The sequence below is a fragment of the Bradyrhizobium sp. F1.13.3 genome, from assembly GCF_040548265.1.
Lineage (GTDB): Bacteria > Pseudomonadota > Alphaproteobacteria > Rhizobiales > Xanthobacteraceae > Bradyrhizobium.
Window position 1 is genome coordinate 54795 of the sequence record NZ_JBEPRI010000003.1, and the last position, 55196, is coordinate 109990.

55 protein-coding genes and 4 pseudogenes (2 of these 59 cut by a window edge) are annotated in these 55196 nt (G+C 63.2%); 34 read left to right on the plus strand and 25 right to left on the minus strand.

All coding sequences use genetic code 11. The features are described from left to right. Nucleotides 1-232, plus strand: the 3' portion of a protein-coding gene (locus tag ABIB66_RS09940; protein WP_007612758.1) for a hypothetical protein. The gene continues 17 nt to the left of window position 1, outside the view; 232 of the gene's 249 nt are visible here — the last part of the coding sequence; its start codon lies beyond the left edge, outside the window; the stop codon is at nt 230-232. Between the two features lie 146 nt (nt 233-378). Here the strand turns inward: ABIB66_RS09940 and ABIB66_RS09945 are convergent, their stop codons facing one another. Further along, on the minus strand, nt 379-936 hold the full coding sequence (locus tag ABIB66_RS09945) for a hypothetical protein (RefSeq protein WP_354210237.1): 558 nt from the start codon (nt 934-936) through the stop codon (nt 379-381). 329 nt (nt 937-1265) lie between these two features. On the opposite strand from ABIB66_RS09945, the gene ABIB66_RS09950 reads away from it, so the two are divergent. Beyond that, on the plus strand, nt 1266-1535 hold the full coding sequence (locus ABIB66_RS09950) for a DUF6894 family protein (protein ID WP_354057712.1): 270 nt from the start codon (nt 1266-1268) through the stop codon (nt 1533-1535). On the opposite strand, the gene ABIB66_RS09955 is transcribed toward ABIB66_RS09950, so the two are convergent. The 4 genes and pseudogenes from ABIB66_RS09955 to ABIB66_RS43555 form a co-directional block, all read right to left on the minus strand. Next, nucleotides 1529-1735, minus strand: a complete 207-nt coding sequence (locus ABIB66_RS09955; RefSeq protein ID WP_354057714.1) for a hypothetical protein — start codon at nt 1733-1735, stop codon at nt 1529-1531. The genes ABIB66_RS09950 and ABIB66_RS09955 overlap by 7 nt on opposite strands. Continuing rightward, nucleotides 1732-1932, minus strand: a complete 201-nt coding sequence (locus ABIB66_RS09960; RefSeq protein WP_354057716.1) for a hypothetical protein — start codon at nt 1930-1932, stop codon at nt 1732-1734. The genes ABIB66_RS09955 and ABIB66_RS09960 overlap by 4 nt, the downstream gene beginning before the upstream one ends. 201 nt (nt 1933-2133) lie before the next feature. After that, a pseudogene (locus ABIB66_RS09965) lies at nt 2134-2385 on the minus strand (type II toxin-antitoxin system HicB family antitoxin); the annotation flags it as partial. Nucleotides 2386-2390: 5 nt separating this feature from the next. Then, a pseudogene (locus ABIB66_RS43555) lies at nt 2391-2462 on the minus strand (type II toxin-antitoxin system HicA family toxin); the annotation flags it as partial. Between the two features lie 58 nt (nt 2463-2520). On the opposite strand from ABIB66_RS43555, the gene ABIB66_RS09970 reads away from it, so the two are divergent. Continuing rightward, nucleotides 2521-3297: a DUF4261 domain-containing protein gene (locus ABIB66_RS09970; RefSeq protein WP_354210235.1), complete on the plus strand. Its 777-nt coding sequence runs from the start codon at nt 2521-2523 to the stop codon at nt 3295-3297. Nucleotides 3298-3303: 6 nt separating this feature from the next. On the opposite strand, the pseudogene ABIB66_RS09975 reads toward ABIB66_RS09970, so the two are convergent. From ABIB66_RS09975 to ABIB66_RS09990, 4 genes and pseudogenes are all read right to left on the minus strand, one after another. After that, nucleotides 3304-3519 (minus strand): annotated as a pseudogene (locus tag ABIB66_RS09975) (SOS response-associated peptidase); the annotation flags it as partial. A 3-nt stretch (nt 3520-3522) separates the two neighbouring features. Beyond that, complete coding sequence (locus ABIB66_RS09980) at nt 3523-5073, minus strand: FAD-dependent monooxygenase (protein ID WP_354254739.1); 1551 nt, start codon at nt 5071-5073, stop codon at nt 3523-3525. 259 nt (nt 5074-5332) lie between these two features. Then, entirely contained in the window at nt 5333-5734 is a 402-nt protein-coding gene (locus ABIB66_RS09985) for a response regulator (RefSeq protein WP_354210233.1), read from the minus strand. A 51-nt stretch (nt 5735-5785) separates the two neighbouring features. Then, nucleotides 5786-6106, minus strand: a complete 321-nt coding sequence (locus ABIB66_RS09990) for a hypothetical protein (protein ID WP_354254740.1) — start codon at nt 6104-6106, stop codon at nt 5786-5788. 371 nt (nt 6107-6477) lie between these two features. Between ABIB66_RS09990 and ABIB66_RS09995 the strand changes: the two genes are divergently transcribed. The 5 genes from ABIB66_RS09995 to ABIB66_RS10015 all read left to right on the plus strand — a co-directional run bounded on the left by ABIB66_RS09995 (nt 6478) and on the right by ABIB66_RS10015 (nt 10756). Next, nucleotides 6478-6777 (plus strand): hypothetical protein, encoded by a 300-nt coding sequence (locus tag ABIB66_RS09995; protein ID WP_354210231.1) that lies wholly within the window; start codon nt 6478-6480, stop codon nt 6775-6777. Between the two features lie 62 nt (nt 6778-6839). Beyond that, nucleotides 6840-7268: a GNAT family N-acetyltransferase gene (locus ABIB66_RS10000; protein WP_354210230.1), complete on the plus strand. Its 429-nt coding sequence runs from the start codon at nt 6840-6842 to the stop codon at nt 7266-7268. A 237-nt stretch (nt 7269-7505) separates the two neighbouring features. Further along, nucleotides 7506-8774, plus strand: coding sequence for a CaiB/BaiF CoA transferase family protein (locus tag ABIB66_RS10005; RefSeq protein WP_354210229.1), 1269 nt, complete (start codon nt 7506-7508; stop codon nt 8772-8774). A gap of 188 nt (nt 8775-8962) precedes the next feature. After that, a complete protein-coding gene (locus ABIB66_RS10010; RefSeq protein ID WP_354210228.1) occupies nt 8963-10192 on the plus strand; it encodes an acyl-CoA dehydrogenase family protein in 1230 nt (409 codons plus the stop codon). 9 nt (nt 10193-10201) lie between these two features. Then, the gene (locus ABIB66_RS10015) at nt 10202-10756 is read left to right on the plus strand and encodes a flavin reductase family protein (RefSeq protein WP_275169795.1); all 555 of its coding nucleotides are present in this window, start codon (nt 10202-10204) and stop codon (nt 10754-10756) included. A 16-nt stretch (nt 10757-10772) separates the two neighbouring features. Here the strand turns inward: ABIB66_RS10015 and ABIB66_RS10020 are convergent, their stop codons facing one another. Beyond that, a complete protein-coding gene (locus tag ABIB66_RS10020) occupies nt 10773-11744 on the minus strand; it encodes an NAD(P)-dependent oxidoreductase (protein ID WP_354210227.1) in 972 nt (323 codons plus the stop codon). A 121-nt stretch (nt 11745-11865) separates the two neighbouring features. Between ABIB66_RS10020 and ABIB66_RS10025 the strand changes: the two genes are divergently transcribed. The 6 genes from ABIB66_RS10025 (at nt 11866) to ABIB66_RS10050 (ending at nt 18220) form a co-directional block, all read left to right on the plus strand. After that, nucleotides 11866-12849: an ABC transporter substrate-binding protein gene (locus ABIB66_RS10025; protein ID WP_027566680.1), complete on the plus strand. Its 984-nt coding sequence runs from the start codon at nt 11866-11868 to the stop codon at nt 12847-12849. 78 nt (nt 12850-12927) lie between these two features. Beyond that, the gene (gene ilvD, locus ABIB66_RS10030; RefSeq protein ID WP_354210226.1) at nt 12928-14622 is read left to right on the plus strand and encodes a dihydroxy-acid dehydratase; all 1695 of its coding nucleotides are present in this window, start codon (nt 12928-12930) and stop codon (nt 14620-14622) included. A 122-nt stretch (nt 14623-14744) separates the two neighbouring features. Next, the gene (locus tag ABIB66_RS10035; protein ID WP_354057747.1) at nt 14745-15590 is read left to right on the plus strand and encodes an ABC transporter ATP-binding protein; all 846 of its coding nucleotides are present in this window, start codon (nt 14745-14747) and stop codon (nt 15588-15590) included. Further along, on the plus strand, nt 15587-16372 hold the full coding sequence (locus ABIB66_RS10040) for an ABC transporter permease (RefSeq protein WP_354210225.1): 786 nt from the start codon (nt 15587-15589) through the stop codon (nt 16370-16372). Before ABIB66_RS10035 ends, ABIB66_RS10040 begins: the two co-directional genes overlap by 4 nt. Further along, nucleotides 16369-17136 (plus strand): ABC transporter permease, encoded by a 768-nt coding sequence (locus ABIB66_RS10045; protein WP_354210223.1) that lies wholly within the window; start codon nt 16369-16371, stop codon nt 17134-17136. Before ABIB66_RS10040 ends, ABIB66_RS10045 begins: the two co-directional genes overlap by 4 nt. Nucleotides 17137-17173: 37 nt before the next feature. Beyond that, nucleotides 17174-18220, plus strand: a complete 1047-nt coding sequence (locus ABIB66_RS10050; protein ID WP_354210222.1) for a 2,5-dihydroxypyridine 5,6-dioxygenase NicX family protein — start codon at nt 17174-17176, stop codon at nt 18218-18220. Here ABIB66_RS10050 and ABIB66_RS10055 read toward each other — a convergent pair. From ABIB66_RS10055 to ABIB66_RS10075, 5 genes are read right to left on the minus strand one after another with little or no spacing between them, the layout of a single operon-like run. After that, nucleotides 18217-19209: a 3-hydroxybutyryl-CoA dehydrogenase gene (locus ABIB66_RS10055; protein WP_354210221.1), complete on the minus strand. Its 993-nt coding sequence runs from the start codon at nt 19207-19209 to the stop codon at nt 18217-18219. The two genes, ABIB66_RS10050 and ABIB66_RS10055, sit on opposite strands and share 4 nt — an antisense overlap. 3 nt (nt 19210-19212) lie before the next feature. Further along, nucleotides 19213-20301, minus strand: coding sequence for an NAD/NADP-dependent octopine/nopaline dehydrogenase family protein (locus tag ABIB66_RS10060; protein ID WP_354210220.1), 1089 nt, complete (start codon nt 20299-20301; stop codon nt 19213-19215). After that, complete coding sequence (locus ABIB66_RS10065; RefSeq protein ID WP_354254741.1) at nt 20298-21821, minus strand: class I adenylate-forming enzyme family protein; 1524 nt, start codon at nt 21819-21821, stop codon at nt 20298-20300. The genes ABIB66_RS10060 and ABIB66_RS10065 overlap by 4 nt, the downstream gene beginning before the upstream one ends. Before the next feature lie 2 nt (nt 21822-21823). Beyond that, complete coding sequence (locus ABIB66_RS10070) at nt 21824-23113, minus strand: acyl-CoA dehydrogenase family protein (protein ID WP_354210218.1); 1290 nt, start codon at nt 23111-23113, stop codon at nt 21824-21826. Between the two features lie 12 nt (nt 23114-23125). Beyond that, nucleotides 23126-23923, minus strand: a complete 798-nt coding sequence (locus tag ABIB66_RS10075; protein ID WP_354210217.1) for an alpha/beta fold hydrolase — start codon at nt 23921-23923, stop codon at nt 23126-23128. A 214-nt stretch (nt 23924-24137) separates the two neighbouring features. On the opposite strand from ABIB66_RS10075, the gene ABIB66_RS10080 reads away from it, so the two are divergent. The 4 genes from ABIB66_RS10080 (at nt 24138) to ABIB66_RS10095 (ending at nt 29531) form a co-directional block, all read left to right on the plus strand. Then, the gene (locus ABIB66_RS10080; RefSeq protein WP_354210216.1) at nt 24138-24899 is read left to right on the plus strand and encodes an SDR family NAD(P)-dependent oxidoreductase; all 762 of its coding nucleotides are present in this window, start codon (nt 24138-24140) and stop codon (nt 24897-24899) included. Between the two features lie 43 nt (nt 24900-24942). Then, nucleotides 24943-25779 (plus strand): enoyl-CoA hydratase family protein, encoded by an 837-nt coding sequence (locus tag ABIB66_RS10085; protein WP_354210215.1) that lies wholly within the window; start codon nt 24943-24945, stop codon nt 25777-25779. Nucleotides 25780-25873: 94 nt separating this feature from the next. Beyond that, nucleotides 25874-28225 carry a bifunctional salicylyl-CoA 5-hydroxylase/oxidoreductase gene (locus tag ABIB66_RS10090; RefSeq protein ID WP_354210214.1) on the plus strand — a complete coding sequence of 784 codons (2352 nt, stop codon included), beginning with the start codon at nt 25874-25876 and terminating at the stop codon, nt 28223-28225. Nucleotides 28226-28280: 55 nt separating this feature from the next. Further along, nucleotides 28281-29531 (plus strand): flavin-dependent oxidoreductase, encoded by a 1251-nt coding sequence (locus tag ABIB66_RS10095; RefSeq protein WP_354210213.1) that lies wholly within the window; start codon nt 28281-28283, stop codon nt 29529-29531. Between the two features lie 2 nt (nt 29532-29533). Here the strand turns inward: ABIB66_RS10095 and ABIB66_RS10100 are convergent, their stop codons facing one another. Beyond that, nucleotides 29534-29989, minus strand: coding sequence for a cupin domain-containing protein (locus ABIB66_RS10100; protein ID WP_007601580.1), 456 nt, complete (start codon nt 29987-29989; stop codon nt 29534-29536). A gap of 29 nt (nt 29990-30018) precedes the next feature. Next, nucleotides 30019-31194 (minus strand): ABC transporter substrate-binding protein, encoded by a 1176-nt coding sequence (locus ABIB66_RS10105; protein ID WP_354059605.1) that lies wholly within the window; start codon nt 31192-31194, stop codon nt 30019-30021. Nucleotides 31195-31469: 275 nt separating this feature from the next. Here ABIB66_RS10105 and ABIB66_RS10110 point away from each other — a divergent pair, with 275 nt between their 5' ends. The 3 genes from ABIB66_RS10110 (at nt 31470) to ABIB66_RS10120 (ending at nt 34279) form a co-directional block, all read left to right on the plus strand. Next, a complete protein-coding gene (locus tag ABIB66_RS10110) occupies nt 31470-31961 on the plus strand; it encodes a MarR family winged helix-turn-helix transcriptional regulator (protein ID WP_027566696.1) in 492 nt (163 codons plus the stop codon). Between the two features lie 146 nt (nt 31962-32107). After that, a complete protein-coding gene (locus ABIB66_RS10115) occupies nt 32108-33799 on the plus strand; it encodes a benzoate-CoA ligase family protein (RefSeq protein ID WP_354210212.1) in 1692 nt (563 codons plus the stop codon). 15 nt (nt 33800-33814) lie between these two features. Beyond that, the gene (locus ABIB66_RS10120; RefSeq protein WP_275169813.1) at nt 33815-34279 is read left to right on the plus strand and encodes a RidA family protein; all 465 of its coding nucleotides are present in this window, start codon (nt 33815-33817) and stop codon (nt 34277-34279) included. A gap of 45 nt (nt 34280-34324) precedes the next feature. Here the strand turns inward: ABIB66_RS10120 and ABIB66_RS10125 are convergent, their stop codons facing one another. After that, nucleotides 34325-35053 (minus strand): CBS domain-containing protein, encoded by a 729-nt coding sequence (locus ABIB66_RS10125; RefSeq protein WP_354210211.1) that lies wholly within the window; start codon nt 35051-35053, stop codon nt 34325-34327. 20 nt (nt 35054-35073) lie between these two features. Between ABIB66_RS10125 and ABIB66_RS10130 the strand changes: the two genes are divergently transcribed. Both ABIB66_RS10130 and ABIB66_RS10135 read left to right on the plus strand, forming a co-directional pair. Next, nucleotides 35074-35664 (plus strand): hypothetical protein, encoded by a 591-nt coding sequence (locus tag ABIB66_RS10130; protein ID WP_354210209.1) that lies wholly within the window; start codon nt 35074-35076, stop codon nt 35662-35664. Continuing rightward, complete coding sequence (locus tag ABIB66_RS10135; RefSeq protein WP_354254742.1) at nt 35661-37511, plus strand: PHA/PHB synthase family protein; 1851 nt, start codon at nt 35661-35663, stop codon at nt 37509-37511. The genes ABIB66_RS10130 and ABIB66_RS10135 overlap by 4 nt, the downstream gene beginning before the upstream one ends. On the opposite strand, the gene ABIB66_RS10140 is transcribed toward ABIB66_RS10135, so the two are convergent. Then, nucleotides 37508-38479 (minus strand): CHAD domain-containing protein, encoded by a 972-nt coding sequence (locus ABIB66_RS10140; protein WP_354254743.1) that lies wholly within the window; start codon nt 38477-38479, stop codon nt 37508-37510. The two genes, ABIB66_RS10135 and ABIB66_RS10140, sit on opposite strands and share 4 nt — an antisense overlap. 12 nt (nt 38480-38491) lie before the next feature. Next, a complete protein-coding gene (locus ABIB66_RS10145; protein WP_354254744.1) occupies nt 38492-40018 on the minus strand; it encodes a bifunctional aminoglycoside phosphotransferase/ATP-binding protein in 1527 nt (508 codons plus the stop codon). A gap of 195 nt (nt 40019-40213) precedes the next feature. Here ABIB66_RS10145 and ABIB66_RS10150 point away from each other — a divergent pair, with 195 nt between their 5' ends. Both ABIB66_RS10150 and ABIB66_RS10155 read left to right on the plus strand, forming a co-directional pair. Then, the gene (locus ABIB66_RS10150) at nt 40214-41044 is read left to right on the plus strand and encodes a universal stress protein (protein WP_354210202.1); all 831 of its coding nucleotides are present in this window, start codon (nt 40214-40216) and stop codon (nt 41042-41044) included. A gap of 70 nt (nt 41045-41114) precedes the next feature. Continuing rightward, entirely contained in the window at nt 41115-43808 is a 2694-nt protein-coding gene (locus ABIB66_RS10155; protein WP_354254745.1) for a bifunctional acetate--CoA ligase family protein/GNAT family N-acetyltransferase, read from the plus strand. 9 nt (nt 43809-43817) lie between these two features. On the opposite strand, the gene ABIB66_RS10160 is transcribed toward ABIB66_RS10155, so the two are convergent. Then, complete coding sequence (locus tag ABIB66_RS10160; protein WP_354210198.1) at nt 43818-44306, minus strand: phage holin family protein; 489 nt, start codon at nt 44304-44306, stop codon at nt 43818-43820. Further along, nucleotides 44307-44582: a hypothetical protein gene (locus ABIB66_RS10165; protein ID WP_354210197.1), complete on the minus strand. Its 276-nt coding sequence runs from the start codon at nt 44580-44582 to the stop codon at nt 44307-44309. It lies immediately after the preceding gene. A 176-nt stretch (nt 44583-44758) separates the two neighbouring features. Between ABIB66_RS10165 and ABIB66_RS10170 the strand changes: the two genes are divergently transcribed. The 3 genes and pseudogenes from ABIB66_RS10170 (at nt 44759) to ABIB66_RS10180 (ending at nt 47772) form a co-directional block, all read left to right on the plus strand. Continuing rightward, nucleotides 44759-45895, plus strand: coding sequence for an MlaE family ABC transporter permease (locus ABIB66_RS10170; protein ID WP_354210195.1), 1137 nt, complete (start codon nt 44759-44761; stop codon nt 45893-45895). Nucleotides 45896-45897: 2 nt separating this feature from the next. Further along, a pseudogene (locus ABIB66_RS10175) lies at nt 45898-46665 on the plus strand (ABC transporter ATP-binding protein). A 3-nt stretch (nt 46666-46668) separates the two neighbouring features. Further along, nucleotides 46669-47772: an ABC-type transport auxiliary lipoprotein family protein gene (locus tag ABIB66_RS10180; protein WP_354210192.1), complete on the plus strand. Its 1104-nt coding sequence runs from the start codon at nt 46669-46671 to the stop codon at nt 47770-47772. A 6-nt stretch (nt 47773-47778) separates the two neighbouring features. On the opposite strand, the gene ABIB66_RS10185 is transcribed toward ABIB66_RS10180, so the two are convergent. Beyond that, a complete protein-coding gene (locus ABIB66_RS10185; protein ID WP_354210191.1) occupies nt 47779-48093 on the minus strand; it encodes a c-type cytochrome in 315 nt (104 codons plus the stop codon). A 148-nt stretch (nt 48094-48241) separates the two neighbouring features. Here ABIB66_RS10185 and ABIB66_RS10190 point away from each other — a divergent pair, with 148 nt between their 5' ends. Beyond that, on the plus strand, nt 48242-48952 hold the full coding sequence (locus tag ABIB66_RS10190; protein WP_275169827.1) for a helix-turn-helix domain-containing protein: 711 nt from the start codon (nt 48242-48244) through the stop codon (nt 48950-48952). 498 nt (nt 48953-49450) lie between these two features. Continuing rightward, nucleotides 49451-50179, plus strand: coding sequence for a Crp/Fnr family transcriptional regulator (locus ABIB66_RS10195; protein ID WP_354100992.1), 729 nt, complete (start codon nt 49451-49453; stop codon nt 50177-50179). On the opposite strand, the gene ABIB66_RS10200 is transcribed toward ABIB66_RS10195, so the two are convergent. Further along, nucleotides 50176-50952 carry a cyclase family protein gene (locus tag ABIB66_RS10200; protein WP_354100991.1) on the minus strand — a complete coding sequence of 259 codons (777 nt, stop codon included), beginning with the start codon at nt 50950-50952 and terminating at the stop codon, nt 50176-50178. The genes ABIB66_RS10195 and ABIB66_RS10200 overlap by 4 nt on opposite strands. 323 nt (nt 50953-51275) lie before the next feature. Here ABIB66_RS10200 and ABIB66_RS10205 point away from each other — a divergent pair, with 323 nt between their 5' ends. The 4 genes from ABIB66_RS10205 (at nt 51276) to ABIB66_RS10220 (ending at nt 54995) form a co-directional block, all read left to right on the plus strand. After that, nucleotides 51276-52247: a TRAP transporter substrate-binding protein gene (locus ABIB66_RS10205; RefSeq protein ID WP_354057799.1), complete on the plus strand. Its 972-nt coding sequence runs from the start codon at nt 51276-51278 to the stop codon at nt 52245-52247. 86 nt (nt 52248-52333) lie between these two features. Beyond that, complete coding sequence (locus tag ABIB66_RS10210) at nt 52334-52882, plus strand: TRAP transporter small permease (protein ID WP_354254746.1); 549 nt, start codon at nt 52334-52336, stop codon at nt 52880-52882. Further along, nucleotides 52873-54165 (plus strand): TRAP transporter large permease, encoded by a 1293-nt coding sequence (locus ABIB66_RS10215; RefSeq protein WP_354057803.1) that lies wholly within the window; start codon nt 52873-52875, stop codon nt 54163-54165. The genes ABIB66_RS10210 and ABIB66_RS10215 overlap by 10 nt, the downstream gene beginning before the upstream one ends. Nucleotides 54166-54188: 23 nt before the next feature. Next, nucleotides 54189-54995, plus strand: coding sequence for an SDR family NAD(P)-dependent oxidoreductase (locus tag ABIB66_RS10220; RefSeq protein WP_354057805.1), 807 nt, complete (start codon nt 54189-54191; stop codon nt 54993-54995). A 9-nt stretch (nt 54996-55004) separates the two neighbouring features. Here the strand turns inward: ABIB66_RS10220 and ABIB66_RS10225 are convergent, their stop codons facing one another. Beyond that, nucleotides 55005-55196: the end of a molybdate ABC transporter substrate-binding protein gene (locus tag ABIB66_RS10225; protein WP_354100990.1), read on the minus strand. Its footprint extends 507 nt past the window's final position; the window shows 192 of its 699 coding nt (coding positions 508-699); the start codon falls outside the window, past its right edge — the gene reads right to left on this strand; it ends in the stop codon at nt 55005-55007.

Consider the following 55196-nt stretch of genomic DNA (forward strand, 5'->3'; position numbering starts at 1 on the left):
ATGCCAGAGCCTCTTGCGGCTTCTGATCGCAAGGGGTGACCCGAAGGCCATCCCGCTCGCAAAGGGCGCCATCGATCAATATCTGAACACGGCCCCGGCCTGCATGCGCGGGCGCGGCCTGCGCGTGCTCCAGCGCGACGCGCTCGACCAGCATGGTACCGCGGTCGGTGTGCAGCGCTCGTTCGCCGAAACGGTGGATGCCTATATCGTCGGGAAGCTTGCGGAGGAGTGAAGAGGCCGAATGTCGTTTCGCCTCTGTCATTTCGCCCCTGTCGCTTTCGCTCTTGTCGCTTTCGCTTCCTGAAAAGACACGAACGCGGCAAGCGATGCTGCCGCGTTCGATTTGTCATCGTATCCAGCGCGCGGGCTTCCGCGCGATTACTGGGTCGGCGGCAGCACGGCCTGCGTGGTCTGCTGCGGCAGGTTGGTGTAGGTCGCACTTTCCTTGGTGCAGATATCCCTGAACACCACGACACCGGCCTGCGGATATTCCTTCACGAGGCAGTTGCAGTTGTTGTTGACCACCGGGGCGGGCGCAGCCGCCGCGACCGGTGCCGCAACCACGGCGGGGCGCTGCACGACGACCGTCTTTTCCACCACCTGCGGCGTCGGAACGTACACCGGCCTGTTCACGACAACCGGATACTGCACCGGCCGGACGATGACCTGCGGCGGGATATAGGGGGGCGGCACGGGCCGCGGATAGACAATGACCTGGGGCATCGGCCGGGGGCCGGGATAGACGACCGGGCGCTGGCCGCCGTTGCCGCCATAGCCGTTGAAATGGGGACCGAATTGAGGGCGGGCCTGCGGCGTGTTGCCATACTGTCCATTCTGGCCCCAGCCGGCCTGCGCTGAGCTGCTCGCAACGCCTGCCGCAACACTGGCCAACACGATCGCTGCCGCCATCTTCGTGATCATCAAGGTCTTCGTCATGGTCCACCTGTCTGGTTGTTTGTTTTGTTCCAAGCCGTCGTCGTGGGATGAGTGATAGGCCGACCTGGCGCGTGCTTCCGTGACGCCGCGCACACAGCGGGCGAAATCCTCCTTCGATGGAATGAGACATGACGGGCGGGACGCGGCGGCCGGCGCTTGTTCGCCGATGGAATTCGACGCTGGCGCCGGGCGCACACAGGCGAAGGGCAGGCGTTGGATCGTCAAAAGGGAACAGAGGAGTTCCCGGAACCTATTGATTCCAACAGTTTTTTTCGAACCGCTCGAAACCCTTTGGCCGTTTCGGACCTATACCGGCAAAGGATGCTGCGATGCCCCGATATTATTTCGACCTGCGCGACGACACCGGTGTAGCGCTCGACGAGGAAGGGCTGGAGCTGGCCAGCTTGCGCGCCGTTCAGGCGGAGGCCGCAAAGTCGGTCGCGGACATGGCGCGCGATGCCATCCTCTCCGCGCCTGCCGCGGGCGGCAGGCAGACCATGGCGATCGACGTTCGCGATGCCGGGGGGCCCGTGATGCAGGTCAAGTTCTCGTTCGCGTTCGAGACCTTCAGGACGCCCTCGACATCACGCGATCATTGACGCGTGAGGAATTCCGGCGGCGATGACTCGGGCTCGAGCACGGCGATCTTGCGGCCGAGCTGCCAGACCTCGACCTTGCCGCGCCGCGTGAACTGCTGCGCGAAGGTGAGGGCGTTCGCATCGGAGGCGGCCTCGAACGCTTCGGCGGAGTGGAAGACGCCGTTGTCGCCAACGAGGTAGGCGCGATATTGTAGGGTCATGACGGTGCCCTCAGCCCTGGCGAATGCAGCCAGGCGTCGATGTGCATGGCGGTCTCGTCCTGCCGCGCCTTGCGCAGCAGCATTTCGCGGCGGCGCCCCGGCGCGAGCGTGCGCGCTTCCTCGCGAAGCCGTGCGGCCTCCTCGGCGAGCCGTTCGGTGAGTGTCGTGGTCTGCTTGAAACGTCGGCGCTTCTGCATGGCATGTCCATCGTGCGAGCAGGCGGGAGCGCAACCCCGGCGTTGTCGTTGCCGATCGATGCCGAGTGAGGCGCGGTGATGGATCAAGCCTAGGCCGCCGGTTTCGAACCGTCTTTGTCATTTGCTAGTTTGTTGAGAAGAATCTTTCGGGCGTGCCGGTGGCCGGTTTGCGGAATTTACTCATTTTGCGGTGCGGGGGATTTCAATGTTCACTTGGATGGCAACGCCGGTACGGTTGTTCCGATCTGACATGACCTCTTCGAGGGCAGAGGGTTCGGGGATGGCTTCGGCATCCTCTGCCATACCCTCGATATGAAGGCCCAAGGCCTCTTCCGCCATATGACGAGCATCATCCAGGGTGGTGCCGGCAGTAACAACGCCGGGGAAATCCGGAAATGAAACGCCGAAATGGCTATCGGCATCCTTATGGATAAGACCAATATAATTACGCATGGCTCTTACCTTAGTTTCAGGCCGGACTGCTTCTCAATGCTCTTCAGGGTCCCAACAGGAATATCCCGTTCAGGATGACGATGCTACATCTTCCTTTCCGCGCGTCGGGCTCGCCGCATTTCTGCGGGGCGGTCGATGAGTAACTCGATTCTCTCTCTGGTCTTATTGGACAATCCTGTGACGCCGGACATGTCGGCGGTTGCCAAGGCCCTTCGCGCGCGACATCCGGAGCTGGCAACTGACCTTGCGGAGAACGGAGACACGCAACCGCCTCAGGCAAACTCGCCGCTCATTCGCTGTGGCAACGAGTTTGTTGCCGTCATGTCGATGCCGGCGCCCATTCCTGACGATCCCGGCTTGTGGTCGCGCGCCTCCACGACATGGCCGCAGGCTAAGACGGTCGCGGCGCGGCACCGTGGGCATCTGATCGTCTCGGTGCTTGGTCAAAACCAGCGGCCGCTGCCCGCCGCTCGTCTGACAACTGCTGTCATCGGCGCATTGATCGCGACGGTGCCGGAATGTTGCGCTGTTGTATGGAATGGCAAGGTCGCACGTTCCGCCGATCTATGGTTGGACATGTCCAGCCAATCGTTTGCGCCGTATCCGGACTATCCTTCCTCGCTGTGGGTGGACATATTACCGTTCCGATCAAAGACAGGCATCGGAGCAGTAACGATGGGGCTGTCAGCATTTGCTGAGCGTGAAATCGAGTTCGAGACCCAAAAGCTGACACTCCCAACGCTGATCAACAAGGTGGACGGTCTTGCCGTCTATCTGGTTGAGCACGGGCTTGTGGTCAAAGACGGCGATACATTTGGTCGCGATTCGCGCGAGCGCTTCTCGGCTCGTTACAAGGACTCCGATCGATTTGAAGGCTTGCCCGTTCTTTTCTGTACCGATGGTTCGGCATAATCAGCGTTAGCCCGGCTCGCCCGAAGATAGGACTGTAGCAGCGGTGAATACATCTTCCTTCTCGATGCCGCGCGCAACAATCTTCAAGCTTTCGTCCGGCAGCGGCCGTTGCAGTGCCTTGGCTTCATCCCACGGCGCCCTCAGCCAAACCTCTCGCTCTGCCGCTGTGGTCAGGATCACCGGCATTGCCTTTGGATGTATCGGCTCCACGACAGCATTCGGAAACTAGTCTGAAGCCGGTCCGAACCACCTCGTCATCGCGTCCGCCAGTCCGTGTTGGCTCTCGTCTCCCACCCACGCCACATGCCCGTCGGGGCGTACCAGCACGGCTTTGGGCGCAGCGACCTGTCCAATGGACGGGAGCTCCCATGCACCGTGATAGTCCGCTTCGACGAGATCGATGCGATCTGCCCAGGGCGTCATGTCGATGTTGCCGGCCTTGCCAAAATCGAGCAGCAAGCCGCGCGCGCCGTGCAGCAGCGTGAACAGTCGCAGCGGACGCCCGTCGACCGTTAGATCGAGATCGGGCATGCGGCGCCCGAGCAGCGCGTGTCCTTGGCCGAGATCGTAGTGCACGTCGAGCCCGCTCATCATCGCGCCAAAACGTTGGCGCGGCGCGTCCATCGCGAGCAGTTCGGAGACGATTTCGCGCGCGGCCTTGAGGCCGTCCTCGCCGCGGCGGAGCAGGGCGATTTGCGCCATGGTGTTGCGCAAGGTCCGCGCGCCGACGGGATGTCGCTCGGCGTGGTAGGTGTCGAGCAGGGTTTCGGGCGACAGGCCCTTGACCACTCGCGCGAGCTTCCAGCCGAGATTGACGGCGTCCTGCACGCCAATGTTGAGGCCTTGTCCGCCGACGGAGTGATGGATATGCGCGGCATCGCCGGCGAGCAACACGCGACCGCTGCGATAGGACCCCGCCTGCCGTGCCGCATCGGTGAAGCGGGAGATCCAAGACGGGTTGTGGAGGCCGAAGTCGGTGCCGTAAACGGCGACGAGGGCGTCGCTGAGATCGCGAGGGCCGGGCGCGCCGGTGCGATCGAGGGTCGCTTCCGTCACGACCACCAGCACGCGCCCGCTCTCGGTCTTGCTGAGGCCGTGAAAGCCGAGCGCGTCGTGGCGCAGGCCCCATGCCGGCTCGTCGCGCATCTCGACTTCGGCCATGAGGTTGCTCAGCGTCGGATCTGTGCCCGCGAAATCGACGCCCGCGGCCTTGCGCACCAGGCTGCGGCCACCGTCGCAGCCGACCAGATAGTTTGCGCGCAAGGTCTCGCCGCCGGAGAGCGTCACGTCGATGCCGGTCTCGTCCTGCGCGAAACCCGTCACCTCGCGGCTTCGATAGATCGGCACCGCGAGCTCGCTGACCCAGTCGGCCAGGATGCGCTCAATGTGGCTCTGCCGCAGTGCCAGCCCGTAAGCGTGCCGGGTGGGGAGGTCGCTGATGTCGAGCCTGGTCCAGGCGAAGCCCGCGAGCTGGGTGATCTGCCCTTCACGCATGAAACGATCCGCGACGCCGCGCTGGTCGAGGATTTCGATGCTGCGTGCGTGCAAGCCGCCGGCGCGCGTACCGACCAGTTCCTGATGGGCGCGCCGTTCGACCACGGCGACGTCGACATGCGCGAGCGCGAGCTCCGCGGCCAGCATCAAGCCGGTCGGGCCGCCGCCGGCGATCACCACGGCATGGTCTTGTGCGTGATCTTTTGCGTGATCTTGCGCGTGGCGGGCGCCGGCCGCTTTGGCGTGACCGCGCGTCCGGGACGTCGGAAGCAGTACAGGCATGGGATGACCGCTCGGGTTTGGATGGTGTTCGGGTCGAGGGTTCTACGGCAGGGTCGGGGGCTTGAAGCAAGCCCGTTGCACACCACATATCTGATTGGGAGAGGCAATCCTTTGTCCGCGTTCGCCGCGTTGACACGTCGGGCAAAACACCGGCATGATGCCATCATCGAAAAGAGTTTGGTTCAACCCGCGCGGAGGCGATCCGCCGCGGGTTTTGTTTTGGGTTCTTGCGCTTTCCGACGTTTTGGGCTTGCGGCCTTCAGCAGATGCCGGTGGTCCGCTGCATGGTGCTGGCGAGTTCCTCGAACGAGAACGGCTTTCTGATCATGGGAAGGCCGTCGCGCCGGGGCTCACGTCCCGACAATTGCAGGATCTTCAGTTCCGGGCGGCGTCGTCTGGCCAACTCTGCCAGTTCATGACCGTCCATCCCAGGCATGTTGATGTCGGTGATGAGGATGGAAATGTTCTGGTTCTGCCTGAGCCGGTCGAGCGCATCCGGGCCGCTCCGGGCGCTGATGACTTCGCAACCGAGATCTTCCAGCATGTCGACGATGACGTCGAGCACGCCGGGATCGTCGTCAACAACCAGTACCGTATGGCTCATCGCACAATGTTCCTCCTGAAGGAACGAACGCGCCCGCCTTGGCGTAAGTTCCGGCACGGCGTGGTCGAATGAGCGATGTTTTACGCGTCGCGCCGCTCGCGAAGCAGCCTAATCGTCCTTCGACAAATCGCCGGGCCTGGTGGGAAGGTCGATGGTGCCGCCCTCGCCATGCACGAGATCGCGGTCGCTGTCCTCCGTAACGCCGGCGTCTTCAACGATGGTCTCTTGCGTGTCGCGGTCCTTGTCGATACGCGGCTTTCGTAATGGAAGATTTCGCGATGTGTTTTGTGAATTCGTCTTGAGCGTCATCGGCCGGCTCTCCTGATCGCCTAACGCAGCCTGCGCGAATTCGTTCGTTTGACACGTCGGGCAAAACACCGGCATAATGCCATCATCGAAACGAGTTTGGTTGACCCGCGCGGAAAGCATCCGCCGCGGGTTTTTTCGTCTCGATGTCGAGAGCGACTGTGGTCGCGCATCCGGTCAAACCTGGAGCGCCGATCGGGGCGCCGCCGTCCGTACCATTGCTGGCCCTGCGCCGAAGCGAGCCGGCCCGCGGCGCCGGGCTCTTCGCTCGCGCCGCTGCGGTCTCCGGGAGCGGAGATCGGCACTGGTGGAGCGAGACAAAATGACGGGCTATTGCGTCGCGCTCTACCTGGCAAGCTTCCTGGTCTGGGCCGGGTCCTCGGCTTTGGTTCCGCGGACGCTCTCGCTGGATTTGCGGCGATCACAGCCAATCTCTTGTCTCCTTGTACTTCGCCAAGGGCGGCTTTTGAGAATGTTGCGGGGATCATCCAGCGGTGAAGATGCCAGATGACGAAATCAGGGCGATCGTTGCCGAGACGCTGGCCGAGCAACACAGGCTTCAGCAGGCGAATATCGATGCCATCGTATTGAGGACGGTGGCATCGGTGCTGGCGTCTTTCGGAATCGAAGACGACGACCGAAAGGAGCTGAGGGCTGATCTTCAGCACTTGCGCCGATGGCGAACGAGCGTGGAGCAGGCGCAGAGCTACACGCTCAAGGCCGTGATTACGGTGATCGCCACCGGCCTGATGGGTGTGGTCGGGCTAAGCGTCAAGGTCGTGCTCGGCAAGTGAGCCTTAGCCGCGACGACATTGCTGCATTCCACTCCCGTCGTCCTTCGCCAATGGACCGTCTCATGTACAGAATTCGCTTTTTCGATGCATCCGATGACGACATCGCCGACACATTGGCCGATCGGCATCAGTCGACGTTCTTCGATGCGGCTGCCTTGCCACAATTCGAGTTAGGGGCGTGGTGGCTTGCCTACCACGGCGGTGAGCCGGTAGCATTCGCAGGTGTCGTGCCGTCAACGCACATTCGAAATGGCGGCTATTTCTACAGGGTCGGTGTGTTGCAGCGGCACTGGGGACGTGACCTCCAGTGCAGGCTGATGCGGGTGATCGAGGCGAGAGGACGGCGTATTGGATGGGACAGCATCGTCTCGGATACGACGGACAATCCGGTGTCTGCCAATAATTTCATCCGGGCGGGCTATCGGCTCTTCGAACCCCTTGTGCCCTGGGCTTGGGCGCACACGCTTTACTGGCGAAAGCGGCTTCGCTGAGCGAATGGAGCCAGGTTTCCCGTGGTGCGGAACGCGATTCCCGCAACGGAAAATGGTTCGCGCGAGATGGAGCGCAACACGGAACGTCCAAGGGCCCGGCAGCTTGACAGCTGCCGGTCCCTTTTTGCGTATTGAAGCGATGCGGGCGAAGGACTTGCGAAGTCAGCGGTGCCGGGCTTTAAGTTTGCTCCTGCGGGAAATTCGGCAACCATAAGCCGATGTAAGGGAGCGCCGTCGATGCCCACCAAGCCTCAATTGCCGGAACGTTCGTCGCGGGCGACGGGCGCGCCTACCGCGCTCGATGGTCTGCTGGTCGTCGATTTCACGCGTGTGGTTGCTGGCCCGGCCTGTACGCAGACGCTTGCTGACTTCGGCGCGCACGTCATCAAGATCGAAAATCCAGACGGGGGCGATGACACGCGTGCGTATGAACACGCCGAGATCGGCGGAGAGAGTGCTGCCTATCTTAGCCTGAATCGCAACAAGCGCGGCATCGCGCTCGACCTTACCGTGCCGGAGGCTCGTGAGATCGCGCTGGATTTGATTCGCAAGGCCGACGTGGTCGTCGAGAACTTTTCCAGCGGGGTCATGAAGAAATTTGGCCTGGACTATGAAACTGTTGCGCCGTTCAATCCGCGGCTGGTCTATTGCTCGATCTCCGCCTACGGGCGCACCGGACCATTTGCCTCGCGTCCCGGTTTTGATCCGATCACGCAGGCGGAAAGCGGCTTCATGTCGCTCAACGGATTTGCCGATGGCCCTGCGGTTCGCACCGGCCCGCCCATCGTGGACATGGCGACGGGGATGTCTGCCTGCAACGCCATCCTGATGGCGCTGTTGGCGCGGGATCGGCTCGGTCGCGGTCAGCATGTCGAGGTCGCCCTGTTCGACGTCGCGATGGGCATGACCGGCTTCTATGGCATGGCTTATCTGATCAACGGCGAGAACCCTGGGCGGTTCGGCAATTCGCCGAGCGGGTCTCCCACCGTCGGCGTCTACGAGGCCTCCGATGGGCCGCTCTACATCGCGTGTGCCAATGACCGGCTCTATCGCAGATTGGTCGTCGAGGTGCTGAACAGGCCTGATCTCATCACCGATCCGCAGTTTGCAACGCGCAAAGCCCGCTCCGAGCACAAGGAGCTCTTGCGAGCGGCCATCGCGGAGGTCTTTGCGAGCGACATCCTCGAGAACTGGATGGCCAAGATGAAGCTGGCCAATATCCCGGTCGGTTATCTCCGGACTGTCGAGGAGGGATTCAATGCACCGGAGGCGCGAGAGCGCCATCGCTTGAACCGGATTCCGCATCGTACGGCAGAGTGGGTCCCGAACATCGAGCCGCCGATCACCATGAGCTTGACCGGCCCGATTGATCCTGTGGCTGCTCCGTTGCTGGGCGAGCACACGGAGCAGGTCTTGCGTGATACGCTCGGTTACGACGAGCGCCGGATGTCGCAGTTCACCCAAAAGGGCGTGTTCGGCTCGGGCAAACCCTCGACGTCGGTCTGAGCGAGGGGTCGATTCCTGCAGGCGAAGGCCTCGCGGGGCTTGCGGATCACAGCTTGGCGATGCCACCTTCGCGGCATCGCATCCTTCCCGGGCAGCCCGGGTTCAGGGCGACCATACCCGGACAGCGCTGCCTCGGCTTGATTTGGCAAGGGTCTCGCCGCATAAATGCGTGAAAGCGAGGGATACGAATGGCGCCTGGTCAACAGCCGAGCGTGGGCCGACCCGCGGGGGCGCAATTCGATGAACCTGCCCATGCGGCAATGGTCGCAAGGGCCCGAGCCCTTCTGCCGCGGCTGCGAGAGCGGGCGGCGCGAACGGAAGAGTTGCGGCATCTGCCGCCGGAAACCGAGGAGGATCTGCACGACGCCGGCCTGTTCCGGATGCTTCAGCCGAAGCGCATTGGCGGCGCAGAACTCGATTATGTCGCCTTGATCGATTGCGCGGACCTGCTCGGTCAAGCAGACGCCTCGGTGGCATGGAATCTGGCCAATCTGGCGAGCCATCACTGGATGCTCGGCATGTTCGAGCCGACGGCGCAGGATCTGGTCTGGAGTCGTGATCCGGACGCGCTGATCGCGTCCTCGTTCATTTTTCCCGCCGGACGTGCCACGAGAGTCGAGGGCGGATACCGGCTCCATGGCAGCTGGCCGTTCTCCTCGGGCGTCGCCTCTTGCGCATGGAACATGCTTGCAAGCGTGGTCTACTCCGAGGATGAGGCAGACGGCATCGAGTATCGAATATTTCTGCTGCCGAAAGCCGACTACAAAGTCCTCGACACCTGGAATGTCGCGGGGCTGCGCGGGACGGGGTCTTGCGACGTGGAGGTCAGGGACGCTTTCGTGCCCGACGACATGACGGTCGCGGTCGGCGATCTTGACGGTGGGCCGACTCCGGGAAGCAAGCTCAATCCCAACCCGCTGTATGCGCTCCCGGTGTTCTCGCTGTTTCCCTACGTCCTCTCAGGCGTCGCGCTGGGAAACGCGCAGGCGTGTCTCGACGATTATGCGGAGGTCGTCCGTCATCGTATTTCCACCTACAACCACGCCAGGCTGAGCGATTTTCAAAGCACCCAGATCAAGATAGCCGAGGCCTCGGCGAAGATCGACGCGGCACGCCTGATCATGCGCTCGGCCTGTCTGAATGCCATGGAGGATGCAAGGCAGGGTCATATCCCCGATATGGCGACCAAGACCAGATATCGGCGCGACGGCGCCTTTTCAGTAAACTTCTGCACGGATGCGGTGTCGATGCTGTTTGCCGCGAGCGGAGCACGGGGCCTGTTCACTACGGGCGCGTTGCAGCGGCAATTCCGCGATGCGCACGCGATCAATTCGCATCTCGCGTTTAATTTCGATGCAGCCGGGACCAATTATGGACGCGTGGCGCTGGGCCTGCCGTCCGAGAATCTCACGCTGTGAGGCCGGCCGATGAATGATCTGCCGAAGCAGCCTGCCGTTCCCGATCCGGCCAACGAGTTCGCGAGCGACAATTCAGCGATCGATCCCCGCGATTTTCGCAGCGCGCTTGGCACCTACGCCACAGGGGTGACGATCATCACAGCCGCTGCTCCTGACGGCAAGCCCTATGGCCTGACGTGCAATTCGTTCGCCTCGGTTTCGCTGAATCCTCCGCTGGTTCTTTGGAGCCTGGTCGTCTATTCCTCTAGTCTAACCATCTTCCAGAACGCCAGTCATTTCACGGTCAACGTTCTTGGTGTTTCGCAACAGGCGCTTGCGAGCAAATTCGCCAAATCGTCTGATGACAAGTTCACCGGTGTCGACTGGACGCCGGGCCTCGGCAACGCGCCGGTGCTCGCTGAGAGCGTCGCCAATTTTCAATGCCGCTCGGTCAATCGCTATTACGGCGGCGACCACGTGATCTTTCTCGGTGCGGTCGAGGCCTATACTTACAATGCGAAGGAACCGCTGCTCTTCGCGCGGGGTGCGTTTGGCCGATTTCTCGCCGACGATGAGCGCAAGTAGTCACTCGACGTGTGCTTCAGCTTGCGGTCGTCGGTTCAGCGCGCCCTGCCGAAAGCTTGTATATTTCGAGCGCATCCGCGTCCGCACCGCGCGCGGCTTTGGCGAGCCTGAAAAGTTGTCCTGCGAGAGAGGCCATGGGCACCGGCGTCGATGTCGTCTGCGCGACGTCGGCGACCGTATCGAGGTCCTTGAGCATTGTAGCGATGTGACCAAGCGGCGGTGAGTGAATACCCTGGACCATCCGCGGCACGAACAGCTGCAACGGAATGGAGTCCGCGAAGCCGCCGGCGAGTGCTTCGGGCAACCGGTTGGCATCGATTCCGGCGTTCACGGCAAGGCGAGTTGCCTCCGCAAGAACAGCCATCGCGCATCCGACGATCACCTGGTTGCATAGCTTTGTGGTCTGGCCGGCGCCGGTCGGGCCCATGTGGGTGAGCCTGCGTGCCATAGCCAGCACGTAGGGGCGGACCCGCTCGATATCGCTGGATTTTCCGCCGGCCATGATGGCAAGCGTGCCTTCCTCGGCGCCCTTGGTACCACCGGAGACCGGCGCATCGATCCAGCCCGCGCCGTTCGCGGCTAACAATCGCGTTGCAAGGTCCCGTGCGGCATCAGGATGGATCGACGAGAAGTCGACCAGGAGCTTGCCCGCGCCGGGCGCAGTTGAGATGCCCTCGGCCCCGAAGATCACCTCTTCCACGGCAGCCGCATCCGTCACGCACATGAAGACGATGTCCGAGCTCTCCATCAAGTCACGGGGGGTGGCTGCGCGCCCGGCACCAGCCTCGACAAGCGCGGCCATCTTCCCTTCCGAACGGTTCCAGACAGTGACCTGATGGCCGGCCTTGAGCAGCCGCCGGGTCATCGGTGTCCCCATCAATCCAAGGCCGATATAGCCGAGCCGCTCGACGCCTTGCGGGTTTGTCTTTCTCCCCTCAGCCATAGATTGTCTCCATCTGTCGCTCCGCGACGCTGCACTACCATACATGGCGTATTCCACGACGAAAGCGCCCGGCCTGCATGGCTTGCTTGATTGTTTGAACCATGAAACATTTGGCGCGGTCGGGTTGGATGGCGCCGGTCGGCGCCTGGGCAGCGGAGTGGGCACGATGCGAACCGTTTCGAAGTGGATCCTGGCTTTGGGGGCGGCAGCGGCCGTGAGCGCGAGCGCAGGCTCGTCATGGGCGCAGCAGACAATTCGCGTCGGCTGGACGATTCCGGCCGAGGAATCCAAATACTGGATGATGCGCCGGCCGGCTGAGTTTCCCAATATCGGCAAGGCCTACAATATCGAATGGACCCAGTTTCAGGGCACCGCTCCGATGACGCAAGCGTTGGCGGCCGGCGCGCTGGATTGCGCGACCCAGGCGCCGCTGTCGCTCGCCAACGGAGTGGTTGGCGGCAACCTCAAGGCCTACATCGTGGCGCAGCATGTCTTCGAAAAGGCCGGCGGTTTCTCGGTCTACTGGGCTGTCATGGACGACTCCCCGATCAAGACGATCGCCGATCTCAAAGGCAAGACGGTGGGAATCTCCGTGATCGGCGGCGGCACCCAGGGCCCGTTCAATCTGTTGCTGAAGCAGAATGGCATCGATCCGGCCAAGGACATCAAGCTGGTCGAGGTCGGCTTTGCCGTCTCCGAGGATGCGTTGCGGCAGGGCCGCGTCGATGCGGTCAACATGAATCAGCCGTTTGCCGCGCGCGCGGAGGCAAAGGGCGGCACGCGCAAACTATTCTCGCTGTCGCAGGCGATGCCCAACATCGTGCACATCCTGGAAGCCTGCCGTGCCGATTTCGTCGACAAGAACCCGGAACTGGTCAAGGCTTACGTGCGTGACATTACCTCTGGCATGAAGAAAGCGCTGGCCAACCGCGAAGAGACGTTGAAGGTCGTCAACGAAGTCCTGAAGGCACCTATTCCGGTTCTCGAGACCTATCTGCTCAAGGACAATGATTTCGGCCGCGATCCGGGCGCGGCACCGAATTTCCCCGCGATCCAGAAGATGCTGGACATCTACGCGGAGACAGGGATGCTGCCAAAATTGGATGTCGCGCAATTCAAGCATTCGACGATCGTCGCTCCGCTGCAATAGGCGATCGGGCGAATGAACCGAGCGGGAAGGATGCGGCGTCCAGGATGATCCCGGACGTTGCATGAAGAAGATGCACGTATGAAGAAGCTCCGATCTAGGATCACGACGGATGGTCTCGACAGAGCTCCGCACCGCGCGTTCATGCGCGCCATGGGGCTCGACGACGCTGCGATTGCCAAGCCGATGGTCGGCGTCGTCAGCATGAAGGGCGAACAGACGCCCTGCAACATGACGCACGACTTTCAGGTCGCAGCGGCCAAGACCGGAATCGAAGAGGCCGGCGGCACGCCGCGCGAGTTTTCGACCGTATCGGTTTCCGACGGTATCAGCATGAATCACGAGGGGATGAAGTTCTCCCTGTTTTCGCGGGAGCTGATTGCCGACTCGATCGAAGCCGTCGTTCATGGTCTCGCCTACGATGCACTGATCGGATACGGCGGATGCGACAAGACGCTTCCCGGCGTGATGATGGGCATGGTCCGGTGTAACGTGCCGGCCATTTTCATCTATGGCGGCAGTTCGCTACCGGGCCGCGTAGACGGGCGGACCCTGACCGTGCTCGACTCCTATGAGGCTGTCGGCAGCTTCATGACGGGAGAGATCGATGGCGCCACGCTTGAACGGATCGAGCGAGCCTGCCTGCCGACAATCGGCGCGTGCGCCGGGCAGTTCACCGCGAACACGATGGGGATGGTGTCTGAAGCGATGGGTCTGACCATTCCCAACGTATCGATGGTGCCGGGTGTCTATGCCGAACGCGCGCAGATATCCAGGCGGGCGGGGCGCCTCATCATGGAGATGCTGGAGCGCGGCGGGCCTTTGCCGCGCGACATCGTGACGCGGAAATCCCTGGAAAACGGGGCGGCGATCGTGGCTGCCACGGGCGGTTCGACCAATGCTGCCCTGCATCTGCCGGCGATCGCGAACGAGGCCGGGATCGCATTCACGATCGATGATGTCGGCGAGGTTTTTGCCAGGACGCCCTTGATCGGAAATCTGCGGCCGGGAGGCAAATATACGGCAAAGGATGTCTACGATATCGGCGGCGCCGCCGTGGTGATCCGGGAGCTAATCCAGAGCGGGCATATTGATGGCAGCTGCCTGTCCGTCACGGGCCGTACAATCGCCGAAGAATATGGCACCGCCAACGCACCTGACGGAGAGGTCGTTTATGCGGCTCGCGCGCCGATCATGCCAGATGGCGGTGTCGCGGTGCTGAAGGGAAACCTCTGTCCCGACGGCGCGGTCATCAAGGTCGCGGGTCTGAAGAGCCAGTTCTTTGAAGGCGTGGCGCGCGTTTTCGAAGACGAGGAGGCCTGCGTCGCGGCGGTTCGTGATCGCACCTATCAGGCGGGCGAGGTTCTCGTGATCCGCAACGAGGGGCCGGTGGGCGGCCCCGGCATGCGCGAGATGCTCGGCGTCACTGCGCTGATCTACGGACAGGGCATGGGCGAGAAGGTCGCCCTCATCACGGATGGACGGTTCTCCGGCGCCACGCGCGGAATGTGCATCGGCTATGTGTCCCCCGAGGCCTTCGTCGGCGGTCCCCTGGCGCTGGTACGCGATGGCGACAGGATCCGGATCGATGCCGCGAACCGGCGGATGGATATGCTGGTCGACGAGGAGGAACTCACTGCTCGCCGACACGATTGGAAGCCGCGTCCGCCTCGTCATCGTGCCGGCGCCCTCGCCAAATATGCGCGATTGGTTGGCCAGGCACCGGGCGGAGCCGTCACGCATGAGGGCCCCGCAGAATGGCCCTGGTTCGGATGACGCGGCGCACTTGCCGAAAACAGCCCGTGGTCTGGCGAGTTTCTTGCTAAGCTGGTGCCGCTGACGGAGGACATTCAGCTAATCTGTTGCGCAAGGTTCGCGCGCGAATGAAGTGAGACGGGATGAAGGTAGTGCCTTCGAGATCGAGCGAATGGGTGAGACCGGTGACGCCGCAAAAACCGGCTTCTGCAATCATCGAGATCGAGAGCGTCTCGCAGGTATTTCAGACCTCGGCGCGCAAGGATCATGTGGCGCTGTCGGACATCTCGCTGGCGATCGACGAGGGAGCCTTCGTCTCCATCCTTGGTCCGTCCGGCTGCGGCAAGTCGACATTGCTTTACGTCGTCGGCGGCTTTGTCAGCCCGACCAGCGGCTCAGCGAAGATCAGGGGACGGACGATCACGGGACCAGGGCCGGATCGCGGTCCGGTGTTCCAGGAGTTCGCGTTGTTTCCGTGGAAGACCGTGCTGGGCAATGTGATGTATGGCCCTCGCCAGCAGGGCGTGCGCACCACCGAGGCGGAAGCACAGAGCCGGGCCTTGATCGAGATGGTCGGGCTCAAGGGCTACGAGAATTTCTATCCCAAGGAGCTGTCCGGCGGCATGAAGCAGCGCGTGGCACTGGCTCGAACGTTGGCTTACCATCCTGAGGTTCTGTTGATGGACGAGCCGTTCGGCGCGCTCGATGCTCACACGCGAACGCGCCTGCAGAACGATCTGTTGAATATCTGGGAGCGTGATCGCAAGACGGTGTTGTTCGTCACGCATTCGGTGGACGAAGCGGTTTTCCTGTCAGACAAGGTCGTGATGATGTCGAAGTCTCCCGGCCGCATCCGCGAGGTCATCGACATCGATCTGCCGCGGCCGCGCCGACGCAGCGAGCTGCTGCTCGACCCTCGCTACCAGAAATACGTTGTCGATATCGAGCGGATGTTCGACGAGACCGACCCTGTCGGGTCTCCCTCATGATATCGCCCGCCGTCTTGGCGAGACGTGCTGCCCCGGTGCTTGCCTGCATCGGATTGCTGGCGATGTGGCAGGCGGCGTCCCTCGCGTTGAAGAATGATAGCTTTCCAACGGCGATCGAGGCGATCCGTGCAATCCCGGACATTCTTGGCGACAAGGAATCGCTGATCAACATCCTGGCCTCGCTTCGCCGCATGGCGATCGGATTTGGCGTAGCGGTATCGGTTTCGATCCCGCTCGGCCTGTTGATGGGCCGCAGCCGGGCCGTCGCGGCCTTCTTCAATCCGCTCCTGATGGTGATCTACCCGGTTCCGAAGGCAGCCTTGATGCCGATCATCATGCTGTGGCTGGGCGTCGGCGACGTCACGAAGACGCTGGTGATCTTTCTCGGCGTCAGCCTGCCCGTAATCTATCACAGCTTCGAAGGCGCCAAGGCGGTGGAGGAGAAGATGCTGTGGTCGGGCGCGGCGATGGGGCTTTCGCCTGCGCAACGGCTGGTCCGGATCGTACTGCCGGCGGCGCTTCCGGAAATTCTGACCGGTTGCCGCACTGGACTCGTGCTGGCGCTGATCACGATGATTACCAGCGAGATGATCGCCCGTCAGTCCGGCGCCGGCAACATCTTGTTCAACGCACTCGACATGGGCCAATACGATACCGTCTTTGCGATGATCATCATCGTCGGCGCGATGGGAATCTGCCTCGATGCGATCTTCGAGCGGGTCCGCGCAAGGCTGGTGCGCTGGTCCGAACCGCAGTTCGACATGCCGCTGAGCTTCTCATGATGCCACAGCTTCGCTCCACCAGCATTATCCTCGGGCTCGCGCCGATCGTGCTGGTGATCGCTCTGTGGCAAGGCCTTGTGTCATTTGGCTTCGCGCCTGCAGTGTTGCTGCCGCCGCCGGGATACGTCTTCGTTCGGTTGCTTCAGCAACTCGTGACGTGGACGTTCCAGCAGGAGATTGCGGCGACCCTGATCCGGTTGTTTGCCGGCTTCGCGATTGCGGTCGTGCTCGGTGTCAGCATCGGCATCGCCGCCGCCGCCAGTCCGGCTATCAACGCCGTGGCCCGGCCGATCGTTCGCGTACTCGCGCCCTTGCCTAAGGTCGCGCTCTATCCAGCATTGCTGCTGCTGCTTGGCTTCGGGCATGGATCGAAGATCACGCTGGTGGCGGCGGATGCACTCTTTCCCATTCTGTTGTCTACCTATTACGGCGCGTCGACGGTGGAGCAGAAACTGATCTGGTCGGCCATGGCGGCGGGAACGCCGCGATATGAGATCCTGTTCAAGGTGGTGCTGCCGGCGGCGATGCCGTCGATCCTGACCGGTTGCCGGATCGGCCTTGTCATTTCCTGCATCGTGGTGTTTCTGGCGGAGATGATCACGTCGAGCGACGGGCTCGGACATGTCCTCGTGACGGCGGCCCGGACTTTTCAGGCCGTCGATATGTTCGTTCCGCTGATCACGATCTCGCTGCTGGGCCTGATCCTGAATGGCCTGCTCGGGGCAGTGCGCGCGTACCTGCTGCGGGGGTTCCCCGAAGCATGAACGACGAAGAAGAAACAGGAAGACCGGGGAGTAGACCATGCTGGCTGATCGCATCGAGGCAAAATGGATCGACGCATTTTGCGAGATTTTTGAGCGATGCGCCGTCAAGGCCGGCGATACCGCGGCGATCCTCTCGGAAACCCAGTCACGTGCGTTGAATGTTCATCTGACGGAGCTCGCGCTGCTGCGGATGGGCGCGCGACCGTTTCACGTGGTCATGCCGACCCCGCGTAACCGGAATATCGTTCCGGTTCGCTCGACCGGTGCAAGCGAGGCGATCCAGCGGCTCGGCCCGGTCATTACCGCGCTTCAACAAGCCGGCTTCGTGGTGGATTGCACCATCGAGGGCCTGATGCATGCGGTCGAGACACCCGAGATCCTCAAAGCCGGCGCGCGTATCCTCGTGATCTCCAACGAGCATCCCGAGGCGCTGGAGCGAATGGTGCCGGATCTGGCGCTCGAGAAGCGCGTTCGCGCAGCGGCGAAGATGCTGCGCGGGACCAAGCGGATGCGGGTGACGTCAAAGGCCGGCACGGCGCTCGACGTCGATATGGTCGGCGCGTCCACGGTCGGCGTGTGGGGCTGGACGGACAAGCCCGGTACGCTGGCGCATTGGCCCGGCGGCATCGTCGTCAGCTTCCCCAAGAGCGGAACGATCAATGGAACGCTGGTGATGGCGCCCGGCGACATCAACCTGACCTTCAAGCGTTACCTGACGTCGCCGGTGAAGATGACGCTGAAGGACGATTATGTCGTCGAGCTGGAAGGCGAGGGCACGGATGCCGCAATGATGCGTGCCTATCTTGCCGCCTGGGGCGATCGGGAAGCCTATGCGGTATCGCATGTCGGCTTCGGCATGAATCCGGCCGCGCGCTACGAGGCGCTGTCGATGTATGACCAGCGCGATACCAACGGCACGGAAATTCGCGCTGTGTCCGGCAACTTTCTGTTCTCGACCGGTGCCAACGAATTCGCCGGCCGTTACACGGCGGGCCATTTCGATCTGCCGATGATGGGAACGACGATCGAGCTCGACGGCGTCGCGGTGGTGCGTGAAGGGGTGCTGCAGGACGTCTTCGGCTAACCGCGATCGAGCACCGGTGGCCGCGCCAGGTCGAAGTGCCGGAGCAGGTCGACCATGGCCTGAAGCCGTTTTGCCCGGTAGGCGTCGATGTCGAGGCCGGAATAATCGAGAAAGCCTGCGCCCGTTCGCAGGCCGATCCGGCCCTCGTGCATGTTCCGCGAAATGACCTCCGGCGCACGATAGCGGTCGCTGCCGAGTGCACCTTCGAGATAACGGCTCGCGTAATAGAGGATGTCTCCGCCGCCCCAGTCGATGAATTCGAGCAGCCCAAGCACGGCGTAACGGAAGCCGAAACCGTAGCGGATCGCCTTGTCGATGTCTTCTGCGCTGGCGACGCCTTCCTCGACCATGCGCGCGGCCTCGTTCATTGCCAACGCCTGGATGCGCGGAACGATGAAGCCGGGCGTCGCCGCGCAGACCACCGGCACCTTGCCGATGCCTTCGAGCAGCGCCTTGACCTCGTCGATGACAGCGGGATCGGTGGCTTTACCGGGCGAAACCTCGACCAGCGGAATCAGATAGGCCGGATTGAGCCAGTGCACGTTGAGGAAGCGGCGAGGGTTCACGATCGCGCCCGAGAGATCGTCGACAAGAATGGTCGAGGTCGTCGATGCGATGATCGTATCGGGGCCGACTTGTTTTGAGGCCGCCCCCAGCACATCTCGCTTGAGCTCGACGACTTCGGGAACCCCTTCAAAGACTATTCCAGCATCGGACAGTGCCGCACCGCTCTGGTTGGCCGGCACCACCGAGACCCGCGCGATCAGCGGATCGACATCCGCCTCGGCCAGTAGCCCCAGCTTCGACAGGCTGGCAAAGGTCGTCGTGACTTCGCCGAGCGCATCTGCCTCCAGCCTGGCGAAATCTTCCACTGAACGGGCCTTGATGTCGATCATCGTGACCTTATGCCCCGCATAGGCAAACGCGACGGCGATGCCGCGCCCCATGCGGCCGGCACCGAGACAGGCGATGGTGGCTCGGCTGGTCATCGGTCAAAATCCCCCGCGAAGAAGCGTCTGCAAATCGGCCTTGCCCAGATTGCCGAGCCCCAGCGTCTCGAGGGTTCGGCCGCCTTGCGCAAAATCCTCACCGCAGATTGCGCCGCCAATGGCCAGGAATGCCTTGGCCAGCGGCGTAGCCACGCCCGCTAGGCCGGCGACGGAGACCAGCAGCGATAGCCCAAGCCGCAAATCTTCTCTCATGTAGCGGTGCTCGGTCAGCATGATCCGCTCGCGCCAGTCGCCGGAATCGGTCAGCCGGTCGTGCGAGCCGCGGCCGTACATCCAGATCTCGCCTTCCTTGGCATAGTGATGGGCGAGCGGAAAATGCGGTGCGCCATATCCGAGCGCCTCACGGACGGCGATCCGTTCGGCGTCGAGCGCGTCGGTGACCCTGCGAATCGCGGCTTGCGTTCCTTCCTTGTGGATGTCCCACTTTTCGAAATGCTCGATCGGGCCTGCATTCATCACGATCAGCGGCGGATGGATAATCGGGCCGGCGTTCATCAGCGCACCGGAGAGAGCATCTCCGCACGGCTCGACCGCGCCGGGGAAAGCTTGTCCGATCACCTCAAGTGCGCGCGGCGCCTGATCGAGCGGGAAAACGCCGACCGGCAGCCGCTTGGCGCGGATGGTGATCGCGATCTCGAACGGGCCGTGCTTGCGGGTCAGCCAGGGCAAGGTCCCGGTTTCGGCAAAGCACGCCTTGGCGCGGTTGCCGGCATCCCGCGCAGCCTGGGCGAAGATGATCGAGCCGAATGTCGCCGGCGGCAGAAACACGACCTGTCCGTCCCGCAGATGTGGAGCAAGCAGGCGCGCAATATCAGTCTGCGCGAAGGCGGGGGCGGGGCAAAGGATCAGCTCCGCGCCGTTGACGGCTTCGGCGATGCCGGTCGTGACCAGCGCGAGCTTGACGTCGTGAGAGCCGTTATGATCCTTCACCAGGATGCGCGAGCCGGCGGCGCGATGTGCTGCGACCTGATCCGCGTCGCGGCGCCAGAGCCGGACCTCATGTCCCGATAGCGCAAAATCGCCCGCGGCCGCGAAAGAGCCGTTTCCCCCACCCAGAACCGCAATCCTCAAGATGCTTCTCCTTGCGCGCGCGATTGCGCATCAAGCTGCTTCAGCAGGAAATGCTGGACCTTGCCCAGCGCCGTGCGCGGCAGGTCGGTGACGAAAACGATGTCACGCGGAACCTTGTAGCGGGCGAGTTGTCCCTGGAGATGCACTTTCAACGCGTCTGCTTCCAGTCGAGCGCCGGATCGCCGGATCACGTAGGCGATGGGCACCTCGTCCCAGCGTGGATCGGGCCGGCCGATCACCGCGCATTCGCTGACATCCGGATGATCGAGCAGGACGCGTTCGACCTCCGCCGGATAGACGTTCTCGCCGCCGGAAATGATCATGTTCTTCTTGCGGTCGCGCACCCAGAAATAGCCGTCCGCGTCGCACAGGCCGATATCGCCGGTACGATACCAGCCGTCGTGCAGCGCATCGCGCGTGGCGTCCGCATTGCCCCAATATTCGAAGAACACGTTGGGCCCGCGCACCGCGATCTCGCCCGGCGCGCCCGCCGGCACCTCGTTGCCGGCCTGATCAATCACTCTCGCTTCGCAGCACAGGCCGGCAAGTCCAGTCGATCCCGCACGAGAGAGATCGCCACCAAGCCGGGTGTAGACCGCAATCGGGCAAGTTTCCGTCGAGCCGTAGACCTGAAGCACCGGGACGCCACGCGCGACGAAGCGGTCGATCAGATACGGCGGCACGATGGTCGAGCCGGTCGCGACGGCTTTGAGCGACGAAAGGTCGGTCGTGGTCCAGGCGGGATGCTCGCTTACGGCCTGGATGATCGCCGGCACCATCACGGTCAAGGTTGGCCGCTCCCGTTCGATGGCTGCAAGCGCGGTGTCCGGCGTGAAGCGTGCGTGAACCGTGACCATCGCGCCCAGGTGGAGCGCCGCCGTGGTCTGGATGTTGAGGCCACCGACGTGGAAGAATGGCAGCAGCGTCAGCACATGGTCATCGGACGTCATGTTGTGCATGTGCTGGCTCATGACGCCGTTCCAGAACAGCGCCTCCTGGCGCAGCACCGCGCCTTTGGGCCGTCCGGTCGTTCCTGACGTGTAGACAATGAGGAGCGGGCAGGAGAGATCAGCGTGCGGGTTGCGGCCGGTGCCCTCACTGCGAGCCAACAGGTTTTCGAACGTCGTGCCGCGGGGCGGCTCGAAATCGAGCCCGACAATTGCAGTCCCCTCGAGCTCGGCGAGGATCCCCTCGAAGGCCTGCTCGAGCACCAGGACCTTGGCGCCGGCATCGGTGAGAATGAAAAGCTGCTCGGCGATAGCCAGCCGCCAGTTCAGGGGCACCAGCATCGCGCCGAGCCGCGCGCAGGCATAGAGCAGAACCAGATAGTCCGGCCGGTTCAGACTGAGGATCGCAACGCGGTCGCCCCGGCCTACGCCGAGCTCCTGCTTCAATGTCGCCGCCGTCCGTTCGATGCGTGCAGCGAACGCTGCATAGCTCAACCGTTCGCCTTCGAAGGCAATGGCTGTTTTGTCTGGCGCGAACGCCGCGTTGCGATCGATCAGACTGCAGATGTCCACCGTCAGTCGTCCGTTTCGCCGACCTCGTACAGCGCCTCGCGCCCGATCCGGTCGAGGCAGAGCTCGGCTGTCCAGGGCAACATCAGCGAGCCGCAGCGGCTGTCGCGATAGATCCGCTCGAGCGGCAGCGACCGGAGCATGGCCTGACCGCCGCAGGTACGGATCGCGAGCGCGGCGAGCTCGTTGGCGCCCTCCATCACCGAATATTGCGCGGCATAGGCGCGCAAGATCTGCTCCTTGCTCGGATTGGCGCGCGCCTCGGTGACCGCCTGGAACCAGATCGCCTTGATCTGCTCGAGCTTGATCTGCATCTGCGCGACCGCAATCTGCTTGGTTGGATACATCCTGCGCTTGACCGGCGGCATGCCCGGTACTTCGCCGCGCAGATAGCGCACGGTGAAGTCATAGGCGGCTTGCGCCAGGCCCATATAGGTCGGCGACAGCGTCAGGAACATGTGCGGCCAGCGCATCGCGGCCTGGAAATAGACGCCCCGCGGCATCAGCGCCGAATCTGCCGGCACGAACACGTCCTTGAACAGCAGCGTGCGCGAGACCGTTCCGCGCATGCCGAGCGGATCCCAGTCGCCGACGACCGAAACGCCTTCCGATTTTGCGGGGATGGCGAGGTAAAGCGTATTGCGGCGCGAAGCCTTCTCGCCTTCCTCGATCTCGGTGCAGAGAACGCCGTAATAGTCCGCATGGCCGGAGAGTGATGCAAAGATCTTTTTGCCGTTCACGATCCAGCCGCCGGCGACCGGCCTTGCTTCCGTGCCGAAAGCGACTCCGCCTGCCGCTGCCGCACCGCCCTCCGAGAACGGCTGCGAATAGATCGCGCCGTCCTCGACGATACGCTTGTAGTGGACTGCACGTCGCCCCTCGTGCTCGGCGCGGGTCTCTGCATCCATGTCGAGATCGTCGGCGAGCGGGCCCGACCACAGCGTCGAGCAGACGTGCATGTTCCAGGTGAGCGCGGTCGCGCCGCAATAGCGGCCGATTTCGGCTGCCGCCAGCGCATAAGTTTGATAATTCGCCCCGAGCCCGCCATGCTTCTTGGGCACGGCGATACCGAGCAAGCCGACGCGATGCAGGTCGCGATAGTTCTCCGACGGGAAGATCGCCTCGCGGTCGTAAGTCGCGGCGCGGCCAGCGAACACGCTCTGGCCGATCTCTCGCGCGCGCGCGATGATGCCGGCCTGCTCGTCGCTCAGTCGGAATGCAACGGGATCGAAGATCGGCGCATCCAGCGCGACCTTGTCAGTCGCGCCGATGGTCTTGCTGACTTGCATGGTCATTGCGCAGTCATCCTACGTTTTGGTCGCGACGGAATTCAGGAACCGGCCGAGGGCCTCGTCAAAGGCGTTGGGGCGTTCGAGGTTGGCGAGATGGCCGACAGAGTCGAGTTCGACATATTCCGCGGAAGGAATGTAGGTCGCCGTCTTCGCCATCATTGGCGCTGGCGCGTTGTTGTCCTTGGAGCCGGACAGCAGCAGCGTCGGTATGGAAATATCCTTGAGGGTGCTGCGCTGGTCGAAGCCGATCAAGGCCAGCATCATGGCGCGATAGCTCGCCTCGGGCACGCTTGCCATGCACTCGCGTGCAAGCTCCATTCCCTTGGGATCAGGATCGTCGCCTACCAGTTCCCTCACCAGAGAGGGCGCCAGCGACTTCATCGTTTCGCCGCGATCGAGCGGCCCGAGCCGTGCGGCGATAAACGATTTCTGCCAATCGCCGTCGGCCTTGCCGAACGCCGGGCTGGTCTGCGCCAGCACGATCGCGCGCGCCAGTTTCGGGGATTGCACCAGCCATTTCTGGACGATCATGCCGCCGATGGAATGGCCGACCAGAATTGGCTTGCTCGCACCAAGCTGCTCGATGAAGCGCTGAAGCGCATCCGCCAGGGCAGCGATGCTGACGCTGGCGAGCGGCGCCGATCCGCCATAGCCCGGCATGTCCCATGCAATCGCGTGGAAGCGGTCGCCGAATGTGGCAAGCTGCTGTCGCCAGGCCCGTGCCGCACCGCCGATGCCATGCAGGAAAATCAGAGGTGTTCCGCCCGGATCGCCCGCGGCTTCATAGGCGAAGCGGCCGTCCTTTGTTATCATTGGCGCAGGCTGCGACACGCGACATCCTTTTGCTCGGCCCTTCGATGCTAACAGGCCTGTGAGGGATGGGAAGAGATAATTTTATACTTAAAGCAATTTTCAGGCCGTCTTCTGCATGCGGCCGTTCGCGAGGCCGAGTCGAGCTTTGTTTGCAAAAGTTTGAAGGTTAAAATATATCGAGAGAGCGATCAGCAGAATGCAAGGAAGCCAGCGCATGTCCGGATTACCGCATTCGCCGCACGCGCTGGTGACCGGTGGCGGTCGCGGCATTGGTCGCGCCATCGCGACAGCGCTCGTCAAGGCGGGTGCTACTGTGACCGTCCTTGGGCGGAACGCTGCGACGCTTGAAGAGGCTGTCGGCGCAGGGGCAGCGCATTTTGCGGCCGTCGCCGACGTCTCGGACGAAACCTCAATGAACGCCGCCATCGCTCAAGCGAGTGCGCGGCAGCCGATCGATATTCTGATCGCCAACGCGGGAAGTGCCGAGTCGGCGCCGTTCGCCAAATCCGACAGCGCCCTGTTCGCGCGCATGATGGACGTCAATTTCATGGGCGTGGTCCATGCTGTCAGCGCTGTGCTGCCCGGGATGAAGGATCGTCCCTATGGCCGTATCGTCGCGATCGCGTCGACGGCGGGGCTCAAGGGATATGCCTATGTCAGCGCGTACACCGCGGCCAAGCACGCTGTGGTCGGTCTCGTGCGGTCCCTTGCACTCGAGATGGCTGGCAGCAACGTGACCATCAACGCAGTGTGTCCCGGTTTCACCGACACGGATCTCGTCGCCGGCAGTATCGAGAATATCATGAAGAAGACGGGGCGTAGCCGCGAGCAGGCCATTGCCGAGCTCGCGAAACATAATCCGCAAGGGCGATTGATCTCTCCACAACAGGTCGCGGATGCCGTGCTCTGGCTGTGCGGCGAGGGCGCCGGCGCAATCACCGGGCAGGCAATCGCCGTTGCCGGTGGTGAGATTTAGCGCGCATGGCAAAGGCGCGGAGCAAGCAAGCCAAGGAGATCGCATGAGCAGACCAGCCAATCCCGTGACCTTACCGCTTGCGGACTATTCGCCGCAGCATTTCCTGCTGGCCGTCGTCGATGGTGTTGCAACAGTCACGCTCAATCGTCCGGAACGGAAGAATCCGTTGACCTTCGAGAGCTATCGCGAACTCACCGATTTCTTTCGCGCTTGCGCGTTCGACGATGCGGTCAAGTCCATCGTCGTGACCGGCGCTGGTGCCAATTTCTCGTCCGGCGGCGATGTGTTCGAGATCATCGGGCCGCTCGTGAAGATGGACACCAAGGGGCTGACGGCGTTTACGCGGATGACCGGCGACCTCGTCAAGGCGATGCGGGCCTGTCCGCAGCCGATCGTTGCTGCGGTCGAAGGCATTTGCGCCGGCGCGGGCGCGATCATCGCCATGGCGTCTGACATGCGGCTTGCTGCCAGCGGGGCCAAGGTTGCCTTCCTCTTCAACAAGGTGGGCCTTGCCGGTTGTGACATGGGCGCCTGCGCGATCCTGCCGCGGATCATCGGACAGTCCCGCGCTTCCGAGTTGCTCTATACTGGACGGTTCATGACTGCGGAGGAGGGCGAGCGCTGGGGCTTCTTCAGCCGCCTCGTCACGCCGGAGCAGGTGCTGCCCCAGGCACAAGTGCTGGCCAGGCAAATCGCGGAGGGGCCGACCTTTGCCAACACCATGACCAAGCGGATGCTGGCCATGGAATGGGCGATGTCGGTGGAGGAGGCGATCGAGGCGGAAGCCGTTGCTCAAGCGCTGTGCATGACGACCGCCGATTTCGAACGGGCCTTCGAGGCCTTTGCCAACAAGGTCAAGCCGGTCTTCAGGGGCGATTAAGCCGGGCTTTGCCGCAGGCCTGCCGCAATGGGGACTTGCGTGAAATTATTTTAGGCTTAAAATAGTTTCGCCGGGTTGAATTGGCGAGGCTCCCATGAAAGTCGCGATCATCGGTGGCGGACCTGCGGGTCTCTACGCTGCAATCCTGCTGAAGAAGCAGCGGCCGGGCGCCGAGATCGCGGTGTACGAGCGCAATCGCGCCGACGACACCTTCGGCTTCGGCGTGGTGTTCTCGGACGCCACGCTCGATAATTTCGAGAAGCACGACCTTCCGAGCTATCGCCGCATCACCCAGGAGTTCGCCTACTGGGATGACATCGCCGTGCACTTCCGCGGAACGGTCCATCGGGTCGGCGGCAACGGCTTTTGTGGCTGCTCGCGGCAGAAGCTGCTCCTGATCCTGCAGGCACGCGCGCGCGAATTGGGGGTCGTCCTGAATTTCGAAGCGGACGTCGAGGACGAATCCCGCTTCGCTGACGCGGATCTCATCCTGCTCGCGGACGGCATCAACAGCCGCTTCCGCGACAAATACGTCGATCATTTCGTGCCGGAAGTCGACCTCCGTGCCAACAAGTTCGCCTGGATGGGCTCGACCAGGCCGCTGGATGCCTTCACCTTCATCTTCCAGGAGACGGAGTGGGGGCCGTTCATCGCCCATGCCTATCAATATGAAGCCGGACATTCGACCTGGATTTTCGAGACCGATCCGGAGACGTTTGAACGCGCCGGGCTGACGGGGTTGAACGAGACCCAGTCCGCTGCGCGAATGGCGGAGATCTTCGGCTGGTTCCTCGATGGGCACCAATTGCTCACCAACCGCTCGACGTGGCGCAACTTCCCGATGATCCGCAGCAAGCGCTGGGTCAAGGACAACATGGTTCTGCTGGGCGACGCCAAGGCGAGCGCGCATTTCTCGATCGGCTCGGGCACCAAGCTCGCAATGGAAGACGCGATCGCGCTGGCTGACGCCATGGAGAAGGCGCCCAGCATCAAGGCGGCGCTGGAGGTCTATGAGCACGGCCGCCGCGAAGAGGTCGAGAAGACGCAGCACGCCGCCGACGTCTCGCTGGTCTGGTTCGAGCATGTCGACCGCTTCTGGGATTTCGATCCTGTGCAGTTCGCCTTCGGCGTGATGACGCGCTCGAAGGCGATCACCTATGACAATCTGAAGCTTCGCGCCCCCGACTTCGTGGCGGAGGTCGAAACATCGTTTGCCAGGCGTGTTCGTGATAGCGGTTTCGACGTCGACACCAAGAAGCCGATGGTGCCGCTGTTCCAGCCCTTCCGGCTGCGCGAGATGGAGATCGCCAATCGTGCCGTGGTGTCGCCGATGTGCATGTACTCGGCGAAGGAGGGCGTGCCGACCGATTTCCACCTGGTGCATTACGGCTCGCGCGCGATCGGCGGCGCTGGCCTGATCTTCACGGAGATGACCTGCGTTTCCCGCGACGCCCGCATCACGCCGGGCTGCACAGGATTGTGGAACGACGAGCAGGAGGCGTCCTGGCGGCGCATCGTTGATTTCGTCCATGCCAATTCAGCCGCAAAAATCTGCCTGCAACTGGGGCACGCCGGGCGTAAGGGTGCGACGAAGCTGATGTGGGACGGCATGGATCGTCCGCTGGAGGAGGGCGGCTGGGAGGTGTTTTCCGCATCGCCGCTGCCCTATTTCCCCGACAGCCAGGTTCCGCGCGAGCTCGATCGCGCCGGCATGAACGCAGTGAGAGATGCTTTCGTCGCGGCGGCCGAGCGCGGCGAGCGCTGCGGCTTCGACATGCTCGAACTGCACTGCGCCCACGGCTATCTGCTTGCGAGCTTCATCTCACCGCTGACGAACACCCGCACGGATGAGTATGGCGGCTCACTCGAAAACCGCCTGCGCTTTCCGCTCGAGATCTTCGAGGCGCTGCGGGCCGCGTGGCCGTCGCACAAGCCGATGTCTGTGCGCATTTCCGCGACCGACTGGGCCGAGGGCGGCATCGGCGGCGACGATGCGGTGGCGATCGCGCGCGCGTTTGCCGAAGCCGGCGTCGATCTCGTGGACGTCTCGACCGGACAGACCGTGCGCGATGCGCAGCCGATCTACGGCCGCATGTTCCAGACGCCGTTCTCCGACCAGGTCCGCAATGAGGCGCGCGTGGCCACGATGTGTGTCGGCAACATCACGACCGCCGACCAGGCCAACACCATCCTGGCTGCGGGCCGGGCGGACCTCGTCGCGCTCGGGCGGCCGCATCTGGTCGATCCCTCCTTCACCATGAGGGCTGCGGCCTGGTACGGCGCGGGCGACGCGTTCTGTCCGCCGCAATACCTTCCCGGAAAAGATCAGATTTTCCGCAACAGCGTGCGCGACCGGCAGGATCTCGAGGAGCTGAGAATTAAGGCTAAGCCCAAGACCCGGGCCGAGCTCAAGGCGGAGGCGACAAAGCCGCTTGCGGCTGAGTGACCGCCCGTGCGAATTTGGCCGTATTGCCTGGTGTGTACCGAGTGGAGTGAGGGCGATGAAGGCGATTATCGTCGGTGGCGGTATCGGTGGTCTCACCACCGCATTGATGCTGCGCTCGCGGGGCCTCGCTTGCGAGATTTTCGAGCAGTCTGACACCATCCGCGAGCTTGGCGTCGGCATCAACACGCTGCCGCATGCCATGCGCGAGCTGGCAGCTCTCGGCCTGCTGCAGCAGCTTGACGATGTCGCGATCCGCACCGACCAGCTCTATTACCTCAACCGTCACGGTCAGGAAGTCTGGCGCGAGGCCCGCGGCATCGACGCCGGCCACGATGTGCCGCAATTCTCGATCCACCGCGGCCGCCTTCAAGGCGTCATCCATCGGGCGGTCGAGGAGCGACTCGGGCCGGAGGCCATCCACACCGGCTGCCGCCTCGGTGCCTTCACGCAGGACGAGGCAGGCGTCACGGCTTACTTCTTCGACCGCTCAGGCGCACACATCCATACCGCGCGCGGCGACATTCTGATTGGTGCCGACGGCATCCATTCGCGGGTCCGTGACACGCTGTTCCCGAGCGAGGGTCCGCCGTGCTGGAACGGTCTGATGCTGTGGCGCGGTGCGCGGGATTGGCCGCTATTCCTCACCGGCAAGTCGATGATCGTCGCCGGTGGCCTCAACGCCAAGGTGGTGATCTATCCGATCGCGGAGGGATCGAGCCCGGCGAGCCGTCTCACCAACTGGGCGGTGCTGGTGAAGGTCGGCGAGGGCAATGCCCCGCCGCCGCGCAAGGAAGACTGGTCGCGGCCGGGCCGTCGCGAGGATCTGATGCCGCATGTGGCGCGCTTTTCGGTGCCTTACGTCGACGTGAAGAGCCTGATCTCGGCCACGCCCGAGTTCTACGAATATCCGACCTGCGACCGCGATCCGTTGCCCTATTGGTCGTCGGGCAGAGTCACGCTGCTCGGCGATGCCGCGCATCCGATGTATCCGGTTGGCTCCAATGGCGCCTCGCAGGCCATCCTCGATGCACGCTGCCTCGCCGACGCGCTGGTGCGCGCCGAGCATCCGCGCCAGGCGCTGCTTGAATACGAGAAGAAGCGCCTGCCCATGACCGCGGACATCGTCCGGTCCAACCGGCGCGGCGGCCCCGAGGGCGTCATCGACGCTGTCGAGCAGCTCGCGCCTGATGGTTTCGATAATGTCGACAACGTGCTGAGCTATTCCCAGCGCGAAGCCATCGTGCGCGGCTATGCCACCAAGGCCGGCTTCGCCGCAGTGCCGGGACTTGCGGCGGTGCGGGCGTGAATCTAACCGCCGGGAGGCGGCGGCAGGAAGTGGATATTGAACTCGGCGGCCATCGCCACCACGTCCTCGGGCTTCTGTTCCTTCATGTTGTGAAGGCCCCAGAACAGGTCGAACAGCTTGCGGGTCGGTGACACCCAGAACAGCACCTTCGCGGTCTGCTCCGATTTGTTGAAAATGCCGTGCGGCACGCCCATGCCGAGCCGGATCAGGTCGCCCGCGGTCGCTTGTGACTCGGAATTGCCGAGCATGAAATCGAGCTTGCCCTCCAGCATGTAGAGATATTCATCCTGGTCGGGATGAATGTGCGGCGGCACGAACGTGCCCGGCGGCAGCGTCGCATGCCAGGAAAAGCTGTGCTCGGTGTTGCTCTTCGGCACATAGGTCTGGCCGAGGATGTTCCAGGAGATGCCCTGGATCCCCTCATTGGCCCGCGTGATGCCGGTGATTTCGCTTTTCATTGTGATCCTCCCTCGACGCGACCTGCGGCTTAGTTCGCCGCCTTGCAGTCCTTGGCGTAGCGGTCGCCGTAATTCTCGAAGACTTTCTGGACGATCTCGGTCTGGAACTTGCCGTCCGCGCGCTTGGCGACCTTGGTCAGGTAGAAGTCCTGGATCGGATAACCGTTGGTGTTGAACTTGAAGGCGCCGCGCAGCGAGGTGAAGTCGGCCTTTTTCAAAGCGGCCGCGACCGCGTCCTTGTTGGAGAGGTCGCCCTTCACGGCCTTGACGGCGCTGTCGATCAGCATCGCGGCATCATACGCCTGGAAGGCATAGGTGCCGGGCACGCCGTTATAGGCGGCCTCATAGGCCGCGACGAACTTCTTGTTCTGGGGATTGTCGAGATTGGGCGCCCAGTTCGCGCCGCCGAACATGCCGACCGCCGCGTCCTGCTGCGCCGGCAAGGTCGATTCATCCACCGTGAAAGCCGAGAGCACCGGAATGCTGTCGGCGAGGCCAGCCTGTTTGTATTGCTTGACGAGATTGACCCCGAGGCCGCCCGGCATGAACGTGAAGAGCGCATCGGGCTTCTGTGACGAAATCTTGGAGAGCTCCGGCTGGAAGTCCAGCGTGTTGAGCGGCATGTAGGATTCTTCGACGATCTCGCCCTTGTAGTCGAGCTTGAAGCCCGCGACCGAGTCCTTGCCGGCCTGATAGTTCGGCACCATCAGATACATGCGCTTGTAGCCGCGATCCTGCGCGACCTTGCCGAGGATTTCGTGCACCTGATCGTTCTGATACGAGGTCACATAGAAGAACGGGTTGCAGTCCTTGCCGGCAAACGTAGAGGGGCCGGCATTGGGGCTGATCAGGAAGGTTTTCGATTCCGTGACCGGCCGATGGATCGCCTGGAGGATGTTGGAGAAGATCGGGCCGACCACGAAGTCGACCTTGTCGCGCTCCAGAAGGCCCTTGACCTTGGTGACCCCTGCGTCCGGCTTCAACTCGTCGTCGACCACGACGACCTCGACATCGCGGCCGCCCATCTTGCCGCCGAGATCCTTGACCCCGAGCGCAAAGCCGTCGCGAACTTGTTGGCCGAGCGCGGCGGCGGGTCCCGAGAGGGTCACGATCACACCCAGCTTGATTTTCTCCTGGGCGAGGGAAGGGCTCACCGCGGTGCCAAGCAGCAAGGCGGCTGCGGCCAACGTCATTTGCGTCTTCATGATCTGTCCCTCGTGATAACCGGACTTGCGTTGCAAGCCGCTACTCCAATCCAAGTTTATGCCGATGATTGCTGCCGCGGCAAGCTAAGCTCAAGTCGTCATCCTGCGGGCAGCGGTGCATGCAAGCGGCGCGCCAATTATTTGAAGCCTAAAGAAATTGGCGTGCGGTTGATTGTTGCGGCTTTAGGCTTGCAGCCGGCTTCGATTTACTTGAAGCTCAAAACGTTGGGAATCCCTGCCGGGCGCCAGTGTCGGCCGTGAGTGACTGCATCAACATGCTCGATTCCGAGACCAAGGCCGTCGAAACTCCGGAGGATCACGCCGAAGAGCTTCGGCTGTGGTTGCGCCTCTTGACCTGCACGACCCTGATCGAGGGTGAGGTCCGTGGCCGGTTGCGGCAACGCTTCGACGTCACATTGCCGCGTTTCGACCTGATGGCGCAGCTCGACAAGGCGCCCGATGGCATGACGCTGTCCGATGTCTCCAAGCGCATGATGGTCTCGAACGGCAATGTCACCGGCCTCGTCGAGCGCCTCGTGGAATCCGGTCATCTCGACCGCCGCACGTCGGAGACGGACCGCCGCGTCCAGGTGATCCGGCTGACGAAACTCGGTCGCGCCGAGTTTCGCAGAATGGCCGCGGAACACGAAACCTGGATCGCCGATCTCTTCGCCGATCTGACGCCGAAGGATGTGCGCGAATTGATGCGGCTGCTCGCCAAGACCAAGGCATCGGCGCAGAAATCGGCCGGTCGCCGCCGGGCCTAGGCTGCGGCCGAGGCACCCACCAATCCCATTTGCCGCCGGAAAAAGCACGGGATGCCCAAAATCCGCTATTGCGCGAAATTGCTTTAAGCCTAAAATGTTTCCGAGTTAGTGCTGCCGGGTGCTTTCCATGCTGAAAGGAGCGTGCGATGGCCAACGCCGCCAAGGTTCAAGTTTCGGGCTCGCGTGACGACAGTGCCGCGACCGCCCATGTCGATACATTCGCGCGGCAGCATCTTCCGCCGCGAGAGTTGTGGCCGGAATTCATCTTCACACGACCTGAACTGCAGTATCCGCCCCGCCTGAACTGCGTCAGCTATTTCCTCGACCGCTGGGTCGAGCAGGAACACGGCGACGCTCCCTGCGTGATCAGCCCTGCCGTCAGCTACACCTATCGTGAGCTGCAAACACTGGTGAACCGCATCGCCAATGTGCTGGTCGGCAAGCTTGGTCTCGTCACCGGCGGGCGCGTGCTGCTACGCTCGGCCAACAATCCGATGATGGTCGCGACCTATCTGGCGGTGATCAAGGCCGGCGGCATTGTCGTGGCGACCATGCCGCTCCTGCGTGCCAAGGAGCTGTCCTATCCGATCCAGAAGGCGGAGATCACACTCGCGCTCTGCGATGGCAAGCTCGCCGACGAGATGGAGAAGGCGAAAGCCGCAGCCCCCGGTCTCAAGCGCGTGGTCTATTGGGGCAACGGCGCCGGTGACTCGCTCGAGGCGCTGATGGGGGATGCAAGTCCCGAGTTCAAAGCCGTCGATACCGCCTGCGACGACGTCTGCCTGATCGCGTTCACGTCGGGCACGACCGGCGATCCCAAGGGCACCATGCATTTCCATCGTGACATGCTCGCGGTCTGCGATGGTTACGCCCGCAACATCCTGCGCGCGGAGCAGAAGGATCGCTTCGTCGGCTCTGCACCGCTCGCCTTCACGTTTGGCTTCGGCGGCGTGCTGTTTCCGATGCACATCGGCGCCTCCTTCGTCGTGCTGGAGAAGACGGCGCCCGACGACATTCTGAATGCGATCGAACAGTACAAGACCACAGTCTGTTTCACCGCGCCGACCGCGTACCGGGCGATGATTGGCAAGCTTCCGGGCCGCGATATTTCCTCCCTTCGCAAATGCGTGTCCGCCGGCGAGACGCTGCCCAAGCCGACATTCGATGCCTGGCTGAAGGCGACCGGCATCAAGCTGATGGACGGCATCGGCTCGACCGAGCTGCTGCACATCTTCATCAGCGCGACCGAGGACGAGATCCGTCCCGGTGCGACGGGCAAGCCGGTGCCGGGGTATGAAGCGAAGATCGTCGACGAGTCCGGCAATGATTTGCCGCCGGGCACGATGGGACGGCTCGCGATACGCGGGCCGACCGGATGCCGCTATCTCGCCGACGAGCGGCAGCGCAAATACGTCCAGAACGGCTGGAACATCACGGGCGACACCTATCTGATGGATAGCGAGGGCTATTTCTGGTATCAGTCGCGCTCGGACGACATGATCGTGTCGGCCGGCTACAACATCGCTGGCACGGACGTTGAGGCGGCGCTGCTCACGCATCCCTCCGTCGTCGAGTGCGGGGTCGTCGGCGCGCCGGACGAGGCGCGCGGCATGATCGTGAAGGCCTATGTCATTGCCGCGCCGGGCGTAATGCCTGATGCCGAGCTCGTGGCCGCGTTGCAGGAGCATGTCAAACGCGAGATCGCGCCATACAAATATCCGCGCGCGATCGAGTTCGTGACGCAACTACCGAAGACCGAGACTGGCAAACTAAAGCGCTTTGCCTTGCGGCAACTGGCGCAGACCGCGGTGGCGTCCTCCGGCGTCGCGGCGGAATGAGAGAAGGATAGAGAATTGTCCGTGACGCCGCCGAAAGGCCCGCACCTCGCGGTGCTGCCGACAGCAGCCGAGGATGAAACCCGCTCCAGGGCGCAGGTGCTCCAGCCGTCCGGTTGGCCGGTGCCGAAAGGCTATGCCAATGGCATGGCGGCCGAGGGACGCATCGTCGTCACTGGCGGCGTCATCGGCTGGGATGCCGAGGAGCGTCTCGCGGAGGGTTTCGTCGCGCAGGTGCGCCAAACCCTAGGCAACATCGCCGCGATCCTCGCGGAGGCCGGTGCGCAGCCCGAGCATCTGGTGCGCCTGACCTGGTACGTCGTCGACATGGACGAGTACCTGACGAACCTGAAAGAGCTCGGCAAGGCCTACCGCACCATCTTCGGTGCGCACTATCCGGCGATGGCGCTGGTTCAGGTCGTCCGCCTCGTCGAGAAGGCGGCGCGCGTCGAAATCGAAGCCACCGCCGTCATCCCGCGCTGAACTGCGGCCGGTGCGTGCTCAGCTTGCCTTGGTCAGCTTGCCTTGTCAGCTTGCCTTGGCGAGGTCATCGTCCTCGGGCGAGTTCAGATATATTCCTGACATGGTGTCGACCCAGCAGAGATGGTCATGCACCTTCTTCACGCCGTTGACATTCTCCGCGGCGACGACCGCGGCCTGTCGCGCGCGCTCCTCGGTGATGACGCCGCTGAGATGAACGATGCCGTCGCGGACGATGACGTTCAGCCCGAACGGGCACCAGTCGTTCTTCTCCATGGTATGGATGATGCGGCTGCGAATGTGATCGTCGTCGGCGGTCGGATCGGGAACGTCTCGGGCGAGGTCCGCCACCGCCTGGAGCAGGTTCGCCCGCGACACGATGCCGACGATCTTGTCGCCGCGGATCACCGGCAGACGCTTCACATTGTTCCGTTCCATGAGATCGACGATCTCGGCAAGCGCCGTATCCTCGGTGATGGTCAGCGGCGAGGGGGTCATCACCTCCGACACCTTGCGGCCGTGCTCGTGGACGAAGTCGCCGGCCGATTTGCCGGATCCCAGAATGAACCGCAGCCAGCGCCCGCGCTTGCGTCCGGTGCCGATTTCGCTGCGGCGGATGAAGTCGCCTTCCGAGACCACGCCGACCAGCTTGCCGGCATCGTCGACGACCGTGAGACCGCTGACGTGCCGCTTCAGCATGATGTTTGCCGCCTCGACGATGCCAGTGTCTGGGGTGACCGAGATGACCGACCGGGTCATGATCTGATGGGCGCGCATGGCGGCCTCCGCTGATTGTGGTGACGTCTGAACTTGAGCTTAATCTCGGCATCGCGACTCGATTTGACGCAGGTCAATCGAGGAAAGTCGACTGCGATGGCTGGTTCGACTTGATGCAGCTCAACATTCCCGGCCCGGCTGGCTGTACCCTGATGGAGAAGCACCCCTTGTGGGTGATCAGGAGGCTGATCGTGAGTGAGCTCGTCCAGTTGCAAGAGCCTGCGGCCGAACCATCGCCCTCCAATCCAATTGCAGGGCTGGCCAGCGCGAACCAGCGTGCGCTGGATACCGCACTTGGTGCGCAGGGGCTCATATTCGAAGAGGTCGTGTTCATGGCCAACGAATTCCTGGACCGAACGCAAACCGAAACGCATTTATTTGCGGAGTTCGCGTCGAAACTGGCCGGCTCTCACTCCGTGAAGGATTGGACGACCATGTACCGCGAATGCAGCCAGCATCAGCTCGACTTCATTCGTCGCGACTGCGATCGGTATTTTCGGCATGGCGAACGGGTCGCGGCAGCCATCTTCGGCATGCTCAATGAGCGGTCGCGGCTGACCAGCGCTGTCGCTGACGGAAAATCAGAAGCCAATAAGAATATTCAGCCATGAACGTCACGCAGGCGTCGAACCTCCTGCTGGCCGGAGGGCAACTGACGTCCGAGCCGCCCGTCGATCTGGTAAAGAATTCCGCAACGCCGGCCGCGATCGTCCAGCAGCATCTTCCGGCTGCTGATGCGCCGCCGGTGCCCGAACCATACCCGCTCGATCGAGCCTTCCATGCGATGTTGGCGCGATTCACCGGTGGGATTTCGCCGTTAGCGCTGTCGCTCGCCTATCTCGATTGGAGTTCGCATCTTGCAGCAGCACCGCAGCGCCAACTGGAGAGGGCGCGCGACATCGTAGGGGACACCAGCCGGTATTTCGACGCCCTCGCGCATGCCGCTGCACCAGGCCAAAACCCCTGGTCGGTGATCAAGCCACAGGCGAAGGACCGCCGCTTCGCAGCGCCATTGTGGCAAAGCCCGCCTTTCAACCTGTTGGCACAATCGTTTCTCCTCGGAGAACGGTGGTGGCACGATGCTGCGACGGGTGTGCGTGGCGTCGCCCCCACGAATGAAGCAATCGTCGAGTTCTCGGGACGCCAGATGCTCGACATGCTTGCACCATCGAATTTCGCGGCCACCAACCCCGAGGTCCTTCAGAAGGCCTTCCAGAGCGGGGGAGAGAATTTCGTACTCGGCTGGCAGAACTGGTGCAGGGACTTGACGCGCATGCTTTCTACGAGGGAGCCGGCAGGCGACGAACAGTTCGTTGTCGGCAAAACCGTCGCGACGTCGCCCGGCAAGGTCGTCTATCGGAACGAGTTGATCGAGCTGATCCAGTATCATCCCACTACCGAAACGGTGCGGCCCGAGCCGATCCTGATCGTGCCGGCATGGATCATGAAATACTACATCCTCGACCTGTCGCCGCGGAACTCGCTCGTCAAATATCTGACCGGCGAGGGCTTCACCGTATTTGCGATATCCTGGCGCAATCCGAACGCGACCGATCGCGACGTGGCGTTTGATGACTATCGCACATCGGGCGTCCTTGCTGCGCTGGATGCGATCGCCTGCATCTTGCCGCGCCGGAAAGTTCATGCGCTTGGCTACTGCCTTGGTGGCACCTTGTTGTCGATCGCGGCCGCCGCGATGGCGCGCGACGGCGACAATCGGCTGAAGACAATCACGATGCTTGCTGCGCAGACGGATTTCACCGAAGCGGGCGAGCTGACGCTTTTCATCAACGAGAGTCAGGTCTCGTTTCTGGAAGACATGATGTGGGAGCGAGGTTATCTCGATACGACGCAGATGGCCGGCGCTTTTCAGCTGCTGCGCTCGAACGATCTGATCTGGTCTCGGCTATCGCACAATTATCTGATGGGGGAGCGGGCACCGCCGAGCGACTTGATGACCTGGAATGCCGACGCCACGCGCTTGCCCTATCGCATGCATTCTGAATATCTGCGCAAGCTGTTCCTCAGCAATGACCTGGCTGAAGGTCGCTATCGCGTCGACGGCAAGAGCATATCGCTCTCCGACATCCACACGCCTATGTTTGTCGTCGGCACGGTCAGAGATCACGTGGCGCCGTGGCCATCCGTCTACAAGATTCACTATCAGGTCGATGCCGATGTGACCTTCCTGTTGACAAGCGGAGGTCACAACGCCGGCATCGTCGCGCCTCCCGAGGAGCCCGGGCACAGCTACCAGGTCATGACGAAGGCGGAGGATGCACCCTACGTCGACAGCGACGAATGGCTGAAACTGGCCCCGCATGCGAAGGGTTCGTGGTGGCAAGAATGGTCCAGATGGCTGACTGCCCGCTCTGGTGAACTCGGTGAGCCGCCACGGATGGGGTTTGGGAACGTCAACAGCCTGCCCGACGCGCCGGGAGACTACGTCCACACCTAATCTTCAGGCTCCGCATTCGGCGCAAGGTCGGCGGAGCGGAACGGCTTGGCCTTGTCGAGTTTCCGATAAGCGTTCGAGGCGGTCCTCAACAGTTTCTTTTCGCGCTTGCGATTGAGGAAGCGAATGCCCGCCTCAGGGATAGCGTCGTTCAATGACGCCGCCAGGGTTTGCCCTCGCGCATCGTCGTTCAATTGCCCGAGGGACTTTTGCGCCTTGCGCAATTGCTTGAGGATCGACTTCTGCGTGCTCAGCGACTCGTCGGCGAACAGGTCCTCCAGCGACTCGATCGAATAGGTCAGCCGCTTGTTGAGAAGCCGCAGCTTGTGCCGTTTCTCGACGTCAAGCTTGCGGAGCTTTCGTGCTTTCTTGAGCAGCGTCTTTTGCCATTCCGTGAGTTTCGCTGTTGCGTGGTCGGCGAGCGTGCAGCGGCGTAGCCTGATGGCTTCCTTGCTGCGCCGGGTCGACCACGGGCCGCTCTCGATCCAGGCTGACGTCTGCTCGACGAGCCGGCGATATCGCGAGCATTGCAGCGCGCGCGCCAGCAAGCGGTGGCTCTCGGTGCGCTTCTCGTCCCAGTGCTGGAGCTCGGCAATCACGGTCAACTCGCCGCCACTCTCGGCGATGACCCGCTCGATTGCAACGTCGAGGTCCCGTACCATGCCGAGCTGGCCGTTCAGCCATTTCAGTTCGGTCCAGACCTCCGGCCGTACGGCGTCATCGACCGTCGGTGAGAAGAAGCGGATGGCGGTGCGCAGATGCGTCAGTGCAATCCGGATCTGGTGCAGCGCCTCGGGATCGCCGCGGCAGGTGCCGTCATGCTGGGCAAGAACGGCGTCGAGGTGACGGCGGGCGATGATCCGGAAGGCCGTGTCGCAGGCCATGCCGGGGCTGAGGCGGCCGGGCAGGGCATTGCGCCTCGCCGCAGGCTTGACGCGCGCGGCCGTCGAATTCGTGCTGGGTCGCGCCATTTGCAGATTGCCTTACTTGCTCTCGGCGATCGCGTCCCGGCAGTTCTGGAGCGTCTGCTCTTGCGTCCCGGATGCATCGATGGTCGCCCAACCGACATGGCCGATATTATAGTGCTCTTGCAGCGCGGCAACCTCTTGCGTGGCGTCGGATGCGTCGCCCCGGCGGCCGCCGATCCGCGCCTGCCGGGTCGCGAGATCCGCAACCAGAAACAGGCCGCTCAGCGGCACGTTGCACTCGCGCGCCAGTGTGGCGACGGCGTCTCGCTCGTCCTCACGGGCGAACACGCCGTCGATGATCGCGGAATGGCCTTGCGCCAGCACCCGCCCGGCGTGCTGAGCCAACATGTCGTAAACGCGGGCCGTGACCTCCGGCGTGTACGCGGATGCCGGCAGCCGGTCCGTGTCCTCGACCCCGAACATCTGCTTGCGGACGAGGTCGCTGCGCAGCACGACGGCCCCCGGCTGCGGCGTAACGTCCGGCGCGAGCGCGCGTGCCAAAATCGTCTTTCCGGTGCCTGAAAGTCCGCCGATTGCAATCAGTCGGGGAGCGGGCGGCTGGATCAGCGCGCGGGCGAGGCCAAAATAGCGCCGTGCACCGTCGAGAATGCCCGGATCATCGGAATGCGGCGGCTTCAGCCGTGCCAGCGCGACCTGGGCGCGGATCGCCGCCCGGATGGACATGAATAGCGGCAGTGCGGAGAGCGCGTCGAGATTTTCGGCCGGAGTCGCGGCGAGATAGCGGTTCAGCACGATGTTGGCCGCGCGTGGCTGATCGTGGTGCAACAGGTCCATCAATCCGAATGCGAGATCGTAGAGCACGTCGGTGGTTGCCATCTGGGCGTCGAATTCGATGGCGTCGAACAGCACCGGCCGCTCGTCGATCGCCACGATGTTCGCAAGATGCAAGTCGCCATGGCAGCGGCGCACGAAGCCCTGACGGCCACGCTCTTTGAGCAAAGGCCGGAGGCGGAGGAACATTGCGTGCGAGTCTCTGCCGAGCTGCGCGATCTTTTCGGCTTCGAAGTGATTGCCGGTCCGCAGGCCGTTGCTGTTGCCATCGATCAGGCCGGGGATGGAGGACACCCATGCGTTGCCGTCGGCGCGAACAGCCTGCGCATGCGAAGCCACGATCGCGTCGGCGACAGCCGAGGCAAAAGTGTCATCCAGCGCTCCGGCCTTGGCCAGATGATCCAACGTCCGGCTTTCGTCGAAGCGCGACATCTCGACTGCATACTCGATCGGCCGGCCGCTTCCGTCGACCTGCAGTGTTCCATCGGCTTCTTCCGTGATCGCCACAACGCGGTGATAGATCTGCGGCGCCAGCGGCCGGTTGATCCTGATCTCCTCTTCGCACGCCGCCTTGCGCCTCTCGAGCGTCGAATAATCGAGGAACGGAAATTGCACGGCGCGCTTGATTTTCAGCGCGCGCCTGCTTTCGAGAAAGACCGAAGCTGCGTGCGTATCGATCCGCCTTACGTTTGGATGATCCGCGGTGAGTGCCGCAAAGATCCGGTCCTGGGTCGCAGAATCGTCTGTCATTCCAGCTGGTACGTCCAGATGCGTCGGAAGGCGGCTCGCCCCCGCGATCAGGGTAATCCATAGAAGCAGATCCCGGCCAGTCCTTGACTTCGGTCAACGGCTGTCTCCGTCAGACCGGTCGGAGTTCCCGGGGCTTGACGAGGATCAAGCGTCCGGACCCGAGCCGGCCTATTCTGGCGCCTGAGGAGAATCCCGATGCCCATCAAGGACGTCTTTTTGCCGCTCGTCAGCCAGCCACGCGGCCCGGCCCTTGCTGCGATCGAGAAATGCGTGGCCGTTGCCGCCGACCTCGGCGCCAGGATCACCGCGCTTGCACTCGAGGAGGATGTTTTCGTGCGGCCGAAGGTGATGCTCCCCGATACGGCCGAGGCAAACGGGTCGCTTGGGGCGGGCGACAGTCAGCATCTCCTGGATGCGTTCACCGGTGCAACCTCCCGTACCGGCATTCGCGCTCAAAGCCGGTCGGCCAAGGTGCCGGCAGACCAGGTCGCGTCAGTCCTGGCGGAGCACGGACGCTTCAGCGATCTCACGCTGCTGCCCATGAAGCCGCACGACAGCCGAACCGAGCACATCATCGAGACGCTTCTGTTCGAATCCGGACGGCCCGTGCTGCTCTGCCCGGAGCAGCATGTGGACGAACTGCGCCCGGAATTCGAGAACGTCATGATCGCCTGGGATCACTCCGCGCGTGCGGCGCGGGCGGTCGGCGACGCGCTGCCTATCCTTCAGGCAGCAGCCCTGGTCCGCGTGGTGACCGTGGCGGACGACAAGTCCGACGCGATCGTGCAATCCGGGACGGCTCTCGTCGATCACTTGAGGGAACACGGGGTCTATGCCTCGTTCGAAACCGTGGCGGGCGGCGGCAGCTCGATTGGCAAGGTGCTCGGAAGCTGGGCGAATTCCCATGCCATCGATGCGATCGTGATGGGCGCCTACCATCATTCGCGCCTGAACGAGATTGTTTGGGGCGGTGTGACAAAGACCGTCATTGGCGAGCCACCGTGCTGGGTTATGATCTCCTACTAGGCGGGTCGCCAGTTTATCGGGTTTGATCGTCAACCATCGGAACCGCCACCGACCGGGCGCATTTGTTTTCATGTCAACCTACCGTCTGAAGAACCTGCTGTCGCCGCGTTCGGTCGCGCTCGTCGGTGCGAGCGCCCGCCCGGTCTCCGTTGGACGCGCCGTTCTCGAGAACATCCGCAAGGCTGGATTCACGGGACAGTTCGGCCTCGTCAATCCGCGCCATGCCGAGATCGGCGGCGTCGCGGCCGTGGACAGCCTCGACAAGTTGTCGTTCGTGCCGGAGCTTGTGGTCATCACCGCGCCGGCGCGCGCGGTTCCCGGCATTGTCGATCAAGCCGGGCGGCGCGGCTCGGCGGGCGCCCTGATCGTCTCGGCCGGGCTCGGTCACGGACCGGGGTCCCTCCACGAGGCCGCCATCGCTGCGGCCCGCAAATACGGCATGCGGCTGATCGGGCCGAATTGCTTGGGCATCATGATGCCCGGCGTGAGCCTGAATGCGAGTTTTGCCGCGCACATGCCGGGGCCGGGGAATCTCGCGCTGATCTCGCAATCGGGCGCGATCGCGGCCGGCATGGTCGATTGGGCCGCACAGCGCGGCGTCGGCTTCTCCGGCATCGTCTCGATCGGCGATCAAATCGACGTCGATATTGCCGATCTGCTCGATTATTTCGCGATGGATCACAAGACCCGCGCGATCCTGCTCTACATCGAAGCCATCAAGGACGCGCGCAAGTTCATGTCGGCCGCGCGCGCCGCGGCGCGGGTGAAGCCGGTCGTCGTGGTGAAGTCCGGCCGAATGGCGCAGGGCGCGAAGGCGGCCGCCACCCATACCGGTGCACTCGCGGGCGCCGACGCTGTCTATGACGCGGCGTTCCGCCGCGCGGGCGTCCTGCGGGTCTCCGATCTGCGCGAGCTGTTCGATTGCGCCGAGACGCTCGGCCGCGTCGAGTCGCCGGCGGGAAAGCGCCTCGCCATCCTGACCAATGGCGGCGGCATCGGTGTCCTCGCTATTGACCGCCTGGTCGAGCTCGGCGGCATTCCGGCCACCATCTCGGCGGACGCCCGCAAGAAACTCGATGACGTGCTGCCGCCGACCTGGTCCGGCGCAAATCCCGTCGACATCGTGGGCGACGCCGATGCGGCGCGCTACGCGGCGGCGCTCGAGGTGCTGCTCGCCGATCCCTACAACGACGCGGTCCTCGTCCTCAACGTGCAGACCGCGATCGCCTCGGCTGCCGACATCGCCACGGCCGTGACGGAGCTCGTCGGCAAGTACCGCGAGCAGCACCGCCGATGGGCGAAGCCCGTGCTGGCCGCCTGGGTCGGAGCCGATCAGAACATCGTTCAGGCACTCTCTGGCGCGGGCATCCCGAACTATCCGACCGAGGATGACGCCGTGCGCGGTTTCATGCACCTGGTCCGGCACCGCGAAGTGGTGGAGGAACTGAGCCAGGTTCCACCCGCGATGCCCGATACTTTCGTGCCGGACGCACGTGCCGCGAAGCAGATCGTCGCTGCTGCCATCGCGGACGGCCGCCAGTGGCTCGAACCCGTCGAGATCAAGCACCTGCTCGAAGCGTACGATATCGCGATGGTGCCCACATACGCCGCGGCCGATCTCGAGCAGGCGGTGGCCTACGCGAAAGACATCTTTGCGCAAGGTGCCACCGTCGTGCTGAAGATCATGTCGCGCGACATCGTCCATAAATCCGATGTCGGTGGCGTCGTGCTCAATTTGACGACGGTCGAGGCGGTACGCGCCGCCACCACCGATATTCTCGCCCGCGCGAGGAAGCTGCGTCCGCAAGCCCGCATTGAGGGCGTCATCGTGCAGGCGATGGTTGTCAAGGCGAAGGCGCGCGAGCTGATCCTGGGCCTCGCCGACGATCCGACCTTCGGCACCGTCGTCGTGTTCGGCCGCGGCGGGACCGCGGTCGAGATCATCAACGACAAGGCCCTTGCGCTACCGCCGCTCGATCTGCAACTGGCCCGCGACCTGATCGACCGCACGCGCGTGTCACGACTGCTTCGCGCTTACCGGGACGTGCCGGCGGTGAAGCCCGACGCCGTCGCCATGGTCCTGGTCAAGCTGGCGCAGATGGCCGCCGACATTCCCGAGATCCGCGAATTCGACATCAATCCGCTGCTGGCGGACGAAACCGGCGTGACCGCGGTCGATGCTCGCGTCGCGGTCGGGCCGCCGCAACGGAAGTTTGCCGGCTCCGGCGCCGCCAACTTCGCCGTTCGGGCCTATCCGTCGCAATGGGAGCGCCACCTCAAGCTCAAGGAGGGCTGGCGGATCTTCGCGCGGCCCCTGCGTCCGGAGGACGAGCCGACCATCCACGCATTCCTGAAGCATGTCACGTCGCACGACCTTCGTCTGCGCTTCTTCGCGCCGATGAAGGAGTTCACCCACGAGTTCATCGCGCGCCTGACCCAGCTCGACTACGCGCGCGCGATGGCGTTTATCGCATTCGACGAGGCGACCGGTGAGATGGTCGGCGTTGTCCGACTCCATTCGGACTCGATCTACGAGAGCGGCGAATATGCGATCCTGCTGCGGTCCGATCTCAAAGGCAAGGGACTGGGATGGGCTCTAATGCAGTTGATCATCGATTACGCGAGATCGGAGGGTCTCAAAGCGATCTCCGGTGATGTTCTCAGGGAGAACACCACGATGCTCGAAATGTGCCGGCAGCTCGGCTTCGAGGTGAAGCCGGATCCGGCCGAGCCGGATCTTTGCGACGTCAGGCTGAAGCTTTGAGCGCGCCCGTCAGGAGCGCGCTTCAGCCGGATTTGCGGCAGCGGAGTCCTTGGCCGTTCTCCGCAAAGTCTTGATCAGAACCGCAATCAGCGGCACCAGCACGGGCAACATCGTGCTGAGCGGATGGTGCACGGCGCCCGACACCTGGGCCTGGAATGTGCGTGCCTCGAGCTGAAGAGCTTCGATGGATGCGCCGTGAATCTCGTTGGCGAGTTCGATGTCGCGACCCGAAGGCGGCCGGCCGGCAATCACAAAGAGAATTGCTGCGAGGGCAAAATTGACGGCGCCGAGGATGGCCGCCGCGCCAATGGCACTCCAGATCTGCACCAGTGCGAAATAGGCGGACAGCTCCAGCATCAGCAGCCCGAACGCGGCGATCAGCGCCGCAAAGGCGCGCAAGCCGAGGCCGATCAGCAGGTGGCGCAGCCTGATGTCCGCGATAATCCTGTCGGTACGCCAGAGCACACGCAAATGCTTGACGACATTTTCCGTGTTCACCTAGTGCCTCCGCAGCATGAAGCCGACGACCACGCCGAGCGCGAAAGCCGAAGCCAGTGATGTGATCGGGCGGTCCGCAATGAGGCCCTGAAGCTGCTCCTGGTCCGCGTCAACGGTCTCGCCGAGTTCGGCGAGCGCGGCCTTGATCTGATCGGCAAGGGCCTCCGCGCGGGCTTTCGAACTGTCGAACATCTCCTCGCCGGCCGTGCTCAGCAAGCGTGTGACGTCAACCTTCAGCGTGCGCAGTACTTCGCTCATCCTGTCGCTGTCGAACATGGATCTGATTTCCCCGTTGAATGGAATCGAACCTAGGACCCGCCGGCGCGAGCGCGCTTGATTTGCGTCAAGGAGGCAGACGCGTCGTGGTCTTGAGACAGGTCAAACCGGCTGCCACATGCTGGCCTAGAATGACCGGCTGAATGGGGACCCGGTTGTCCCGATGAGGTGGAAGCGTGAACTCCGAACCGCTGTTGCTGGCAACGCCCTCCGGCGAAGAGCTGAAATTGTGCCCGGAAGGGCCGTGGATTGCCGCGAACGTGTCGATGCTGGAGACGTTGTCCCGGTCGGTCGGGGCGGATGTCGATCGATCCAGAACCGTGACGCTGGACATGTCAGGCGTCAGCGCGCTCGACACGCTCGGCGCCTGGGTCTTGGAAAAGCTGTCGCGCAGGGCCTCATCATCCGGTCGATCGGCCGAGTTTATCGGTGTCGCCGACCATTTCAGTGGCCTGATGGACGAGGTGCGTCAGGTCAACCGCCACACGCCGGCGCCGACGCCTGCACCCAACCCTGTCCTGCTCAGACTGAACGATCTCGGCAAGTCCACGGTCGGCGCGCGCGAAGACGTCACGATCTTTCTTCAAATGCTGGGCGCGTTGTTCATGGCCGTGATTGGCGTGCTGCGCCGGCCGCGCTCGCTGCGGCTGACATCGCTGATCTATCAGCTCTACCGCATCGGCTGGCAGGCAATCCCCATCGTCGTGCTGATCACCTTCCTGATCGGCGCCATCATCGCCCAGCAGGGATTTTTCCATTTCCGCAGGTTCGGCGCGGAATCCTACACCGTCGACATGGTCGGCATCCTGGTGTTGCGCGAGCTCGGCGTGCTGATCGTCGCCATCATGGTCGCCGGTCGCTCGGGAAGCGCCTACACCGCCGAGCTCGGCTCGATGAAGATGCGCGAGGAGATCGATGCGCTTTCGACCATGGGCCTCGATCCCGTCCACGTCCTGATCCTGCCGCGGGTTGTGGCCCTGGTCATTGCGCTGCCGATCCTTGCTTTCATCGGATCGATCGCCGCACTCTATGGCGGCGGCCTGGTCGCGCAGTTTTACGGCGGCATGGCGCCGGCGATCTACATCGCGCGGCTGCATGAGGCGATCTCGGTCGCCCATTTCGAGGTGGGCATTCTGAAGGCGCCGTTCATGGCGCTGGTGATCGGAGTAGTCGCTTGCAGCGAGGGCTTGCGCGTGAAGGGCAGCGCCGAGTCGCTGGGTCGACAGACCACGACGTCGGTGGTCAAGTCGATCTTCCTGGTGATCGTGCTCGACGGCCTGTTCGCGATCTTCTTCGCCTCGATCGGAATGTGATCATGAGCGAATCGCAAGAGCAGTTCGCGATCCGCGTTCGCGACCTCGTGGTCGGCTTTGGCCGGCAGACCGTGCTCGATCATCTGTCGCTCGACGTGCGCCGCGGTGAGATCCTCGGACTCGTGGGGGCGTCCGGCGGCGGCAAGTCGGTGCTGATGCGAACCATCATCGGTCTCATCCCGCGCCAAGGCGGGACCATCGAGGTCACGTGACGGCCAATCGGTGGCCGCACCGAAGGTGCGGCCACGACATGGGGCATCCTGTTCCAGCAGGGCGCGCTGTTCTCCTCGCTGACGGTCCGGCAGAACATTCAGTTTCCGCTCCGTGAAAATCTCGTCCTGTCGCAGGAGCTGATGGACGAGATCGCGATCGCCAAGCTCGAAATGGTCGGGCTGCGGGCGCAGGATGCCGATAAATATCCGGCGGAGCTATCCGGCGGCATGACCAAGCGCGTCGCTCTGGCGCGCGCGCTCGCGCTCGATCCGCCGATCCTCTTCCTGGACGAGCCGACCTCAGGCCTCGATCCGATCGCGGCGGGTGATTTCGATGCGCTGATCGGGACACTGCAAAAGACCCTCGGCCTCACCGTGTTCATGGTCACCCATGATCTGGCCAGCCTGACCACGGTTTGCGATCGCGTCGCCGCTCTCGCCGACGGCAAGATCGTGGCGATCGGTCCGATGCGCGAACTGCTGCAATCCGAGCATCCCTGGGTGCGCGCCTATTTCCATGGCAAGCGCTCGCAGATGCTGCAACACGAGATGAGATGAGACATGGAAACCCGCGCTCCCTACGTGCTGATCGGCAGTTTCGTCCTTGCGGCGATCCTCGCGGTGTTCGGCTTCGTCTATTGGCTGAACAACACCGGCGGCATCGGGCCGCGCACGAGCTATCACGTGCAATTCCAGGGCCCGGTGCCCGGTCTTCTGGTCGGCGCCGGCGTGCTGTTCAACGGCATCCGCGTCGGCGAGGTCACCCAGCTCGGGCTAGCGCCGGACAATCCACGCTTCGTCAATGCGACAATCTCGGTTGCTTCAACCACGCCGGTGCGCGCCGACAGCAGGGTCGGGCTCGATTTCCAGGGGCTGACCGGCGTGCCGGTGGTGACGCTGGAGGGAGGCGTCATCGTCACCAGATCCGGCGAGCCCCCGACCTTGATTGCCGAGGCGGGTGCGGGCCAGAGCATGACGCAGGCCGCGCGTGATGCATTGCGGCGGGTCGATACCGTGCTGGAAGACAATTCGGGCCCGCTAAAGGACACCGTCGCCAATCTCAAGATCTTCTCCGAGGGGCTTGCGCGCAACACCGGCAAGATTGACGGCATCTTGGCGGGCCTCGAGAAGATGACCGGCGGCGGAACGCCGGCGCAGAAAGTCACCTATGACCTGCGCACGCCGCAGAACCTCGGTCCGGCCGGCAAGACGCTCTCGGCGTCACTGGCCATTCCCGAGCCGACAGCGGTCGCCATGCTCCAGACCCAGCGCATGCTGTTCGCGCCCGGCGGCGACAATCCGGGCTTTGCGGACTTCCTCTGGGCCGACAGCATTCCCAAGCTAGTGCAGGCGCGGTTGATCGACAGTTTCGAGAATTACGACATCGCCCACGCGCCATTGCGCACGGCCGATCTCGGGCAGGCGGACTATCAGCTGCTGATCGACATCAGGCGCTTCCGTATTGCCACCGAGGGGGAGACACGGGTCGAGATCGGACTGTCGGCACGGATCGTCGACAAGAACGGCAAGGTGATTGCCTCGCGTCTCGTCGAGACCAGCGAAAAGCTCGACAAGGTCGAGCCGGCCCTAGCGGTCGCAGCGTTCGATACGGCCTTCACGCGCATCGCGAAGGAGCTGATCGGCTGGACGGTGCAGGCGGTGTGACGCCGGCTATTCCAGGGTCTTGAGGTAGGACAGCAGATCGTGGATCTGGTCCGGACTGAGCTCGAAGGCCGGCATGTCGGCGTGGCCGGTGTTGATGCCCTCGGCCAGCGCCTCCCCAAGGCTCTCGATTGGATAACGCTGGTGCAGGGCCCGCGGCGGCGGTGCGACCTTGAGCGGACTGTTCGACGCACGGTCGATCGCGTGGCAGCGCGCGCAATTGGCTCGCGCGAAGGCCTTGCCGCGTTGCTCGGACGGGGCCGCCAGGGCAGGCGTCATCAGAAGCAACCCGATCAACCCGTGACGCAGCGTTCCTTGCAGCATTTAAAGTGACCCCGTTTAAGTCTGGGAGAAGAATAGGGCGGGGATTCCCTCCAAAATTGATCTGGGTCAACCGGCTTTGGCGCAGTGCAGTAAAATGCAGCCGCGCGGCGGAATCGGCCTGATGGGCAGCCGGCGCTTGGAGCGGTCGATGAAGCCCGTAGTCACGATTGAGCCGAACTGGCAGCTCTGCAGCGATTGCGCTGTCCGCGCATCTGCGGTTTGTTCGTCGTTGGATGCGGTCGAGCTTCGGGAATTCGAGCATCTCGGTCGGCGCGTCCATTTTTCCTCAGGCGAGACTGTGTTCTCCGAGGAGGACATCACGACCTCGTTCTACAATCTCGTCGAGGGCGTCATGCGGCTGTACAAGCTGCTGACCGACGGCCGCCGGCAGATCGTGGGCTTTGCCTTGCCCGGCGATTTCCTGGGGATGAATGTTTCGGGCAGGCACAATTTTTCGGCCGATGCGATCGGCGCGGTGACCGTATGCCAGTTCGCTAAGGCACCTTTCGGCCGTTTCATCGAGGACCGGCTGCACCTCCTCAGGCGGATCAACGAACTGGCAATTCGCGAGCTGAACCAGGCCCGGGACCACATGGTCCTGCTCGGCCGCCGTTCGGCGGACGAAAAGGTTGCGGCCTTTCTGCTCGGCTGGCGCGAACGGCTGGTCTCGCTGAAGGGGGCGTCGGACACGGTTCCGCTTCCAATGAGCCGCCAGGACATCGCCGACTACCTCGGCCTGACCATCGAGACCGTCAGCCGCACCTTCACCAAGCTGGAGCGCCACGGCGTCATCGAGATCATTCATGGCGGGATCAGCCTGCTCGATCCGGCGAAGGTCGAGGCTCTGGCCGCAGCCTGATTCCGACGTAGCGCGGCTCAATTTTGACCGGGATCAATGCGTTCGGCCGCGTGCCCCGAATAATGCCTGAAACACAGGGGAGGGCATCATGCCGGCTGACGCGTTGCTTATGAGCATCATAGTCGTGGCAATCTTTGTCACATTCGCCGGGGCACTGGTCTGGGCAGACCGGCAGACCAGCGCAAGCCGGCCCGAGTCGGACGTCAAGCCTCGAAGCTCCTGAGATCACGGTCGCATTTTGCGGCACCCGCGGCGCGGGCTATGCCGTGCGAGTTCGGGATGGTTGGCAGCGCCTCAACGCAAGGGCGGCTTGCGGCGCTTGCAACTCTGCATCGACTGAGACGCATTGGCTCATCCTTCGGCTGCGGACTTTGTGCCTGACCGCGGCATTTTCGCCGCGTTTGCCTCAAATGGGGGCGCATGCTTTCCGGTTGAAAAACTGGGCTACACTGACTACGCAGGGACCCCAGTGCCTCGCAGTCTTAGGAGCCCAGTGGCGTGCCTCAGGACAAGACCGGCGACGACCCCCGACAAGCGGCGGGGAATAAATTATCGGTCCTGCGCAAGCACCCGATCTTTGCGGATCTGGAGCCGGAGGCGCTGGATCAGCTCTGCCGTTACGCCAAGCACACCACGGTGAAGCGCGGCGCGACGATCGCCGCGAAGGGCGATCCCGGCAACAATCTGTTCGCGGTGATCACAGGGACGGTGAAGATTTCCTCTTCGTCGCCTGACGGCCGCAACGCTATTCTCAATCTGATCGGTCCTGGAGAGATCTTCGGCGAAATCGCGGTGCTCGACGGCGCCCCCAGGTCGGCCGATGCGACCGCCAACACCACTTGCGAGCTCTACATCATCGATCGCCGGGACTTCCTGCCGTTCGTGAAGAGCCAGCCGGCGCTCGCAATGAAATTCATCGAGCTGCTCTGCGCGCGCCTGCGCTGGACCAGCCAGCAGGTCGAGCAGGTGATCCTGCAAAATCTGCCGGGCCGGCTCGCCAGCGCACTGCTCGGCCTCACCGAAGAGCGCAAGTTCGACTCCGGCAGCGGCACGCTTGTCATCACGCAGCAGGAGATCAGCGAGATGGTGGGGATGACACGCGAGAGCATCAACAAGCAATTGCGCGCCTGGGCGGGCCGCAACTGGGTTCGTCTCGAGCACGGCGCCATTGTCGTGCTCGACATTGATGCCTTGCGCGAACTCGCCGAGAGCGGGCTCGACAGCTAGCTGTCGATGATCGCGACGGCGCGGGTCCAGCCCGCGGAGGCCCGCTCGATTTTCACTGGAAAGCACGAGACGGTGAACCCGGTCGAAGGCAGCTGGTCGAGATTGTGCAGCTTCTCGAGATGGCAATAGCCGATGTGCCGCCCCGCCTTGTGGCCCTCCCAGATCAGGCCGGCATCTTTCGTTTCGGCATATTTCTTCGCGGTGTGGACGAACGGCGCGTCCCAGCTCCAGCCGTCGGTGCCGGTCAGCCGCACGCCGCGTTCGAGCAGATACATGGTGGCCTCATAGCCCATGCCGCAGCCTGAGCTGACATAGTCGGCTTGGCCGAACTTGGCGCCTGCGCCGGTGTTGACGACGACGATCTCCAGCGGCGACAGCGCATGCCCGATCCGCCTCAACTCCTTCTCGACGTCGTCCGCGCTCGCGACATAGCCATCGGGGAGATGCCTGAAGTCGAGCTTCACGCCGGGCTGAAAGCACCATTCCAGCGGCACTTCGTCGATCGTCCATGACCGTTCGCCGCGATTCATGGTTGGATGGAAGTGCCAGGGCGCATCGAGATGCGTGCCGTTATGGGTTGACAGCGAGACCTGCTCGACGGCCCAGCCCTGGCCGTCCGGCAGGTCCCGTGCCGTGAGGCCGTCGAAGAACTGCAGCATCCGCGGCAGGCCCTGCTGGTGATCGATGTACTGGATCGTCGGGTGATTGCCCGGCGGATCCGCCGTCACATCGTTTCTGAGCGGCACGGAGATGTCGATCAGCTTCCGCGGCATGGGCATTCCTCGGGATGGTTCGTTTCGTTTCGCAGCATCTTGAGAGGGCCGCACCGGCGTCGTCAAGCAACGCGCATGAACGCTTCCCGTGCCAGACGGCAGGTGATTTCGGAAAAACTGGTCGATGAGCCGGTTGTCTGCCCAAACCCGGGTCGATCCATCGATGCAACTCTAGCATTGATCGATGCCGGATTTGGCTTGGACAGGGAATGCCGCGCGCCCTAGGGACGACGATGGCGCTTGACTTCACACCGGAAGTGGAGCGACCCAAGGCGGCCCGCAGCATCTGCCCAACGACATAATCAACTCAGGAGGAAGCCCAGATGAAGATACTCACCGGCATCATCGCAGCCGCTCTGCTGGCGGTCTCAGCCCCCTTGGCGACCGCACGCGATTTCCGTTCCGCCGACATCCACCCCGCCGATTATCCGACCGTTGAGGCCGTCAAGTTCATGGGCAAGCAGCTCGCCGCGGCGAGCGGCGGCAAGCTCGGAGTGAAAGTGTTTCCCAACGGTGCCCTGGGCTCCGAGAAGGACACCATCGAGCAGCTCAAGATCGGCGCACTCGACATGATGCGGATCAACGCATCGCCGTTGAACAACTTCGTGCCGGAAACCATCGCGTTGTGCCTGCCCTTCATCTTCCGGGACACGCAGCACATGCGCACCGTCCTTGACGGGCCGATCGGCGACGAGATCCTGGCGGCCATGGCGCCCGCCGGCCTGGTCGGCCTCGCCTATTATGACAGCGGCGCCCGGTCCATTTACACCGTCAAGGCACCGATCAAGTCGCTCGCGGACCTCAAGGGTCTGAAGATTCGCGTCCAGCAATCCGATCTGTGGGTCGGCATGATCCAGAGCCTCGGGGCCAATCCGACGCCGATGCCCTATGGAGAGGTCTATACCGCTCTCAAGACCGGTCTGGTGGACGCTGCCGAGAACAACTGGCCGTCTTACGAGTCCTCGCGCCACTTCGAGGCCGCCAAGTTCTACAACATCACCGAACACTCCCTGGCGCCCGAAGTTCTCGTGATGTCGAAGACGGTCTGGGACACGCTGAGCAAGGAGGACCAGGCGATGGTCCGCAAGGCGGCGAAGGAATCGGTTCCGGTCATGCGCAAGCTCTGGGACGAGCGCGAGCAGGCGTCCCGCAAGACCGTCGAAGCGGCCGGCGTTCAGGTCGTGACGATCGCCAACAAGGCGGAGTTCGTCGACGCGATGAAGCCGGTGTACGACAAGTTCGCAGGTGACGAGAAGCTGAAGGGCCTCGTCAAGCGTATCCAGGACACGAAGTAAGACCATTGCGTCGGTCCGGCGTCGCCGATTGGCGACACCGGACCGACGCGTTGGAGGCGCGCAAGGAGACTTGCAAGGAGACTTGGATGACAGACCCTCACGTCGCAGACCACGAACTGGACGTAGCCGGACGCCCGTCCACCGGCTTGCTGTCCCGGATCAATGCTCCCGTCGCTCGGCTGGGCATGTATCTGTCGGTGACCGGGCTGCTCGTGATCGTCACCATCGTCTTCTACCAGGTGTTCGGACGTTATGTGCTCAATTCCAGCCCGACCTGGACGGAGAACCTAGCATTGGTTCTGATCCTCTATGTCACGCTGATCGGCGCTGCCGTCGGCGTGCGCGATGCCGGGCATATCGGCATGGACAGTTTGCTGGTGATGCTGCCGGATCACGCGCGAGAGAAGATCGAGATCATCATCCACGTCCTGGTGGCCGGCTTCGGCCTCGCGATGGCCTATAACGGCTGGATCCTCGGAGCCTCGGTCGGAACCGTGAAGATCCCCAATCTCGGCCTGCCCGAGGTCATCCGCTACGTGCCGCTGATCGCCTCCGGCGTCCTGATCGTCTCCTTTTCAATCGAGCACATTATCGCTCTCCTGCGCGGCGAAGAGGTCGTCCCCTCATGGAACTGATCATTCTCGGCGCCACTTTCTTCGGCTTCCTGGTCCTCGGCGTCCCCGTCGCCTTCGCGATCGGCCTGTCGGCGATTTGCACCATCCTCTACGAAGGCCTGCCGGTCGCGGTCATCTTCCAGCAGATGATGTCGGGGATGAACATCTTCTCCTTCCTCGCTATCCCGTTCTTCGTCTTCAGCGGTGAGCTGATGCTGCATGGCGGCGTCGCCGACAAGATCGTGCAACTCGCCAAGAATCTCGTGGGACACATCCGCGGCGGGCTCGGCATGTCGAACGTGGTCGCCTGCACGCTGTTCGGCGGCGTGTCCGGCTCGCCCGTGGCCGACGTGTCGGCGATGGGGGCGGTGATGATCCCCATGATGAAGAAGGAAGGTTTCGACACCGACTACGCCGTCAACGTCACCACCCATGCGTCGCTGGTCGGAGCCTTGATGCCGACCAGTCACAACATGATCATCTATGCGCTCGCCGCCGGCGGCAAGGTCTCGATCGGCGCGCTGATCGCCGCCGGTCTCCTGCCTGCGCTGGTGCTGATGGTGTGCATGCTGGTTGCCGCTTACGCGGTCGCGGTGAAGCGCGGCTATCCGGCCGGCAAGTTCCCGGGCTGGCCCGCAGTTTTTCGCTCGCTCGCGGCCGCTCTGCCCGGCCTTCTGATCATCGGCATCATCCTGGCGGGTATCTTGTCCGGCGTGTTCACCGCAACCGAATCCGCAGCCGTCGCGGTCACCTATACGATCTTGCTGACGTTCTTCATCTATCGCACGATGACCTGGCCGAACTTCCTGCGCGCCGCGGCCAAGGCGGTGAAGACGACGGGGGTGGTACTGCTGCTGATCGGCGTCTCTACCATGTTCCAGTATCTGATGGGGCTCTACGAGGTCGCCGATTTCGCCGGCGAGATGATGAGCAAGGTCTCGACGCAACCCTGGGTCATCTTCCTGCTCATCAACGTCATCCTGTTCGTGCTCGGCACGTTCATGGACATGGCTGCGACCATCCTGATCTGCACGCCCATCTTCCTGCCGATCGCGATGAAGGCGGGCATGGATCCGGTGCAGTTCGGCATGCTGATGCTGATCAACTGCGCGCTCGGGCTGAACACTCCGCCGGTCGGAACCACGCAGTTCGTGGGCTGCGCCATCGGTGGCATCTCCGTGGGTGCGGTAATGCGCACCATCCTTCCTTTCTACGCCGCCCTGATTGCAGCTCTGATGTTCGTGACCTACGTCCCCGCCTTCTCGCTGTGGCTGCCCCGCCTGCTGATGGGCTACAAGGGATAGCAGCAATACAGGAGAATCTACCCGTGACTGACTATCGCAAGCTCTTCGATCTCACCGGCAAGTCGGCCGTGGTGCTCGGCGCCGCCTCCGGGATCGGCAAGTCGTCGGCCGAGGCGCTGGCCGCGCTCGGCGCCCGTGTCATCTGCGCCGATCGCGCGCTCGACGTCGCCGAAGCAACCGCCGCCGGCATTCGCGAGAAGGGCGGCTGGGCCGAGGCAGCTGCGTGCGACGCGGCTAACGCTGCAGACGTCAATGCGCTGGCCAAGACCGTGATGCAGAAATTCTCGCGGCTCGACATCGCGGTGACGACACCCGGGCTCAACATCCGCAAGACCATCCTCGACTACACCGAGGAGGATCTCGACCGCGTCCTCAATCTCAACATCAAGGGCACGGTCTGGTTCTTCCAGGCCTTCGGCCGCATCATGGTCGAGCAGAAGGGTGGCAGCATCATCGCCTGCTCCTCGGTGCGGGCGGTGACCATCGAGCCGGGCCTCGGCGTCTACGGCTCGACCAAGGCCGCGATCGGCCTGCTGGTGAAGGGCTTTGCGTCGGAGGTTGGACGCTCCGGCGTGCGCGTCAACGCGATCGCGCCGAGCATCGCCGAGACCGCGCTGACCGGCCCGTTCAAGCAGCGTCCCGACATCTACAATCTCTACGCCGGCCACACCGTGTTCAACCGCTGGAGCAGCGCCGACGAGGTCGCGACAGCCGTCGCCTATCTCGCCTCGGACGCCGCGAGCTATGTCAGCGGCAGCACGCTGTTCGTCGATGGCGGCTGGACCGCAGTCGACGGTCCGCCGACCGGCCTCACCCAGTTGCACACATAGAGCGGTTATCTAGCCGGTGAAGCCTGCGCGCTGGCGTAGATCCTTGCGGTCTGCGCCGGTCAGCAACGCGATCAGCGCGGCCGCTTCTTGCGGATGTGCGGCTCGCGTGGTCACCCCGGCCGTGTACATCGTCACGAGCTCGCAACCCGGCGGCAGCGCTCCTGACAGCGCGATGCCGTCGGTTGCGATGATCTCGGTCGC

Coding starts and splice junctions, on each gene's coding strand:
- ABIB66_RS09945 (WP_354210237.1), bottom strand. CDS start 936: ATGACGAAGACCTTGATGATCACGAAGATGGCGGCAGCGATCGTGTTG.
- ABIB66_RS09950 (WP_354057712.1), top strand. CDS start 1,266: ATGCCCCGATATTATTTCGACCTGCGCGACGACACCGGTGTAGCGCTC.
- ABIB66_RS09955 (WP_354057714.1), bottom strand. CDS start 1,735: ATGACCCTACAATATCGCGCCTACCTCGTTGGCGACAACGGCGTCTTC.
- ABIB66_RS09960 (WP_354057716.1), bottom strand. CDS start 1,932: ATGCAGAAGCGCCGACGTTTCAAGCAGACCACGACACTCACCGAACGG.
- ABIB66_RS09970 (WP_354210235.1), top strand. CDS start 2,521: ATGAGTAACTCGATTCTCTCTCTGGTCTTATTGGACAATCCTGTGACG.
- ABIB66_RS09980 (WP_354254739.1), bottom strand. CDS start 5,073: ATGCCTGTACTGCTTCCGACGTCCCGGACGCGCGGTCACGCCAAAGCG.
- ABIB66_RS09990 (WP_354254740.1), bottom strand. CDS start 6,106: ATGCTTTCCGCGCGGGTCAACCAAACTCGTTTCGATGATGGCATTATG.
- ABIB66_RS10000 (WP_354210230.1), top strand. CDS start 6,840: ATGTACAGAATTCGCTTTTTCGATGCATCCGATGACGACATCGCCGAC.
- ABIB66_RS10005 (WP_354210229.1), top strand. CDS start 7,506: ATGCCCACCAAGCCTCAATTGCCGGAACGTTCGTCGCGGGCGACGGGC.
- ABIB66_RS10010 (WP_354210228.1), top strand. CDS start 8,963: ATGGCGCCTGGTCAACAGCCGAGCGTGGGCCGACCCGCGGGGGCGCAA.
- ABIB66_RS10015 (WP_275169795.1), top strand. CDS start 10,202: ATGAATGATCTGCCGAAGCAGCCTGCCGTTCCCGATCCGGCCAACGAG.
- ABIB66_RS10020 (WP_354210227.1), bottom strand. CDS start 11,744: ATGTATGGTAGTGCAGCGTCGCGGAGCGACAGATGGAGACAATCTATG.
- ABIB66_RS10025 (WP_027566680.1), top strand. CDS start 11,866: ATGCGAACCGTTTCGAAGTGGATCCTGGCTTTGGGGGCGGCAGCGGCC.
- ilvD (WP_354210226.1), top strand. CDS start 12,928: ATGAAGAAGCTCCGATCTAGGATCACGACGGATGGTCTCGACAGAGCT.
- ABIB66_RS10035 (WP_354057747.1), top strand. CDS start 14,745: ATGAAGGTAGTGCCTTCGAGATCGAGCGAATGGGTGAGACCGGTGACG.
- ABIB66_RS10040 (WP_354210225.1), top strand. CDS start 15,587: ATGATATCGCCCGCCGTCTTGGCGAGACGTGCTGCCCCGGTGCTTGCC.
- ABIB66_RS10045 (WP_354210223.1), top strand. CDS start 16,369: ATGATGCCACAGCTTCGCTCCACCAGCATTATCCTCGGGCTCGCGCCG.
- ABIB66_RS10050 (WP_354210222.1), top strand. CDS start 17,174: ATGCTGGCTGATCGCATCGAGGCAAAATGGATCGACGCATTTTGCGAG.
- ABIB66_RS10055 (WP_354210221.1), bottom strand. CDS start 19,209: ATGACCAGCCGAGCCACCATCGCCTGTCTCGGTGCCGGCCGCATGGGG.
- ABIB66_RS10070 (WP_354210218.1), bottom strand. CDS start 23,113: ATGACCATGCAAGTCAGCAAGACCATCGGCGCGACTGACAAGGTCGCG.
- ABIB66_RS10075 (WP_354210217.1), bottom strand. CDS start 23,923: ATGATAACAAAGGACGGCCGCTTCGCCTATGAAGCCGCGGGCGATCCG.
- ABIB66_RS10080 (WP_354210216.1), top strand. CDS start 24,138: ATGTCCGGATTACCGCATTCGCCGCACGCGCTGGTGACCGGTGGCGGT.
- ABIB66_RS10085 (WP_354210215.1), top strand. CDS start 24,943: ATGAGCAGACCAGCCAATCCCGTGACCTTACCGCTTGCGGACTATTCG.
- ABIB66_RS10090 (WP_354210214.1), top strand. CDS start 25,874: ATGAAAGTCGCGATCATCGGTGGCGGACCTGCGGGTCTCTACGCTGCA.
- ABIB66_RS10095 (WP_354210213.1), top strand. CDS start 28,281: ATGAAGGCGATTATCGTCGGTGGCGGTATCGGTGGTCTCACCACCGCA.
- ABIB66_RS10100 (WP_007601580.1), bottom strand. CDS start 29,989: ATGAAAAGCGAAATCACCGGCATCACGCGGGCCAATGAGGGGATCCAG.
- ABIB66_RS10105 (WP_354059605.1), bottom strand. CDS start 31,194: ATGAAGACGCAAATGACGTTGGCCGCAGCCGCCTTGCTGCTTGGCACC.
- ABIB66_RS10110 (WP_027566696.1), top strand. CDS start 31,470: ATGCTCGATTCCGAGACCAAGGCCGTCGAAACTCCGGAGGATCACGCC.
- ABIB66_RS10115 (WP_354210212.1), top strand. CDS start 32,108: ATGGCCAACGCCGCCAAGGTTCAAGTTTCGGGCTCGCGTGACGACAGT.
- ABIB66_RS10125 (WP_354210211.1), bottom strand. CDS start 35,053: ATGCGCGCCCATCAGATCATGACCCGGTCGGTCATCTCGGTCACCCCA.
- ABIB66_RS10135 (WP_354254742.1), top strand. CDS start 35,661: ATGAACGTCACGCAGGCGTCGAACCTCCTGCTGGCCGGAGGGCAACTG.
- ABIB66_RS10140 (WP_354254743.1), bottom strand. CDS start 38,479: ATGGCGCGACCCAGCACGAATTCGACGGCCGCGCGCGTCAAGCCTGCG.
- ABIB66_RS10145 (WP_354254744.1), bottom strand. CDS start 40,018: ATGACAGACGATTCTGCGACCCAGGACCGGATCTTTGCGGCACTCACC.
- ABIB66_RS10150 (WP_354210202.1), top strand. CDS start 40,214: ATGCCCATCAAGGACGTCTTTTTGCCGCTCGTCAGCCAGCCACGCGGC.
- ABIB66_RS10155 (WP_354254745.1), top strand. CDS start 41,115: ATGTCAACCTACCGTCTGAAGAACCTGCTGTCGCCGCGTTCGGTCGCG.
- ABIB66_RS10165 (WP_354210197.1), bottom strand. CDS start 44,582: ATGTTCGACAGCGACAGGATGAGCGAAGTACTGCGCACGCTGAAGGTT.
- ABIB66_RS10180 (WP_354210192.1), top strand. CDS start 46,669: ATGGAAACCCGCGCTCCCTACGTGCTGATCGGCAGTTTCGTCCTTGCG.
- ABIB66_RS10185 (WP_354210191.1), bottom strand. CDS start 48,093: ATGCTGCAAGGAACGCTGCGTCACGGGTTGATCGGGTTGCTTCTGATG.
- ABIB66_RS10190 (WP_275169827.1), top strand. CDS start 48,242: ATGAAGCCCGTAGTCACGATTGAGCCGAACTGGCAGCTCTGCAGCGAT.
- ABIB66_RS10200 (WP_354100991.1), bottom strand. CDS start 50,952: ATGCCGCGGAAGCTGATCGACATCTCCGTGCCGCTCAGAAACGATGTG.
- ABIB66_RS10205 (WP_354057799.1), top strand. CDS start 51,276: ATGAAGATACTCACCGGCATCATCGCAGCCGCTCTGCTGGCGGTCTCA.
- ABIB66_RS10210 (WP_354254746.1), top strand. CDS start 52,334: ATGACAGACCCTCACGTCGCAGACCACGAACTGGACGTAGCCGGACGC.
- ABIB66_RS10215 (WP_354057803.1), top strand. CDS start 52,873: ATGGAACTGATCATTCTCGGCGCCACTTTCTTCGGCTTCCTGGTCCTC.